General features: G+C 68.0%; 57 protein-coding genes and 1 riboswitch. Of the genes, 34 read left to right on the top strand and 23 right to left on the bottom strand.

What is annotated here, in order from left to right; all coding sequences use genetic code 11:
• Positions 1-262: 262 nt before the first annotated feature.
• Entirely contained in the window at positions 263-1606 is a 1344-nt protein-coding gene (locus NI2_RS14070) for an ATP-binding protein (RefSeq protein WP_084476423.1), read from the top strand.
• Between the two features lie 252 nt (positions 1607-1858).
• On the top strand, positions 1859-2494 hold the full coding sequence (locus NI2_RS14065) for a response regulator (protein WP_067491188.1): 636 nt from the start codon (positions 1859-1861) through the stop codon (positions 2492-2494).
• 21 nt (positions 2495-2515) lie between these two features.
• Here the strand turns inward: NI2_RS14065 and NI2_RS14060 are convergent, their stop codons facing one another.
• Positions 2516-3649 carry a serine/threonine-protein kinase gene (locus tag NI2_RS14060; RefSeq protein ID WP_067490863.1) on the bottom strand — a complete coding sequence of 378 codons (1134 nt, stop codon included), beginning with the start codon at positions 3647-3649 and terminating at the stop codon, positions 2516-2518.
• A 188-nt stretch (positions 3650-3837) separates the two neighbouring features.
• Here NI2_RS14060 and imuA' point away from each other — a divergent pair, with 188 nt between their 5' ends.
• The 3 genes from imuA' (at position 3838) to NI2_RS14045 (ending at position 7350) form a co-directional block, all read left to right on the top strand.
• On the top strand, positions 3838-4593 hold the full coding sequence (imuA', locus tag NI2_RS14055) for a DnaE2-dependent mutagenesis accessory factor ImuA' (RefSeq protein WP_067490860.1): 756 nt from the start codon (positions 3838-3840) through the stop codon (positions 4591-4593).
• 206 nt (positions 4594-4799) lie between these two features.
• Complete coding sequence (locus tag NI2_RS14050; protein ID WP_084476416.1) at positions 4800-6302, top strand: DNA polymerase Y family protein; 1503 nt, start codon at positions 4800-4802, stop codon at positions 6300-6302.
• A gap of 136 nt (positions 6303-6438) precedes the next feature.
• Positions 6439-7350 carry a ferredoxin family protein gene (locus tag NI2_RS14045; protein WP_067490859.1) on the top strand — a complete coding sequence of 304 codons (912 nt, stop codon included), beginning with the start codon at positions 6439-6441 and terminating at the stop codon, positions 7348-7350.
• A 64-nt stretch (positions 7351-7414) separates the two neighbouring features.
• Here the strand turns inward: NI2_RS14045 and NI2_RS14040 are convergent, their stop codons facing one another.
• Positions 7415-8365: an SDR family NAD(P)-dependent oxidoreductase gene (locus NI2_RS14040; RefSeq protein ID WP_067491184.1), complete on the bottom strand. Its 951-nt coding sequence runs from the start codon at positions 8363-8365 to the stop codon at positions 7415-7417.
• 130 nt (positions 8366-8495) lie between these two features.
• Here NI2_RS14040 and NI2_RS14035 point away from each other — a divergent pair, with 130 nt between their 5' ends.
• From NI2_RS14035 to NI2_RS14020, 4 genes are read left to right on the top strand one after another with little or no spacing between them, the layout of a single operon-like run.
• On the top strand, positions 8496-8951 hold the full coding sequence (locus NI2_RS14035) for a hypothetical protein (RefSeq protein WP_084457285.1): 456 nt from the start codon (positions 8496-8498) through the stop codon (positions 8949-8951).
• 50 nt (positions 8952-9001) lie between these two features.
• Positions 9002-12595 carry an error-prone DNA polymerase gene (locus tag NI2_RS14030; RefSeq protein WP_067490858.1) on the top strand — a complete coding sequence of 1198 codons (3594 nt, stop codon included), beginning with the start codon at positions 9002-9004 and terminating at the stop codon, positions 12593-12595.
• Between the two features lie 44 nt (positions 12596-12639).
• On the top strand, positions 12640-13554 hold the full coding sequence (locus tag NI2_RS14025) for a DUF4349 domain-containing protein (RefSeq protein ID WP_084476415.1): 915 nt from the start codon (positions 12640-12642) through the stop codon (positions 13552-13554).
• Positions 13514-13738 carry a DUF167 domain-containing protein gene (locus tag NI2_RS14020; protein ID WP_067490857.1) on the top strand — a complete coding sequence of 75 codons (225 nt, stop codon included), beginning with the start codon at positions 13514-13516 and terminating at the stop codon, positions 13736-13738. Before NI2_RS14025 ends, NI2_RS14020 begins: the two co-directional genes overlap by 41 nt.
• On the opposite strand, the gene NI2_RS14015 is transcribed toward NI2_RS14020, so the two are convergent.
• Entirely contained in the window at positions 13739-14203 is a 465-nt protein-coding gene (locus NI2_RS14015) for a tRNA (cytidine(34)-2'-O)-methyltransferase (protein ID WP_067491179.1), read from the bottom strand.
• A 61-nt stretch (positions 14204-14264) separates the two neighbouring features.
• On the opposite strand from NI2_RS14015, the gene NI2_RS14010 reads away from it, so the two are divergent.
• Positions 14265-14591, top strand: a complete 327-nt coding sequence (locus tag NI2_RS14010) for a DUF3017 domain-containing protein (protein WP_243749857.1) — start codon at positions 14265-14267, stop codon at positions 14589-14591.
• On the opposite strand, the gene NI2_RS14005 is transcribed toward NI2_RS14010, so the two are convergent.
• A complete protein-coding gene (locus NI2_RS14005) occupies positions 14584-15231 on the bottom strand; it encodes a nitroreductase family protein (protein ID WP_067490856.1) in 648 nt (215 codons plus the stop codon). The two genes, NI2_RS14010 and NI2_RS14005, sit on opposite strands and share 8 nt — an antisense overlap.
• 69 nt (positions 15232-15300) lie before the next feature.
• Here NI2_RS14005 and NI2_RS14000 point away from each other — a divergent pair, with 69 nt between their 5' ends.
• A complete protein-coding gene (locus NI2_RS14000) occupies positions 15301-15675 on the top strand; it encodes a winged helix-turn-helix transcriptional regulator (protein WP_067490855.1) in 375 nt (124 codons plus the stop codon).
• A 20-nt stretch (positions 15676-15695) separates the two neighbouring features.
• Here the strand turns inward: NI2_RS14000 and NI2_RS13995 are convergent, their stop codons facing one another.
• Positions 15696-16655 (bottom strand): oxygenase MpaB family protein, encoded by a 960-nt coding sequence (locus NI2_RS13995; protein WP_067490854.1) that lies wholly within the window; start codon positions 16653-16655, stop codon positions 15696-15698.
• Between the two features lie 151 nt (positions 16656-16806).
• Here NI2_RS13995 and NI2_RS13990 point away from each other — a divergent pair, with 151 nt between their 5' ends.
• Positions 16807-17442, top strand: coding sequence for a TetR/AcrR family transcriptional regulator (locus NI2_RS13990; protein WP_067490852.1), 636 nt, complete (start codon positions 16807-16809; stop codon positions 17440-17442).
• 6 nt (positions 17443-17448) lie between these two features.
• Here NI2_RS13990 and metX read toward each other — a convergent pair whose 3' ends face one another.
• The 3 genes from metX to NI2_RS13975 all read right to left on the bottom strand — a co-directional run bounded on the left by metX (position 17449) and on the right by NI2_RS13975 (position 20862).
• A complete protein-coding gene (gene metX, locus NI2_RS13985; RefSeq protein ID WP_067490850.1) occupies positions 17449-18594 on the bottom strand; it encodes a homoserine O-acetyltransferase MetX in 1146 nt (381 codons plus the stop codon).
• Positions 18591-19907 (bottom strand): bifunctional o-acetylhomoserine/o-acetylserine sulfhydrylase, encoded by a 1317-nt coding sequence (locus tag NI2_RS13980; protein ID WP_067490848.1) that lies wholly within the window; start codon positions 19905-19907, stop codon positions 18591-18593. Before NI2_RS13980 ends, metX begins: the two co-directional genes overlap by 4 nt.
• 77 nt (positions 19908-19984) lie before the next feature.
• Positions 19985-20095: riboswitch (SAM riboswitch) on the bottom strand.
• Positions 20096-20160: 65 nt separating this feature from the next.
• Positions 20161-20862, bottom strand: coding sequence for a TetR family transcriptional regulator (locus tag NI2_RS13975; protein ID WP_067490846.1), 702 nt, complete (start codon positions 20860-20862; stop codon positions 20161-20163).
• Between the two features lie 134 nt (positions 20863-20996).
• Between NI2_RS13975 and NI2_RS13970 the strand changes: the two genes are divergently transcribed.
• From NI2_RS13970 to NI2_RS13960, 3 genes are all read left to right on the top strand, one after another.
• Positions 20997-22490 carry an MFS transporter gene (locus NI2_RS13970; RefSeq protein ID WP_067490844.1) on the top strand — a complete coding sequence of 498 codons (1494 nt, stop codon included), beginning with the start codon at positions 20997-20999 and terminating at the stop codon, positions 22488-22490.
• A 286-nt stretch (positions 22491-22776) separates the two neighbouring features.
• Positions 22777-23994: an NADP-dependent isocitrate dehydrogenase gene (locus NI2_RS13965; RefSeq protein WP_067490842.1), complete on the top strand. Its 1218-nt coding sequence runs from the start codon at positions 22777-22779 to the stop codon at positions 23992-23994.
• Between the two features lie 204 nt (positions 23995-24198).
• Positions 24199-25413, top strand: a complete 1215-nt coding sequence (locus NI2_RS13960; protein ID WP_371851980.1) for an MFS transporter — start codon at positions 24199-24201, stop codon at positions 25411-25413.
• 207 nt (positions 25414-25620) lie between these two features.
• On the opposite strand, the gene NI2_RS13955 is transcribed toward NI2_RS13960, so the two are convergent.
• Positions 25621-25836: a hypothetical protein gene (locus tag NI2_RS13955; protein ID WP_067490838.1), complete on the bottom strand. Its 216-nt coding sequence runs from the start codon at positions 25834-25836 to the stop codon at positions 25621-25623.
• A gap of 317 nt (positions 25837-26153) precedes the next feature.
• On the opposite strand from NI2_RS13955, the gene NI2_RS13950 reads away from it, so the two are divergent.
• A complete protein-coding gene (locus tag NI2_RS13950) occupies positions 26154-26675 on the top strand; it encodes a hypothetical protein (protein ID WP_133733978.1) in 522 nt (173 codons plus the stop codon).
• Between the two features lie 110 nt (positions 26676-26785).
• The gene (locus NI2_RS13945; protein WP_067490835.1) at positions 26786-27529 is read left to right on the top strand and encodes an SDR family oxidoreductase; all 744 of its coding nucleotides are present in this window, start codon (positions 26786-26788) and stop codon (positions 27527-27529) included.
• 56 nt (positions 27530-27585) lie between these two features.
• Here NI2_RS13945 and NI2_RS13940 read toward each other — a convergent pair whose 3' ends face one another.
• On the bottom strand, positions 27586-29211 hold the full coding sequence (locus NI2_RS13940) for a purine-cytosine permease family protein (RefSeq protein ID WP_067490834.1): 1626 nt from the start codon (positions 29209-29211) through the stop codon (positions 27586-27588).
• Positions 29212-29404: 193 nt separating this feature from the next.
• On the opposite strand from NI2_RS13940, the gene NI2_RS13935 reads away from it, so the two are divergent.
• Positions 29405-30628, top strand: coding sequence for an acyl-CoA dehydrogenase family protein (locus NI2_RS13935; RefSeq protein WP_067491176.1), 1224 nt, complete (start codon positions 29405-29407; stop codon positions 30626-30628).
• Here NI2_RS13935 and ephH read toward each other — a convergent pair whose 3' ends face one another.
• Positions 30629-31489 carry an epoxide hydrolase EphH gene (ephH, locus tag NI2_RS13930; protein WP_243749858.1) on the bottom strand — a complete coding sequence of 287 codons (861 nt, stop codon included), beginning with the start codon at positions 31487-31489 and terminating at the stop codon, positions 30629-30631.
• Between the two features lie 152 nt (positions 31490-31641).
• On the opposite strand from ephH, the gene NI2_RS13925 reads away from it, so the two are divergent.
• The gene (locus tag NI2_RS13925; RefSeq protein WP_067490833.1) at positions 31642-32421 is read left to right on the top strand and encodes an exodeoxyribonuclease III; all 780 of its coding nucleotides are present in this window, start codon (positions 31642-31644) and stop codon (positions 32419-32421) included.
• Here NI2_RS13925 and NI2_RS35145 read toward each other — a convergent pair.
• Positions 32402-33070, bottom strand: a complete 669-nt coding sequence (locus tag NI2_RS35145; protein ID WP_243749859.1) for an RNA-guided endonuclease InsQ/TnpB family protein — start codon at positions 33068-33070, stop codon at positions 32402-32404. The genes NI2_RS13925 and NI2_RS35145 overlap by 20 nt on opposite strands.
• A 952-nt stretch (positions 33071-34022) precedes the next feature.
• Between NI2_RS35145 and NI2_RS13920 the strand changes: the two genes are divergently transcribed.
• Positions 34023-34517, top strand: coding sequence for a guanyl-specific ribonuclease (locus tag NI2_RS13920; protein WP_067490831.1), 495 nt, complete (start codon positions 34023-34025; stop codon positions 34515-34517).
• Positions 34517-34990, top strand: coding sequence for a barstar family protein (locus tag NI2_RS13915; protein WP_067490829.1), 474 nt, complete (start codon positions 34517-34519; stop codon positions 34988-34990). Before NI2_RS13920 ends, NI2_RS13915 begins: the two co-directional genes overlap by 1 nt.
• A gap of 57 nt (positions 34991-35047) precedes the next feature.
• Here NI2_RS13915 and NI2_RS13910 read toward each other — a convergent pair whose 3' ends face one another.
• A complete protein-coding gene (locus NI2_RS13910; RefSeq protein WP_067490827.1) occupies positions 35048-35686 on the bottom strand; it encodes a TetR/AcrR family transcriptional regulator in 639 nt (212 codons plus the stop codon).
• Between the two features lie 103 nt (positions 35687-35789).
• Here NI2_RS13910 and NI2_RS13905 point away from each other — a divergent pair, with 103 nt between their 5' ends.
• Genes NI2_RS13905 through yhjD form a run of 3 tightly spaced genes read left to right on the top strand, consistent with a single transcriptional unit; the run spans position 35790 to position 38847 of the window.
• Positions 35790-36734, top strand: a complete 945-nt coding sequence (locus NI2_RS13905) for an oxygenase MpaB family protein (protein ID WP_067490825.1) — start codon at positions 35790-35792, stop codon at positions 36732-36734.
• A gap of 21 nt (positions 36735-36755) precedes the next feature.
• A complete protein-coding gene (gene trpS / locus NI2_RS13900) occupies positions 36756-37787 on the top strand; it encodes a tryptophan--tRNA ligase (protein ID WP_067490823.1) in 1032 nt (343 codons plus the stop codon).
• Positions 37788-37830: 43 nt separating this feature from the next.
• Entirely contained in the window at positions 37831-38847 is a 1017-nt protein-coding gene (gene yhjD, locus NI2_RS13895) for an inner membrane protein YhjD (RefSeq protein ID WP_067490821.1), read from the top strand.
• Position 38848: 1 nt separating this feature from the next.
• On the opposite strand, the gene NI2_RS13890 is transcribed toward yhjD, so the two are convergent.
• A complete protein-coding gene (locus tag NI2_RS13890) occupies positions 38849-40132 on the bottom strand; it encodes a D-alanyl-D-alanine carboxypeptidase family protein (RefSeq protein ID WP_067490819.1) in 1284 nt (427 codons plus the stop codon).
• A 122-nt stretch (positions 40133-40254) separates the two neighbouring features.
• Between NI2_RS13890 and NI2_RS13885 the strand changes: the two genes are divergently transcribed.
• Both NI2_RS13885 and NI2_RS13880 read left to right on the top strand, forming a co-directional pair.
• Positions 40255-41757, top strand: a complete 1503-nt coding sequence (locus tag NI2_RS13885) for an MFS transporter (protein ID WP_067490817.1) — start codon at positions 40255-40257, stop codon at positions 41755-41757.
• Positions 41747-42343, top strand: a complete 597-nt coding sequence (locus tag NI2_RS13880; protein ID WP_067490815.1) for a TetR family transcriptional regulator — start codon at positions 41747-41749, stop codon at positions 42341-42343. Before NI2_RS13885 ends, NI2_RS13880 begins: the two co-directional genes overlap by 11 nt.
• On the opposite strand, the gene NI2_RS13875 is transcribed toward NI2_RS13880, so the two are convergent.
• Together NI2_RS13875 and NI2_RS13870 are read right to left on the bottom strand one after the other, a co-directional pair.
• Positions 42340-43023 carry an ester cyclase gene (locus NI2_RS13875; protein WP_243749860.1) on the bottom strand — a complete coding sequence of 228 codons (684 nt, stop codon included), beginning with the start codon at positions 43021-43023 and terminating at the stop codon, positions 42340-42342. The two genes, NI2_RS13880 and NI2_RS13875, sit on opposite strands and share 4 nt — an antisense overlap.
• A gap of 154 nt (positions 43024-43177) precedes the next feature.
• Positions 43178-44074, bottom strand: coding sequence for a phenylalanine 4-monooxygenase (locus NI2_RS13870; protein WP_067490811.1), 897 nt, complete (start codon positions 44072-44074; stop codon positions 43178-43180).
• 159 nt (positions 44075-44233) lie between these two features.
• Between NI2_RS13870 and NI2_RS13865 the strand changes: the two genes are divergently transcribed.
• Positions 44234-44452 carry a type II toxin-antitoxin system VapB family antitoxin gene (locus NI2_RS13865; protein WP_067490809.1) on the top strand — a complete coding sequence of 73 codons (219 nt, stop codon included), beginning with the start codon at positions 44234-44236 and terminating at the stop codon, positions 44450-44452.
• A gap of 60 nt (positions 44453-44512) precedes the next feature.
• Positions 44513-45181: a JAB domain-containing protein gene (locus tag NI2_RS13860; protein WP_067490807.1), complete on the top strand. Its 669-nt coding sequence runs from the start codon at positions 44513-44515 to the stop codon at positions 45179-45181.
• A 15-nt stretch (positions 45182-45196) separates the two neighbouring features.
• Here NI2_RS13860 and sph read toward each other — a convergent pair whose 3' ends face one another.
• Positions 45197-46156 (bottom strand): sphingomyelin phosphodiesterase, encoded by a 960-nt coding sequence (sph, locus tag NI2_RS13855; protein WP_067490805.1) that lies wholly within the window; start codon positions 46154-46156, stop codon positions 45197-45199.
• A gap of 120 nt (positions 46157-46276) precedes the next feature.
• Positions 46277-47170, bottom strand: coding sequence for a fructosamine kinase family protein (locus NI2_RS13850; RefSeq protein WP_067490803.1), 894 nt, complete (start codon positions 47168-47170; stop codon positions 46277-46279).
• A gap of 168 nt (positions 47171-47338) precedes the next feature.
• Here NI2_RS13850 and NI2_RS13845 point away from each other — a divergent pair, with 168 nt between their 5' ends.
• Entirely contained in the window at positions 47339-48568 is a 1230-nt protein-coding gene (locus NI2_RS13845; protein WP_067490801.1) for a cytochrome P450, read from the top strand.
• Positions 48569-48596: 28 nt separating this feature from the next.
• The gene (locus NI2_RS13840) at positions 48597-49310 is read left to right on the top strand and encodes a TetR/AcrR family transcriptional regulator (RefSeq protein WP_067490799.1); all 714 of its coding nucleotides are present in this window, start codon (positions 48597-48599) and stop codon (positions 49308-49310) included.
• Here NI2_RS13840 and NI2_RS13835 read toward each other — a convergent pair whose 3' ends face one another.
• Positions 49311-49808: a DoxX family protein gene (locus NI2_RS13835; RefSeq protein WP_174552209.1), complete on the bottom strand. Its 498-nt coding sequence runs from the start codon at positions 49806-49808 to the stop codon at positions 49311-49313.
• Positions 49809-49975: 167 nt separating this feature from the next.
• Between NI2_RS13835 and NI2_RS13830 the strand changes: the two genes are divergently transcribed.
• Entirely contained in the window at positions 49976-50584 is a 609-nt protein-coding gene (locus NI2_RS13830; protein WP_067490795.1) for a dihydrofolate reductase family protein, read from the top strand.
• A 56-nt stretch (positions 50585-50640) separates the two neighbouring features.
• Here NI2_RS13830 and NI2_RS13825 read toward each other — a convergent pair whose 3' ends face one another.
• From NI2_RS13825 to sdhC, 4 genes are read right to left on the bottom strand one after another with little or no spacing between them, the layout of a single operon-like run.
• Positions 50641-51411, bottom strand: coding sequence for a succinate dehydrogenase iron-sulfur subunit (locus NI2_RS13825; RefSeq protein ID WP_067490793.1), 771 nt, complete (start codon positions 51409-51411; stop codon positions 50641-50643).
• Entirely contained in the window at positions 51411-53180 is a 1770-nt protein-coding gene (gene sdhA, locus NI2_RS13820; RefSeq protein WP_133733979.1) for a succinate dehydrogenase flavoprotein subunit, read from the bottom strand. The genes NI2_RS13825 and sdhA overlap by 1 nt, the downstream gene beginning before the upstream one ends.
• 16 nt (positions 53181-53196) lie before the next feature.
• Positions 53197-53631, bottom strand: coding sequence for a succinate dehydrogenase hydrophobic membrane anchor subunit (locus NI2_RS13815; RefSeq protein ID WP_067490791.1), 435 nt, complete (start codon positions 53629-53631; stop codon positions 53197-53199).
• Positions 53632-53633: 2 nt separating this feature from the next.
• Positions 53634-54038, bottom strand: coding sequence for a succinate dehydrogenase, cytochrome b556 subunit (sdhC, locus tag NI2_RS13810; RefSeq protein ID WP_067490789.1), 405 nt, complete (start codon positions 54036-54038; stop codon positions 53634-53636).
• Between the two features lie 289 nt (positions 54039-54327).
• On the opposite strand from sdhC, the gene NI2_RS13805 reads away from it, so the two are divergent.
• From NI2_RS13805 to NI2_RS13795, 3 genes are all read left to right on the top strand, one after another.
• A complete protein-coding gene (locus NI2_RS13805; protein ID WP_067491170.1) occupies positions 54328-54729 on the top strand; it encodes a cytidine deaminase in 402 nt (133 codons plus the stop codon).
• Between the two features lie 127 nt (positions 54730-54856).
• Positions 54857-56143, top strand: a complete 1287-nt coding sequence (locus NI2_RS13800) for a thymidine phosphorylase (protein WP_174552208.1) — start codon at positions 54857-54859, stop codon at positions 56141-56143.
• An 18-nt stretch (positions 56144-56161) separates the two neighbouring features.
• Entirely contained in the window at positions 56162-56452 is a 291-nt protein-coding gene (locus tag NI2_RS13795; RefSeq protein ID WP_067490787.1) for a hypothetical protein, read from the top strand.
• The last annotated feature ends 252 nt before the right edge of the window (positions 56453-56704 follow it).

Here is a 56704-nt window from a genome sequence, read left to right as displayed (position 1 = left end):
CAACGGCTCCGCGCGCATGCCGGGGCCCGTGGCGCCTCGGCCGAGTGGCAGGCGGTATCGCGAGGCTGTCCGGCAGTACCGCCGAGCGGCTCAGCAGGTCGGTGCCGGCCCGGAGTACGGCGGGGCTCAGCAGTACGGTGTCGCCCAGCAGTACCGTCCTGGCGTGCAGTACCTGCCCACGCCGCCGCCGTACCGTCCGGCCGTCGGCTACTCGCCGGTCCCGCCGCAGGGTTACGGCGTGCCGCGCGGGTATCTCCCCGGTGTGCTTCCGGTTCCCGCGTCCGAACCCGGCGACCCGGCGTCGCCGACGACTCCCCGGCTGGTCCGGCGGACCGGTGGCCGGGTGATCGGTGGCGTCGCGGGGGGCCTGGCCGATCACCTGGGCGTCGACGTGTTCAAGGTGCGGCTGGCGTTCGTGCTGCTGTCCGCGCTGGTCGGTGCGGGCCTGGTGGCCTACGGCCTGCTGTGGATCTTCACCCCGGCCGGTGGCGACGCGACCGCACCGACCGGTGACGAGCGCAGGCAGGCGATCGGGCTCGCGCTGCTCGGGATGGTGCTCGCGGTCACCGTCGGCTGGTTGTTCCAGGGCACGGCGGCGAAGGTGATCGTGCCGGTCGTCGTCGTCGCGGTCGGCGCCGCCCTGGTGTGGCGTGAATACGATGTGGCCGCGCCGGGACCGCGGGCGCTGTTCGGGTTGCCCGCGCGACCGTCGGTGGTCACCTGGTCGCGCATCGTGGCCGGGGCGACGCTGATCGTGTTCGGCCTCGGCGTCGTCGTGCTGGCCCGCATCGACCTGAGCTCGCTCGGTTCGGCCTTGATCGCGGTGGCGGTCACCCTGGTCGGCGCGGGCCTGCTCACGGTGCCGCTGTGGCTGCGCATGGTCCGTGCCCTCAACGCCGAACGCGGCGCCCGCATCCGCAACGAGGAGCGCGAGGAGATCGCCTCCCACCTGCACGACTCGGTGCTGCAAACCCTCGCGCTGATCCAGCGGCAAGCCGAAGATCCCCAGGAAGTGTTGCGCCTGGCCCGCAGCCAGGAACGCGAACTGCGCAAATGGCTCTTCGACGATGCCGCGCCCGCGCATTCGAGCCTGTCCGCCGCCCTGCGCACCATCGCCGGTGAGGTGGAGGACCAGCACGGCGTGAAGGTCACCCCCGTCACCGTCGGCGATGTCGCGATGGACCCCGGCGACACCGGCGCCGGGCTGCCCAAGGAGCACTTCACGGCTCTGCTCGGCGCCACCCGCGAGGCACTGGTCAACGCGGCCAAGCACGCCGATGTGCCCGAGATCGACCTGTTCGCCGAAACCGAACCGCACCAGGTGAGCATCTTCGTGCGCGACCGCGGCGCCGGTTTCGACGTGTCGTCGGTGCCCGCCGACCGGCGCGGGATCGCCAAGTCGATCTGCGCGCGCGTCGAGCGGCGCGGCGGTACCGCCGAGATCGACTCGACGGTCGGGCGCGGTACCGAGGTGCGGATCGTCATGCCGCGCACGGACTCCGGTACCTCCGAGCCGAGCGAGGCGGAACAGCCGACCGACGCCGATTCGCCGACCGTCGCTCTGCGTCTGGACCAGGCGCACCGTGATCATCCGGTCGACCGCTGACGGCCGGGTTGCGCGGCTCGGACATGGTGGTGGCGGTGGGAGGGCACCGTCGCGCCGCTCGGATGTCGTGATGTGGCCGTGGAGGGTTCGGTTGTGCCCGCGCGGATGTCGTGGTGTGACCGCTGATGGTCCGGTTGCGTCGCGCGGACATCATGATGGGGGCGCTGATGGCCCGATCGCGTCGCCCGGACATCGTGGTGTGGTACCGATGAGCATCAGGTTCGCGGTTCGAATGAGGAGTCTCGAGTGAGTGTGCGGGTGTTTCTGGTCGACGATCACGCGGTCTTCCGGTCGGGGGTGCGCGCGGAGCTGAGCCGGGAAGCCGACATGGAGGTGGTCGGTGAGGCCGGGGCCGTGGCGGAGGCCGTCGCCGGGATCGATGCCGCGAAACCAGATGTGGTGCTGCTCGATGTGCACATGCCCGACGGCGGCGGTGTCGCGGTGCTGAGCGGAATCGCCTCGGGCCCGGTCTGTTTGGCGCTGAGCGTGTCGGACGCGGCCGAGGACGTGATCGCGGTGATCCGGGCGGGCGCGCGCGGGTATGTCACCAAGACCATCTCCGGCGCCGAGCTGGCCGACGGCATCCGCCGCGTCGCGGGCGGTGACGCGGTGTTCAGTCCACGGCTGGCCGGTTTCGTCCTCGACTCGTTCACCGGTCGCTCCCCGGTCCCCGAGCCCCCGCTCGACCCCGAATTGGACTCACTGACCCCACGGGAACTGGAAGTCCTGCGTCTGCTCGCCCGCGGATACACCTACCGCGAGATCGCCGAAAGCCTGTTCATCTCGGTGAAAACCGTCGAAACCCACGCCTCGAACGTGCTGCGCAAAACCCAGCAGTCCAACCGCAATGCACTGACCAGATGGGCCCATCGCCGCCGCATCGAATGAGCGGCCCCGGCGAGGCAGCGCTTACATCACCGCGATGATGAGGGCGATGAGGATGACCAGGCCGATCAGCACGCCCGCGCCGATCGCCAAGGGCGCACCGTTTGGCAGGTCGTCGAAGAAGCTGCCGGTGCGTTGTGGGCGCGCGGTCTGCGTGGCGGCAAGGGGTGCCCGGTGCGGGCGGGGCAGCGGCTGGGCATTGGGGCTGCGCACGCCGCTGGCGCCGCTGCGCGACGCCCAGGCCGGGATGGTGCCGTCCTCGGTGCGCAGCGGGGCACCGAGAATGTAGGCGCCGGTGCCGGGACCGAAAGCGGCCGTGAGGATCTCGTCGCGGGCCTCGGCCATGGTCGGGCGGCGCTGCGGCGCGGGCTCGAGCATGTGCAGCAGCGGCTGGGTGAGGATGCCGCTGCGGGTGGGCGGGATGATGCGGCCCATCGCGGCGCGGGTGACCACGTCGTTCTCGTCGTCGTCGAAACCGAACGGCGGCTGACCCTCGAGCGCGGTGTAGAGGGTGGCGCCGAGGGAGAACACGTCGCTGGCCTCGGTGGGCTGGGCGCCACGCGCCACCTCGGGCGGCAGGTAGGCGGGGGTGCCGGTGATCACGCCGTCGGGTTCGTCACCGTGCGCGTCGCCCGCGCCACGGGAGATGCCGAAGTCGCTGAGTTTCGCCTTACCCAGGTCGGGGCCGCGGTCGGCGACGAGGATGTTGCCCGGTTTGATATCGCGGTGCACGATGCCCGCGGCGTGGGCGGCGGCGAGCGCGTCGGCCACCTGCGCGCCGATCTGGGCGACCTCCACCGCGGGCAGTGCGTCCACCAGCGCGAGCGCCTTGGCCACACTGCGCGAGGGTAAGTACTCCATGACGAGCCACGGCTCGCCCGCTTCGATCACCACGTCGTAGACGGCGATGGCGTGCTCGTGCGACAGCTTGGCCGCCACCCGGCCCTCGTGCACGATGCTGTTGCGCACCCGCTCGGCCTCGGCCTCGCTCAGGCCGGCGGTGGTGAGCACCTGCTTGATCGCGACTTCCCGGTTGAGCAGCCGATCGGTGGCCAGCCAGACCGCGCCCATGCCACCTCCGCCCAGCTTCGACTGCAGGCGGTAGCGGCCCGCGACCAGGTAGTCGGGGCCGATATGGGGGCGAGCACGTTCGGTCACGGGTGCGAGGGTAGCCGAATCTGCCGCTGACTGGCCGGGATCTTCCCTGTGGACAGGGACAGGGGCGCCTGTCACGCTGGTCGCGATCGAACGTATATTCGAATACGATCGATAGCTGGAACGGTGCTGTCGTTTCAGTGACGAGCGGTTCGCCGCTCGCGGGTCCATCGTGGAAGTAGGTGGTGTTGATGGGTTCGAACGGTTTGCCGCCCGAGCCGGGCACGCGCGAGCACACGCTCGACGAGTTGCGCAGGCGGATGGCCTCGGTGCCGGGACGCGGTGCGTCGGTAGCCGCGCATATACCCCGTGAACAGCCACTTCGCCGCGATCTGCTGCCCGTTCCCGCGCCGTTGGCCGACCTGCTTCCCGACGGCGGACTGCCGAAGGGTTCGGTGGTCGCCTACTCCGGTGCGCACTCGCTGCTCACCGGTCTGCTCGCCTCGGTCACCGCGGGCGGTGGCCACGCGGCCGTGGTCGGGCTGCCGCGGCTCGGTTTGCTGGCCGCCGCCGAGATGGGTGCGCAGCTGTCACGGCTCGCCGTCGTCCCCGACCCGGGTCCCGACCCCGCCGAGGTGGCCGCGGTCCTGCTCGACGGCCTGGACCTGGTGGTCCTCGGCCTGCACGGTCTCGCCGTCCCCCCGGCTCGCTGCCGCGTGCTCGCCGCCCGCGCCCGCAACCGTGGCACCACTCTCGTCGTCGCGGGCGGTGAGTGGACCAACCCGGCGCTGCGCCTGGACACCCGCGTCGCCGGTTACGACGGACTGGGCCCCGGCCGCGGTCGCCTGCGCTCGGTCTGCCTCGACGTGCGCGTCAGCGCCAAGGCGGGTCCACCCCGCCAGGGCCGCATGGACCTGTGCGCCCGCGCGGGTCGCACCGAATGGCTGGCCCGCGAGAACGTCGCCCGCCCAACCGAAGTGACCGCCTTACGCGAGGCCGTGTCGTGACCCCGCGTCCGTTGCCCTCCTTCGCGCGATGGGCATGAGCACCTCCATCGCGCACCCCGCGCCCCTCGACCGGGCGCGATCGACCGCCGTCCGCGGGGATCGTGGTGTGGGGCGGGGCCGTGTGGTCGGGGGGTGTTGTGAGGCGCGCTGACCGGGTGGTCGCGGTGTGGTGCCCGGATTGGCCTGCCGTGGCTGCGGCGGCCGGGATGGGGGTGGCGGCGCAGCGGCCGATCGCGGTGTTGCGCGGGAACCGGGTTGTCGCGTGTTCGGCGATCGCGCGGGCCGAGGGGGTGCGGCGTGGGATGCGCAGGCGGGACGCACAAGGGTGCTGTCCGGAACTCGTTGTAGCCCAGGATGATCCGGATCGGGATGCGCGGCTGTTCGAACCGGTGGTCGCGGCTGTCGATGCCACCGTGCCGGGGGTCGAGGTGTTGCGGCCGGGGTTGATCGTGCTCGGGGCGCGGGGTGTCACACGATATTTCGGGTCCGAGGAGGCGGCGGCGGAACGGTTGATCGACGCGGTCGCGGTGGCAGGCGCCGAAGCGCAGATCGGGATCGCCGATGCCATGTCGACGGCGGTCATCGCGGCCAGACGCGGCGCGATCGTCGAGCCGGGGGAGGGCGCGCGCTACCTCGCGTCGCTGCCCGTGTCCGAGCTCGCGGCCGAACCGAGCCTGGCCGCACCGGAACGCGCCGACCTCACGGACCTGTTGCACCGTTTGGGTTTACGCCGCATCGGCGACTTCGCCCTGCTCGCGCCCGCCGAGGTGACGTCGAGGTTCGGTGCCGACGCCGCGCACGCCCATCGCATGGCGCGCGCCCTCCCGGAACGCCCGCCTTCGGCGCGCAGACCTGCCCCGGAACTGACCGTCGAGCTGGCCTGCGACCCGCCCATCGACCGGGTCGACGCGGCCGCCTTTGCGGGCAGGCAGCTGGCCACCCGCCTGCACGCGGCCCTGTCGGCGGCGGGGGTGTCGTGCACCCGGCTCGCCGTCACCGCCCGCACCGAGACCGGCGAGGAACTCACCAGGATCTGGCGTTGCGCGCGCCCGCTCACCCCGCCCGACACCGCCGACCGGGTCCGCTGGCAACTCGACGGCTGGCTCACCCATCGCGCCCGCCCCACCGGTCCCATCGTCGCGCTCACCCTGGAACCGGTCGAGGTGGTCGCCTCGGGCGCGTTGCAGCTGGGTCTGTGGGGCGGTGAGGGGGAACAGACCGAACGCGCCAGGCGCGCGCTGGTGCGGGTGCAGGGTCTGCTCGGCGGTGAAGCGGTGCGCATCGGTGTGCTCAGCGGCGGCCGTGGCCCCGCCGAACGCATCACCATGATCGCCCTCGGTGACGAACTCACCCCGAGTGCCGACCCCGCCCACCCGTGGCCCGGCCGCCTCCCCGAACCGGCCCCCACCCTGCTCCTGCTGCACCGCCCGACCGTCCACCTGACCGCCGCCGACGGCACCGAGGTCGGCGTCACCGACCGTGGCCTGTTCACCGCCGACCCCGCGATCCTGCGCTGGGGCCGCAAACAGTGGTCCCTGCTCGGCTGGGCAGGACCCTGGCCGGTCGTGGAACGCTGGTGGTCCGCCGCCGAACACGCGACCACGGCCGTCCGCGTCCAGGTCCAGCTCGACGCCCGCCCCACCGAGATCCGCGCGGTCCTGCTGGTCCACGACGAGCAGAACTGGCATGCCGAGGGGGTCTACGAGTAGCACCGCGCGATCCCTCGGTCGTGGACGCTTCGCTGTCACCGCTGCTCAGCGAGGGTGTGAACCGTGCACTGCCGGGCGCCTCTACAGTGAACTCCGGTCAGGGACCGACCCGGCGAGCGAGGAAGGAGGCGCGGTGATGAATCCGTTCGAGGGCATGGTGTGTTCGGCGGCCGCCGCCGACCTTCCGCTGCTCGGTACGGCGGTGCACGCCACGGGGTGGCTGTGTATCGAGCATCCCGGGGCGTGGGGGCGCGATGTGCTGGGTGACGAGGTGCTCGGACCGGAGATCACCGCCGAGTTGGCCGCGCGCACGTCGGCGGCGAAGGTGCGCCCCACCTTGATCCGCCGACCTGGACGCTACGAGTTCACCGGCACACGCACGGTGCTGCTGGCCAGTGCGCGGCCCGAGGGCTCGTGGTGTGTGCGGTTCGAGATCACCGACCTGCGTGAGCTTTTCGATATCGATCTGCACCTGGTGGACGGGCCCGCACCGGAAATCGATGTGCCGGTGGACGATCCGATCGTCCTGGTCTGCGCCCACGGCAAACGCGACCAGTGCTGCGCCCGCCTCGGCCGCCCGATCGCCGCAGCCTTGGCCGCCGAACAGCCCGGCCGCGTCTGGGAGGCGTCCCACACCGGCGGCCACCGGTTCGCCCCCGCTGTCGTCCTGCTCCCGTCGGGCCTCACCTACGGCCGCGTCGACATCCCCGCCGCCCGCGACCTGCTCGCCGCCGCCGACACCGGCGAGGTCTCCCTCACCGGCCTGCGTGGCCGCAGCTGCTATCCGCCGATCGCCCAGCTCGCCGAAGTCGCTGTCCGCGAACAGGTCCAGGCCCCCGCCGACGCCCTCACCGTCGCCCTCGACCCCACCCCCACGCACGACCCGACCCTCGCGGGCGCCGCCGTCGTCACCCACCGCGACGGCCGCCGCTGGCGCGTGACCACCCGCACCGCCTCCGCCCCACCCCGCCAGGCCAGCTGCAACGCCAAACCCAAACCCGCCGGCTACCTCGAACCGGTATCCATCGAACAACTCCCCACCCTCTGACCCAAGCGCACCAAGGTCCTTTCTCGGGAAACGCCGCCACCAGAGCGTGGTGATCTCGAAACGGCTACCAGTGGGTGCCGGGGACCCAGCGGGCGGCACGGCGGACGGCGGCGCCTGCGGCGGTGCGGACGGGGGATTTCCTCGGCTCCGGCTCCGGCTCCGGCTGCGGTGCCGGGGGTGCGGGGTCGGGGGTGCTCGCCTCGCCCTTGGCCGCGGGGGAATCCGGGATGGCGCGGTAGTAGCGGTGCAGGATGCGGTCGCGGAGTTTGGGGGTGAACAGGGCGCCGTACTCGGCGAGGGTGCCGAGGGGGACGTCGATGCGTTTGGGGCGTTCGGTGAGGGCGCGGACGATGGTGGCCGCGGCCCATTCCGGTGATTCGGCGGGACCCTGTTCGCCGGTCGGGGCGATCATGGGTGTGCGCACGAGCGGCATGTGGATGGTGGTGAAAGTGACACCGTCGGCGAGGGTTTCGACGGCCGCCACCTCGGTGAACTTGTCCAGCGCCGCCTTGCTGGCGAGGTAGGCGGAGAAGCGCGGCGTCGCCACCTGCACGCCCGCGCTGGAGATGTTGACGATGTGGCCGAAGCCGCGTTCGCGCATCTGCGGCAGCAACGCCATGGTCATCCGCAGCGCGCCGAAGTAGTTGACCGCCATGGTGCGCTCGTAGTCGTGCAGGCGGTCGGTGGAACGATGGATGGCGCGGCGGATGGACCGGCCCGCGTTGTTGACCAGCATGTCGACGTGATCGTGCTGGTCGAGGATGGTCTTGACGGTCGATTCGACGGATTCGGCGTCGGTCACATCGCACTGGTAGCCGTGCGCCTGCCCGCCCGCCGCGCGGATCTCGTCGACCACCTGGGCCAGCTCGTCGCCGCGGCGCGCCAGCAGCAGGACGACGGCGCCTTTGTCGGCCACGGCGAGGGCGGCGGCACGTCCGATGCCGGAGGACGCGCCGGTGATCACCACGTGCCTTCCGGTGAGATCGCGCCGGTTCTTCGGGGAAACCTGGGACATCACTGCTCCTTTGCAGCTCGCTCCCTCTAACTTACTTCAAAGTAAGTTATGCGACCAGACTTGTGAGAAACTCGAAAATATGTTCGAACGCCTCTGGTGGATATTCGAACGTATGTGCGATACTGGGGGCATGGCGGACGATCGGATGGCGGACATCTATGCCGCGGTGCGGCTCGGCGGATTCGACCCGGCGGCGGCGCGCGCGGCGCTGACCCGGCTCTGGGACGAACTAGGGGAGGGCGGCGACCCGTTGCATCGCTGCGTGGTGGCACATCACCTTGCCGATGTGCAGGAACTACCCGAGGGTGCGTTGCTGTGGGATCAGCGGGCCCTGGCCGCGGTGTTCGGGCCGGGCATCCCGCTGGACGAGGGGCTGCGCGGATTCCTGCCCTCGCTGTACCTGAATCTGGCCGACAGTCACCGCCGGGTAGGTGATTTCGACATGGCGCGCATGCAGCTGACCATCGCCCGTGGCCACCTGGACGTGCTCGCCAACGATGCCTACGGCGCGGTGATCCGGGCGGGTCTGGCCCATGTGGAGGCGGCGCTGGAGTCGCAGTCGATGGAGCGGTTGCCTGCGAATTGAGGTGTCGGGCAGGGCAATCGAGGTGAGGGGGTAGGGAGAGGAGCGGGTGCGTGGGTTGGAGCAACGGGCCGCCGACCTGGTCGGAGCTGGAACGGGTGCTCTCGGGCAAACCGAGTGCCCGCCCGGCCGAGGAGATGCACCCGGGCGATGGGGGCGACAGCCCGGCCTGGTCGCGCAAACGCGGCGAATACCGTGCTCCCGAACTGGAACTCCCGGCGGGCCCGGCGGTGCCCTACGCCGAGCTGCACGCCCACTCGGCCTACAGCTTCCTCGACGGCGCGAGTCCGCCCGAGGAGCTGGTGGAGGAGGCGGTGCGGCTCGGCCTCGAGGCGCTCGCGCTCACCGACCACAACGGTTTCTACGGGACCGTCCGGTTCGCCGAGGCGGCCAGGGAATGGGGAATGCCAACGGTTTTCGGTGCCGAACTGTCACTGGGAACCGATGCGGAGGCGGCGCCGGGCCGAGGGGATGCGGTCCGGCGCCGTACTGTTCCGCGCGGCGGGCTGCGCGAGATCGGCGATCCGCGCGATCTCGGCAGGGGCCGCGCGTCGACGGGTCGCCGCCCGGCGACCGATCCGGCCGACGCGGGGCTGCTGCGCCACGCAGACCTATCGCAGGCTAGGAGCGGTCACGGTGCTGCCCCGGATTCGACGCCCCGCACGGGTTTTCCCGACCCGAAGGGCCCACACTTGCTGATCCTGGCCAGGGGGCAAGAGGGTTACCGCCGCCTCTCGCGGGAAATGGCGGCGGCACACATGGCGGCGGGGGAGAAGGGCGTCCTGCGCTACGACCTCGACACACTCACCGCTGCGGCGAGCGGGCACTGGCACATCCTCACCGGCTGCCGCAAGGGGCACCTGCGCACCGCCCTCGAACAAGACCTGCTCGCGGGCGACACCGACCTGCCCGAAGCTGAAGCGGCCCTGCGGGATCTGGTCGAACGCTTCGGCACCGACCGGGTGAGCGTGGAACTCACCCACCACGGCATCGCCACCGACGACGAACGCAACGGCTACCTGGTAGCCCTCGCCGACCGGCTCGGGCTGCCCGTGCTGGCCACCACCGGTGCGCATTTCGCCGCGCCCGCTCAGCGCCGCCGGGCCATGGCCCTTGCTGCGATCCGCGCCCGCAGCAGCCTCGACGAGATGGCCGGCTGGCTGGCGCCCACCGGCGGCGCCCACCTGCGCTCGGGCGCGGAGATGGCGCGGCTGTTCACGGCATACCCGCACGCGGTGACCAACGCGGCGGCGCTGGCCCGCGAATGCGCCTTCGATCTCGGCTTGATCGCGCCGAGACTGCCACCGTTCGAGGTGCCCCCGGGCCACGACGAGAACTCCTGGCTCCGTGAGATCACCTACCGCGGCGCCGCCGACCGATACGGATCTCCCGAACGCAACCCCGAGGCGTACAAGCAGATCGAGCACGAACTCGCGGTGATCCGGCAACTGGAGTTCCCCGGCTACTTCCTTGTCGTGCACGACATCGTCGAGTTCTGCAAGCACAACGACATCCTGTGCCAGGGCCGTGGGTCCGCGGCCAATTCCGCGGTCTGCTTCGCCATCGGCATCACCAATGTCGATCCGGTCGCCAACAACCTGCTGTTCGAGCGGTTCCTCTCACCCGAACGCGACGGCCCACCCGACATCGACGTCGACATCGAATCCGACCGGCGCGAAGAGGCCATCCAGCACGTCTACGCCAAGTACGGCCGTGACTACGCGGCTCAGGTGGCGAATGTGATCACTTATCGCGGCAAGTCGGCCGTGCGCGATGCCGCCCGGGCGCTCGGCTTTTCGCCCGGTCAGCAGGATGCGTGGAGCAAGCAGGTGAGCCGCTGGTCCGGGGTGAGCCAGGAGACCGGCACCGATATCCCCGACGCCGTGCTCGAGCTCGCAGGCGAACTCGACGGTCTGCCACGGCATCTGGGCATCCACTCCGGCGGCATGGTGATCTGTGATCGCCCCATCGCCGATGTGTGCCCGGTGGAATGGGCGCGCATGGCAGGCCGCAGCGTGCTGCAGTGGGACAAGGACGACTGTGCGGCGGTCGGCCTGGTGAAGTTCGACCTGCTCGGCCTCGGCATGCTCTCGGCCCTGCACTACATGATCGACCTGGTGCGTGAGCACAAGGGCGAGCAGGTGGAACTGCACGCCCTCGACCTCACCGAACCGGCCGTCTACGAGATGCTGCAGCGCGCCGATTCGATCGGGGTGTTCCAGGTGGAATCGCGCGCGCAGATGGCGACCCTGCCGCGGTTGAAGCCGCGCGAGTTCTACGACCTGGTGGTCGAGGTGGCCCTCATCCGGCCGGGGCCCATCCAGGGCGGGTCGGTGCACCCCTACATCCGCAGGCGTAACGGCAAGGAGCCCCCGGTCTGCGACCACCCGGCGCTGGAGAACTCGCTGTCGCGCACCCTCGGCATCCCGCTGTTCCAGGAGCAGCTGATGCAGATGGCCATCGATGTCGCCGGTTTCAGCGCCGCCGAAGCCGACCAGCTGCGCCGCGCCATGGGCTCCAAACGCTCACCGGAGAAGATGGAACGGCTCAAGAGCCGTCTCTACCAGGGCATGCGCGAGCTGCACGGCATCACCGGCGACCTCGCCGACCGCATCTACGAAAAGCTCTACGCCTTCGCCAATTTCGGTTTCCCCGAAAGCCATTCGCAGAGCTTCGCCGCGCTGGTGTTCTATTCGTCGTGGTTCAAGCTGCACCACCCGGCCGCGTTCTGCGCCGGGCTGCTGCGCGCCCAGCCGATGGGGTTCTACTCACCGCAGTCGCTGGTCGCCGATGCCCGCCGCCACGGCGTGCTCGTGCACGGTCCCGACATCAACGCCAGCCGCGCCGAACCCACCCTGGAGAACGCGGGCACCGAGGTGCGCCTCGGCCTGGCCGCCGTCCGCCACATCGGCGACGACCTCGCCGAACGCCTCGTCACCGAACGCACCGAACACGGCCCCTACACCTCGATGCTCGACCTCACCGCGCGAGTGGGATTGACTGTCGCCCAAGCGGAATCCCTCGCCACCGCAGGAGCCCTCGACGTGCTGGCCGACACCGATCCGTCGTCGGCTGCGAGTGGGGCCGTGGTGGACGGCGGCAGGTCGGTGCGGGGTGGGCGGGGCAGCAGTGTGCGGCGGGCCGCGTTGTGGGCGGCGGGTGCGGCGGCGGGGGAGCGGCCCGATCTGCTGCCGGGGACCGGGGCGGTGACGCAGGCGCCGTCACTGCCTGGCATGAGCGCGCTCGAGCTGGCCGCCGCCGACGTGTGGGCGACCGGTATCTCACCCGGTACCTACCCCACCGAATTCCTTCGCGCCCACCTGAATTCACTCGGCGTGGTGCCCGCCGCCGACCTGCTGATCGTCGAGGACGGTTCGCGCATCCTCGTCGCGGGCGCGGTCACTCACCGGCAGCGCCCGGCCACCGCCGCCGGTGTCACCTTCCTGAATCTCGAGGACGAGACCGGCATGATCAATGTCGTCTGCTCGGTCGGGCTGTGGACCCGTTACCGGCGCCTGGCCCAGAGCGCGACCGCCCTGCTCATCCGTGGCCGCATCCAGAACGCCGAGGGGGTGGCAAGCCTCGTCGCCGAGCATCTGGAACACCTCGACCTGCGCATCGTCGCCCGGTCCCGCGACTTCCGCTGAGCACTCGCCCCCGTTCGGCGCCCACAACGCATTACGCTGCGACCATGCGCAAGCTTGCCGTGGTGATGATCGCGTTGCTCGGACTGGTGTTCCTGGTTGGGTGCGGAGACGATGAAGCAGGCGTTCGAAGTCCCGAACCCGGGGCTCTCGACGCGTCCGCTCCCGCGGTTGCACCCGGCTTCCGGGAGGGCGCGCCGTCGAAAGAGAGTCCCGCGCCGTCGGATTCGTCGACCCGTAAAGAGGTGATCACCGGCTCGGTCGACATCACCGCCGACGACCCGATCGCCGCTGCGGGCACCGTCGTCGACCGGGTGACGGCGCTGAACGGGCGCGTCGACAGCCGCACCGAACAGCCCGGCACCGACAAGCGGGTCGCGCGCGCCGTACTGAGCGTACGCGTGCCCGCCGACAAGACCGACGCCTTCATCACCGACCTCGGCGACGCGGGCACGGTCACCGAGATCAGCACCAACCGCGACGACGTCACCATGCAGTGGCAGGACCTCGACGCTCGCATCAATGCCCTGCGCGCCTCCGTCGACCGGCTGAAAGCGCTGATCGCGGGAGCGAACAACACCGCCGACCTGATCGCCGCCGAGGAGGCCCTGTCGAGCAGGCAGGGCGAACTCGACAGCCTCGCCGCCCAGAAACGCAGCCTCGACGACCAGGTGGCCCTGTCGACCCTCACGATCACCCTCACCGCCGAGAAGAAGCAGGCGCCGGGCGAGCCCGACTCGTTCTGGGACGGCATCGTCTCCGGCTGGAACTCGCTGGTCGACTGGCTCGGCGACGCGGTCGTCTTCGCGGGCAAGGCGGTGCCGTGGCTGGGCCTGTTCGCCCTGCTCGGCGGCGTGCTCTACGCAGTCCTGCGCGTTGTCCGCCGGAAACCTCGATCCCACACCGCGAAGGAGACCCCCGGTGCCCACCGTGCGGGCGACGATCAAACCGAACAGCCGTAAAGGCCCGCTGGTCGAAACCGCCGCCGACGGCACCCTCACCCTCTACGTCCGCGCTCCCGCGACCGAGGGCAAGGCCAACAAGGCCGCCATCGAACTGCTCGCCGACCATTTCGGCGTCCCCAAGTCCACCGTCCGTCTCACCGCGGGCGCGACGTCCCGCTTCAAACGCTTCGAGATCGACTGATCAGACCGCGTCCGGGAATCCGTGCTGCCGCCACGCCTCGTACACCGCGACGGCGGCGGTGTTCGACAGGTTCATCGAGCGGCGGCCGGGCAGCATCGGGACGCGCACCTGGTCGGTGATGTGCGGATCGGTGAGAACCTCCGGCGGCAGGCCCGTCGGTTCCGTGCCGAACAGCAGGATGTCGCCGGGCTGGTAGGCGATGTCGGTGTAGCGGGTGGTGGCCTGGGTGGTGAACGCGAAGACCCGCTGCGGTCCGATCGCGGCCCAGGCCGTCTCCAGGTCGGGGTGCACGGTGACCGAGGCCAGATCGTGGTAATCCAGCCCCGCGCGGCGCAGTTTCGATTCCGACAGATCGAACCCGAGGGGCTCGATCAGGTGCAGCGTGCATCCGGTGCCCGCGACCAACCGGATCGCGTTACCGGTGTTCGGCGGGATCACCGGCTGATGGAACATCACATTGAACACCCGCAGCAGGGTAGCGGGCCCCTGTGTGCGGACAGCGCGCCGCACTGCGACAATCGGCATCGTGAACGAGGCGCAGACCACCGGCAAGCATCGCGTCGTGCGGCTGAGCGCGTGGCAGCAGTACCTGCGCAGCCACCTGCCGATGACCGTGGTGAGCGTGCTGATCGTGATCGCGATCGCCTTCGTCGCCTGGGACCGCTGGCGACGCGGCGCCCTCATCTTCGGCAGCGCGGCTCTGGTGGCCGCCGCGTTCCGGCTGTGCCTGCCGACCGTGCAGGTCGGCCTGCTCGCGGTGCGCAGCAAGCCCTTCGACGTCGCCTGGCTCACCGCCCTCGGCAGCGCCATCGTCTTCCTCGCGGCCACCATCAACACCCTCGGCGTCAGCTGAGCGTCGGGTAGCGCTCCGCGAACACCGTCTGCGGTCGCGGCCTGCGCCCGGGATGCGGCGGGGTCCCGGCGCCGTATCCGATCGTCACCAGCACGGCGATCGCCAGGTCCGACTCCGGGTCGATGTCGATCGCGCGTTTCACCGCCGCCTCGTCCCACCCGTTCATCGGCGCCGACGCCAAGCCGAGCCCGGTCGCGGCGAGCATGACGTAGGTGGCCGCGATCATCGCGTTCTTCACCGCGTTCTCGCGCAGCAAACCCCGCTCGCTCAGCGAGTGGTACTCCGCGCGCCCGTCGAACATCGCCCGGAACTCCTCGTTCCATGCCCCATTGGCGACGGCGCGCTCCGCGATATCGGACTGGGCCCCACGCCAAGCGTGCGGGTCGGCGACGAAAACCAGTACCGCGGGCGCCTCCAACGGCTGTGGCTGCCCGAATGCCGCCTCCGACAGGGCTCGTCGGCCCTGTTCGCTGCGTACCAGGACGATGGACCGGTCCTGCATGTTCCATGCGCTCGGCGCCTCCACGACCATGTCGAGCAGCTCGTCGAGGACGGTGGGCGGGATCGGGTCGGGCCGGTAGTGGCGAACCGTGCGGCGGGTGCGGATGGCGTCGGTGACCGAAAGTGTCTGCGTGATCATGTTTCTAACTATCGGAGAGTTACATCCGATAGGGAAGTAGGCACCTGAAAGTGCGTTAAGCTCGATCAGGTGGCCACCATTCACGAACTCAGCGGACTACCGGCCGACGTGTACTCGGCGAAATGCCCGACGCGCGAGGTACTCGACACCATCGCGGGGAAATGGACCGTGCTGATCGTCGACGCGCTCGCCGAGGGCACCTTGCGCTACACCGATCTGCGCCGCCGCATCGACGGCATCTCCCAGAAGATGCTCACCCAGACTCTGCGCCAGTTGGAGACGGACGGATTCGTCGAACGCACCGTGTATCCGACGGTTCCGCCGCGCGTCGAGTACGCCCTCACCGATCTCGGCGCCAGCCTGCGCGAGCCGATCACGGCCCTGCGCGAATGGATCGAGACGAACATCAATCGCATCGAGGACGCCAGGCGCCGCACGGCCTAGTCATCGAATCACCCTGTTGGTCAAGCAGTTTCGCTTACGCGCGACTCCGCCCACAGGCTCGCGTCACCCTTGCTGGCGTAGAGCTTCCTGGCTTGCTGCGGCGTGATCGTCGTCAGTGTTCGCGGCGGCGCGGACGCGGCATGCGCGGCCAGGATCTTGCCCGACATCGGCGCGATATACGGCGCGGCCTTGATCATCGCCCAGTTGTCGCGCCGCGCGCCGGTCCAGGCGATCGCCTTCGCCGGGATCCGTACCAGCGGGTCGACCACCGGCGGAACGGCGAACCGGCCGAGGGTCCGCATCCACCGCGGCAGGCTCGGGATGCTCGCCAGCGAGAGCAGTCTGCTGCCGATCGCGAAGTGCCAGCCCTTGCTCGGCGGCGTCCACAGCAGGTAGTGCATACCCTCGACGGCCCGCTCGGTGACACACAGTCGCGGCCGCATCCGGTCGAAATAGGCGCGGACCTCGGCGCGATCGCGCGGCACATCGGCCGGCTTGCAGGTCTGTAGTTCGGCGGCGACCGCGCACTCGGCCCAGTAGCGGTCCTCCTCGGCGGGACCCAGCGGTCCCGGCCCGTACATCTCGTAGGCCTTGAGTACCGAATGCCAGCCGGTGATGTGGATCCACAGCTGGGAGTCGGGGCTGTTGGCGCTGTAGCGCTTGCCGCTCACCGGTTCGATGCCCGTCATCGGCGCGTGCACCCGCATCAGGTGCTCGGCCGCCTGGACGGCGGTGCGCCCGTCACCCACCGCGACCAGCAGGAAGTACGCCAGGGTGTGATCGAGGCGGGTGGCTGGATTGTCGTAGATGCCGTGCGAGTCGGCCACGGCGGCGGTCAGGAACGGGTCGAAGTGTTCGAGAGTGACCGCGCGCTGGAAACCGATCAGCGCGGTCGGTGCCGCCCAGACCTTCCAGCTGGGGGAGCCCGGCCCGAAGAATCCGTAGTCGTCGCGGCGCAGGGTGGTCGGATCGAAGGCCATGGCACGTGCTCCTTTGCACAGCTGAGGCGAACCTCGCAATGAATACAACGCCACCGTAGCAATTGCTGGTATCGAATACAACGGTTGCGTAGGATTTCTGTGTCCGGCATGCGGGGTATCGTCGTCCGGACGGAGAGGCAGGTGAGATCCGATGACCGCCACGCGCGATCAACGACCGCGCCGCCGCTATGCCCCGCGCCTGCCGCCGGAACAACGCCGCGCGCAACTGCTCGACGCCGCGTTCACCGTGCTCGGCCGGGTGGAACTGCACGAACTGAGCATGGAAGCCGTCGCCCAAGCGGCCGGTGTCGGAAAACCGGTGCTGTACACGGTGTTCAAGACCCGTGCCGAACTCGTCGAGGCCCTGCTCGAGCGGGAACGTGAACGTGGGCTCGAGCAGATCGCCGACACCCTGCCGCAAGACCTGCTCGGAGTCGATCCGGTGGCGGCCGCCTCGGCGACGGTCGAGGCGTTCGTCGATGTGGCACTGGCGAATCCGACCCGCTGGCGACTGATTCTCGCCACCCCGGCCAGCGCGCCCGCCGAATACCGTGCCGCGCTGCGCGATTCCCGGGCCGACATCCTCGACCGGGCGCAATCGCTTGTCCGCGTGGGCATCTCGCTGTCGCCGCGCTGGTCGGGCATGGATGCCGAACTGCTGGCGAACTCCACGCTCACCGTCGCCGAGATGCTCGGCAGGCTGGCGGTGAGCTCGCCGCAGGAATACCCGCGCGAACGTCTACAGGCCTACGTGCGATCGATCGTCGCGTTGCTCACCGCGTCCTGAACGCGCTCAGCGGTTTTCGCGGGCCAATCGCATCGTCTCGGTGAGCAGTTTGGATACCGCCGCCGCCTCGGTGAGGAAGCCGTCGTGCCCGTCACGGGAGTGTACGATCTCCAACCCGGCACAGCCGGGCAGACCTTCGGCCAACTCGGCCTGAGTGTGTAAGGGGTACAGACGATCCGAGTCGACACCGCCGACCACGCACGGAACCGGGGTCGAGGCAAGCGCGGCGGCGACGCCACCGCGGCCGCGACCCACGTCGTGCCGGTTCATGGCCTCGCTGAGCAGCACATAGGTGGCCGGATCGAAGCGCTGGCCGAGCTTGTCGGCCTGGTGCTCGAGATAGCTCTGCACCGCGTACCGGCCGCCGGCCCACGGGTCCTCGTCACCCTGCGCCTGATTGGCGAAGCGGTGCTCGAGCTCGCCCTCGGTGCGGTAGGTGAGGTGGGCGATGCGCCGGGCCAGGCCCATGCCCGTCATCGGCGCGCGCCCGGTGCCGTGGTAGTTGCCGTCCTGCCAGTCCGGGTCGGCGGTGATGATGGCCATCTGGGTGGTCTGGGTGCCGATCTGGTCGGCGGTGGCGCGTGCGCCGACGGCGAGCACCAGTGCCGCCGACACCCGCTGTGGATGCCCGATGATCCACTCGAGCACGCGCATGCCACCCATCGATCCGCCGACGACGGCACCGAGCCGCTCGATGCCGAGCAGGTCGAGCAACTGTGCCTCGGCGGTCACCTGATCGCGAATGGTCACCCAGGGAAACCGTGCGCCCCAAGGCTTTCCGTCGGGTGCGAGGGACGACGGGCCCGTGCTGCCCTTACAGCCGCCGAGCACATTGGTGGCGATCACACACCATTCGTCGGTGTCGATCGGCGCGCCGGGCCCGACCATGCCCTCCCACCAGCCGGGCGCCCCGTCGGGCCCACCGACGACATGGGAGTCGCCGGTGAGCGCGTGTTCGACGAGCACCACGTTGTCGAGCGTGGGGGAGAGCTCACCCCACCGTTGCACCGCCAGCCGCACATCCGGGACGACGGCGCCGTTCTCCAGCGTCACGTCCCCGATGGCGACCACGCCGAGTCGCCCGTCCGGTGGTGGCAGCAGGGCCACCCCGGTGCCGGGACGGGTGATCGGCGATTCGGTGCTCACAGTCACGTCGTCGCCGCCGCGAAACCGGCCCGCAGATCGGCCAGGATGTCGTCGATCCCCTCGATACCCACCGCGAGCCGGACCAGGCCGGGAGTGACGCCGGCGGCCAGCTGCTCCTCCGGTGTCAACTGCGAGTGCGTGGTCGACGCCGGGTGGATCACGAGAGAACGCACATCACCGATGTTAGCCACATGGCTGTGCAGGCTGAGCGCGTCCACGAACTTCTTGCCCGCGTCGACACCGCCTGCCAGCTCGAACGACACGATCGCGCCCGCACCCTTGGGCGCCAGCTGCTCGGCCCGCTCGTGCCAGGGCGAGGACTCGAGTCCCGCGTAGTGCACCGCGTCGACACCGGGCTGCGCGGCGACGAACTTCGCCACCTCGACCGCGTTGCTCACGTGCCGTTCCACCCGCAGGCTCAGCGTCTCGATGCCCTGGGCGATGAGGAAGGCGTTGAACGGTGACACCGCCGCGCCGAAGTCGCGCAGCAGCTGCACGCGCGCCTTGAGCGCGAACGCCGGTGCGCCGAGATCGGCGAAGACCGCGCCGTGGTAGCTCGGATCGGGCTCGGTGAAGCCGGGGAACCGGGCGTTGCCCTCGGCGTCACGCACGGTCCAGTCGAAGGTGCCGCCGTCGACGATCACGCCCGCCACCGCGGCGCCGTGGCCGCCGAGGTACTTCGTGGCCGAGTGCACGACGATGTCGGCGCCGTGGGCGAGCGGCTGGATCAGGTACGGCGTGGCGACGGTGTTGTCGACGATCAGCGGCAGCCCGTTCTCGTGAGCGACACCGGCGATACCGGGGATGTCGAACACCGCGCTGCTCGGGTTGGCGATGGTCTCGCCGTAGAACGCCTTCGTGTTGGGGCGGATCGCGGCCTGCCACTGCGCGAGGTCGTCGGGATCCTCGACGAACGACACCTCGATGCCGAGCTTGGGCAGCGAGTAGTGGAAGAGGTTGTAGGTGCCGCCGTAGAGGTGCGGGCTGGACACGATGTGGTCACCGGCGCCGGCCAGATTCAGGATGGCGTAGGTCTCGGCCGCCTGGCCCGAGGCGACCAGCAGCGCCGCGACGCCGCCTTCGAGGGCGGCGACTCGCTGCTCCACCGCGTCCTGGGTGGGGTTCATGATCCGGGTGTAGATGTTGCCCGGTTCGGCGAGCCCGAACAGCGCGGCGGCGTGCTCGGTGTCGCGGAAGGTGTAGGAGGTGGTCTGGTAGATCGGCAGTGCCCGCGCGTTGGTGGTCGCGTCGGGGGACTGGCCCGCGTGGATCTGCTTGGTCTCGAACGACCAGTTCTCGGGCAGGGCGGCGTCGGTCATGGTCAATGCTCCAGGGGTTGTGCGTCAGGGTTCAGCTGGGGCGGATCGACGGACAACAACACATGGGGGCCTCCTGAAATGCGCGCTTGCTCCCGACCTTCGGGAGCCCGGTCATCACCCGGAGCACCCCACCGCAGCTGGAGGGTTGCCGACCAGCGAGCCGGGGCTTCGCGCTGGTACTCATGACCTTGGACGACATGTTAACCGGACATCGCGCCGGTGGGGAAACTTCCCCCGCGTTTCCTGCCTCACATCACCGTGCCGCCGGTGCGGCGAAGCCCGGTGTGTCGTCGGCCGGTGCGCCGCAGACCTGCCGCAACCCGTGGTAAGCGCGCAGGATCGCTTCGCGGGTGACCCGCACCGCCGCCTCCGGTGAGGTGGGCAGTACGTGCTCGGTGTCGGCGACCGCGAGGTGACACAGCGTCTGCCACGTGCCCGCGACCAGCTTCACCAGAAAGTCGTCGGGTGTGGTCCCCATCCGGCGGGCCAGTTCCTCGCACACCGCGACGTTCTTCTTCTCCGCGTATTCCAGGGCCCGCGCGTTGACCGCCTGGCTGGCCCGCATGATCCGCTGCGTCTGCAGGAACTGGTGCAGGAACCGCAGGCCGTCGGCATCGGCCTCGGACTCGACCACCTGGAGGTAGGCGCCGCACAGGGCTCGCAGTTCGTTGCCGGTATCGGGCTGGCCGCGCAGCGCGACGGCGACGGCGTGACCGAAGTCGTCGATCGGGGCGAGCACGATGTCCTCTTTGAGCGCGAAGTACCGGTTGACGGTGCGGGGGGATACATCGGCTCCGGCGGCGATCTGCTCGACGGTTGTCGCGTCGAAGCCCTGTGTGTCGCACAGGTCGAGCCCGATCGCGACGATCGCGGCCCTGGTCTGCGCCTTCTTGCGCTCGCGCAGGCTCGGCGGAGCCGGCCGGTCGGAGGCGGTCGGAGTGGTCGAGTCGAGCATTTCGCCAGCTTAGCGTCTCATCGCGACCGTCTGTCGTGCCCTGCCAAGTGGCGCGTTCAGACAAATTTCTCTTGACGCCAATTGTCGCACGGTGCCAGGATTGGCCGACGCATGCCGAGCGATGAGGAGCCCAGGTGACCGGCACCGAACTGAAACCCGAAGATGCTGCAGCCCCGGCGAATTCGATGCGATGGTGGGCGCTCGTCGTGCTCTCCGCCGCGCAGCTGATGGTGGTGCTCGACGCCACCGTCATCACCATCGCGCTGCCGTACGCCCAGCGCGACCTCGCCATCACCGACGGCGACAAACAGTGGGCCATCACCGCCTACACGCTCATCTTCGGCGGATTGCTGCTGCTCGGCGGGCGGATGGCCGACTACCTCGGCCGCCGCCGCATCTTCCTGGTCGGCCTCGTCGGCTTCGCCGTCGCCTCGGCGCTGGCGGGCCTGGCGCAGAACACCGTGCAGTTGTTCCTCGGCCGTGGACTCCAGGGCGCGTTCGCCGCCCTGCTCGCGCCCGCGGCGCTGTCGCTGCTGTCGGTGATCTTCACCGACGTGCGCGAACGGGCGCGCGCGTTCGCGGTGTTCGCCGGCATCACCGCCGGTGGGGTGGCGTTCGGGCTGATCGTCGGCGGCGCGCTCACCGAGTTCGCGTCCTGGCGGTGGACGTTGCTGATCAACACCCCGATCGCCCTGGTCGCGGTGGCCGGTGCGCTCGCCGTGATCGCCCGCGACATCCCCGCACCGCGCACCGGCGGCTACGACCTGCCCGGTGCCGTCACCGTGACTCTCGGTCTGGTCGCGATCGTCTACGGATTCAGCCGGGCCGCCGAGCACGGCTGGCTGGCGCCGAGCACGCTCGGACTGCTCGGGGCCGGTTCCGCGTTGCTCCTCGTCTTCGTCGTCATCGAGGCCCGATCGACGAATCCGCTGCTGCCCCTTCGCATTCCCGGGGAGATCAACCGCGGCGGTGCTTTGCTCACCGCGCTGCTGATCCCCATCGCGATGTTCGCCATGTTCCTGTTCCTCAGCTTCTACTACCAGAACACCCTCGGCTATTCGCCGCTCGAGGCGGGCATCGCGTTCCTGCCGTTCCCCATCGGCATCGGCATCGCGGCGGGCATCACCAGTTCGCTGCTGCCCAAGTTCGGCCCGCGCCCGGTGATGGTGGTCGGCGCACTGCTCGGCGTGATCGGGCTGGTCTGGCTGGCGCAGCTGAGCTACGGCGACGGTTACGCGCTGAGCGTGCTGCCTGCCCAGGTCGTCATGGCCTTCGGCATGGGCCCGCTGTTCGTCGGTATGCAGGCCGTCGCGCTCCACCAGGTGCGCGCCGAGGATTCCGGTGTGGCCAGCGCCCTGCTCAACGCCGCCCAGCAGGTCGGCGGCGCGGTGGGGACAGCACTGCTCACCACGCTGTCGGTGCAGGCCGCCGAGCACTACGTCGCCGAGCACCCCACCGTCGACCATCTCGTCGAACGCGCCTCGATCTACAGCTACGACGTCGCCTTCTACGTCGGGGCGGGATTCTTCCTCGCCGCCGCCGTCGTGATCGCCCTGATGATCAAGGACAAGCCGGAAAACCTGATCGAAGGCGACGAGCGCGCGACGGCCGCGCCGATTGTCGTCTGACCAGGGACGGGCAGGTCCGCGAGGCCCTCGCCGGGGTTACCGCCCGGTAACCGATCGAAGGCGGATGGGGTGCGGGTGCGCGGAGTAGTTTCGAGGTGTGCCGCACAGCGGGACCTCCCGTCGCGGTGAGGTCCCGGGCAGCAGTACGCTCGTCATGTTTGCACCTACACGTCCCGCAGACAACGCGGGGCATATACGTTGTCTGTTGGAACTGCTGGGGTCCGCTCACAAGCGTGTTCGCCCGGCCGTGCAATGAGGGCACCCACCGAGGAGGACACGAAGATCCATGTCCAAGATCAAGGTTGAAGGCACCGTCGTAGAACTCGACGGCGACGAGATGACCCGGATCATCTGGCAGTTCATCAAGGACAAGCTGATCCATCCCTATCTCGACGTGAATCTCGAGTACTACGACCTCGGTATCGAGTACCGCGACAAGACAGACGACCAGGTCACCATCGACGCGGCGAACGCCATCAAGCAGCACGGCGTCGGCGTGAAGTGCGCCACCATCACCCCCGACGAAGCGCGGGTGAAGGAATTCGGTCTCAAGAAGATGTGGCGCTCGCCCAACGGCACCATCCGAAACATTCTGGGTGGCACCATCTTCCGCGCGCCGATCATCATCTCCAACGTGCCGCGCCTGGTGCCCGGCTGGACCAAGCCGATCATCATCGGCCGCCACGCGTTCGGCGACCAGTACCGCGCCACCGACTTCAAGGTCTACGAGGCGGGCACCGTCACGCTGACCTTCACCCCGGAGGACGGCAGCGAGCCGATCGTGCACGAGGTCGTGAAGATGCCCGAGGACGGCGGCGTCGTCATGGGTATGTACAACTTCAAGAAGTCCATCGAGGACTTCGCGCGGGCCTCGTTCAACTACGGCCTGCAGCAGAACTACCCGGTGTACCTCTCCACGAAGAACACCATCCTCAAGGCCTACGACGGCATGTTCAAGGACACCTTCCAGGAAGTCTTCGACGCCGAGTTCAAGGCCGAGTTCGATGCCGCGGGCCTCACCTACGAGCACCGCCTCATCGACGACATGGTCGCCTCCTCCATGAAGTGGGAGGGCGGTTATGTGTGGGCCTGTAAGAACTACGACGGCGACGTGCAGTCCGACACCGTCGCCCAGGGCTTCGGTTCGCTGGGCCTGATGACCTCGGTGCTGCTCACCCCGGACGGCAAGACCTGTGAGGCCGAGGCCGCGCACGGCACCGTCACCCGGCACTACCGCCAGCACCAGCAGGGCAAGCCGACCTCGACCAACCCGATCGCGTCGATCTTCGCCTGGACCCGTGGTCTCGAGCATCGCGGCAAGCTCGACAACACCCCCGAGGTGATCGGCTTCGCGCAGGCGCTCGAGGACGTCGTCATCAAGACCGTCGAAGGGGGGCAGATGACCAAGGACCTGGCGCTGCTCGTCGGCGGCGACCAGGGCTACCTGAGCACCGAGGAATTCCTCGGTGCGCTGGACGCCAACCTGGCTCGCGCACTGAAGTGAACTCGCGCGGGTTCGCGTCGCGAACCCGCACAGCTGTGAAACGCTCGCATCGAACGCCTGATGCGAGCGTTTCTGTTTCAGCAGGCTTGATGAACGCTTTCGCGGGCTCGATCCGGTGCTGTCGTCGACCGAAGCCGTCGCAGGTGGGATAACTCACGGCGGTCTCGGGATGCGGTGGGATGCTCGGGCCCGTTGCATAGAAGCGTGACTTCTTCCCTCGCGACCTCCGAACGCCTCGACGCGCCACGCACCAGCTGGCATGTCCCGGCGATGCTCGCGTTGGCGCTGGGAGGGTTCGGTATCGGCACCACCGAGTTCGTGACCATGGGCCTGCTGCCCGATATCGCCGCCGCCTTCGGCATCTCCGAGCCGTCGGCCGGGCACGCGGTGTCGGCGTATGCGCTCGGCGTCGTGGTGGGCGCGCCGTTGATCGCGGCGCTGTGCGCGCGGGTGCCGCGCAAGAAACTGCTCATCGTGCTGATGGCCGCGTTCACCCTCGGCAACGCGGCGACGGTGCTCGCGCCGACCTTCGGGACGCTGGTGGCGGCGCGGTTCGTTTCCGGTCTGCCGCACGGCGCGTACTTCGGTGTGGCCTCCCTCGCCGCCGCGACGCTCGCGCCTGTCGGGCAGCGGGCCAAGGCGGTGGCTGCGGTGATGCTCGGGCTCAGCGTGGCGAATGTGGTCGGTGTCCCCGGCGCGACCTGGCTCGGACAGCACTTCGGCTGGCGCGACGCCTACGTCGTCGTCGCCTTCATCGGCGTCGCGACCGTGGCCGCGCTGTGGCGCTACCTGCCCGCCCTGCGCGACATGAAGATCACCAACCCGATGACCGAACTCGGCGCCCTGCGCCGCCCCCAGGTGCTGCTCACCCTCGCGGTCGGCGCCATCGGCTTCGGTGGCATGTTCGCCGTGTACACCTACATCGCCACCACCATGACCGACGTCGCGGGCATGCCGATCGGTGCCGTGCCGATCGTGCTCGCGCTGTTCGGCCTCGGCATGATCGCCGGCAATATCATCGGCGGCATCCTCGCCGACCGCGGCGTCGACCGGTCGATCTTCGCCGCGATGATCGCGATGGTGGTGATTCTGGCCGGCTTCGTCCTCGCCGCCCACAACCCGATCACCGCCGCCGTCGGCGCCTTCCTCGTCGGCGCCTCCGGCGCGGCCCTGGCCCCCGGCCTGCAAACCCGCCTCATGGACGTCGCCGCCGATGCCCAAACCCTCGCCGCCGCCCTCAACCACGCCGCCCTCAACATCGCCAACGCCGCGGGCGCCTGGCTCGGCGGCCTCGTCATCGCCGCAGGCCTCGGCTACACCGCCCCCGCCCTCGTCGGCGCCGTCCTCGCCGTCGCAGGCGTCGCCCTCTTCACCGCCACCGTCGTCCTGGCACGCCGCTCCACCCCCGACACGCCGTAACCGATTCCGCGCGGAATACCTTGCGGCATACGGTGCTCCGCATGCCGAGCTGACCACATTGCGGTCCAGATTGTGCTGTCCCGTGGTGCTGCTGACGCGTTGACCCTCGCGGCAAGCCGACGACTGGAGGCGACCGTTCGGACGAATTCTTCGGCTGAATCCCGGATCTGCCCGGGCGGAGTCGAGCCCGCCCGGGCAGGTGCGAATTCAGGCGGGGCAGACGGCGGCGGAGCCGCACTGGAGCTGGCGGAAGAGGTCGGCGAAGTCATCGAGGATGGCGCTGCCGGAGGTAGCTCCGCCCGGGGCGGGCTCGCCGGGGGCGACCACGGGGGCGAGGGGAGCCGCGGTGGCGGGGCCCGCGGTGAGGACTGCTCCGAACGCCAGTGCGGTGATGCCCGCGGCGACCAGCTTGGTGAACGACATGGTGGATCCTGTTCGGTTCTCGATGGTGGATAGCGGTTCGCAGTCTCGCATATTTGACCGATCAGTCTCAATAGGTGCGAGACGTAAACCATTGGGTAGCAACTAGCTTTCGACAAAACCGGAACGAACGGTATGCTTTGGCGACTCATGATCGCAGGTCGGCGACGGCGACTTCGGTGCGGAAATCGCAGGTGGGACAGGGTCGTTGGGTGCCGGGCAGGCGAGCGGACGGTTCGCGCTGTATATGATCCACTCGCTGTGCTCGGGGGGAAGATCTCATGGAGACCCCGCGCGTCTTTCAACAGGAGGGGTTGTCCGTGCGAAACCGAATTGCGCTGTGCGCCACCGTCGTGGCCACGGGAATGCTGCTGGCCGGATGCCAGGAGGAACTGCCGAGCGGCAAGCCCGCCACGCCGTCGTCCACCACGACGAGCGCCCAGGCGCCTGCCACGCCGAACGCCGACGGCGTGCTGAACCCCGGCGACACGGGCAAGCTCGAATCCGGTGTCGAGCTGTCGATCCTGAAGGTCGAGGCCGACGAGGTGGAGCGCGAGGGCACCGTGTCGGTGTTCACCTTCCAGCTCAACAACACGGGGAAGACCACGCTCGACAACTGGTCGCGCCCCACCCTGGTGTACGGCGCCGACGGCACCGCCGCCGAATACGTGCTGTCCCTGGACAAGAAGTACCAGTACGGCATGGAGGGCAAGCTGCCGCCCGGGTCCAAGCAGACCATCAAGATCGCCTACGCGGTCCCGGTCGACAAGCTGAACCCCGCGGTCATCACCTCCGAAGAGCTGATCTGGCGCGGCGACTTCAGCAAGTACAACAAGGGCTGACCACCTCCGCCGGCCGGATCGACAGATCCGGTCGGCATTGCCGCCCCCACTGGCTAGCGTGGGTGGATGGAATCGCACTACGAAACGTGCCCGTCGACAGGGCAGCCATCATGAGCACCGTCCTCATCACCGGTGCCAGCTCCGGGCTCGGCGCGGAGATGGCCCGCCAGTTCGCGGCCCTCGGCTACGACCTCGGCCTGTGCGCCCGCCGCACCGAGCGCCTCGACGAGCTGCGCACCGAGATCCTCGCCGAACACCCCGACCGGGTCGTCTCGGTGAAACAGCTCGATGTCACCGACGACACTGCTGTGTTCACCGTCTTCGACGAGTTCGCCGACGAGTTCGGCACCCTCGACCGGGTGATCGTCAACGCGGGACTCGGCAAGGGCGCACCGCTCGGTACCGGTAAGCATGCGGCCAACCGTGAAACCGCCGTGGTGAATTTCCTTGCGGCACTGGCGCAAACCGAGGCGGCCATGAAGATCTTCCGCGCTCAGGGCCGCGGCCACCTGGTGATGATCTCCTCGATCTCCGGACTGCGTGGAATGCCCAAAACCCTCACCACCTATGCCGCGACCAAGGCCGGAGTCGCCGCACTCGCCGAGGGACTACGCGCCGAAGCTGTTGCCGGCGTGGATGTCTCGGTGATCTACCCGGGCTATATCCGCTCGGAGATGAACGACCGCATCAAACACGAACCGAAGTTCATGGTCGACACCGAAACCGGCGTACGCGCCATGGTCGCGGCGATCGAGAAGCGCCGCGCCAAGGCGTATGTCCCCAGTTGGCCGTGGGTGCCCCTGGGCTACGCCCTACGCGTCCTGCCATCGCGTGTCGTGCGCAAAATGCTGTGAACACCACGAAGGCCGTGCGGGCAGAAGGTGTTCGCCCGCACGGCCTCGATGACGGATCAGTGCTGGCGAGGCAGCAGGTGCACGCCGTGCTTGTCCGTCGACAAGGCCAGCGAGGAGATGTACTGGATCTCTCCCTCGGGGCCGGGGACGGCCGAGGCGATCATGTCGGGGCGCTCGAACTCCAGGCCGGTGACGAGGCAGGGGAGTAGTTCGCCCGAGGGGTTGCCGTGTTCGTCGAACATCGGAGTCTTGATGCCGTCGTCGGAGCGGCGCAGGTAGTACTTGCCCTTGGTCGCCAGCGCGGTGAGCGGGGTGGCGATGAACGACACGAGAACCGCGACCAGCGGGGAGTACGGCTTCAGCAGCTCACCGAACAGGCCGAAGAAGGTCATGATCGACAGCACCGCCGACAACCCGAAACCGACCAGGCCCACGGGGTTGAAGTCGTAGAGCATGCCGCGCCGGAACTCCGGCACCTTCGGCGAGATCTTCAGCAGGTACTTGTTGACCGCGATGTCGGTGGCGACGGTGACGATCCAGGCGATGCCGCAGTTGGCGTAGAAGCCGAGGATGCTGTTGAGGAAGTCGAACATGTCGGCTTCCATCAGGATCAGCGCGATGACCAGGTTCACCACGAGGAACACCAGACGACCGGGGTAGGTCTTGGTGACACGGGTGTAGGAGTTGGTCCAGGCCAGCGAGCCGGAGTAGGCGTTGGTGACATTGATCTTCACCTGGCTGATGACCACGAGCACCACCGCGAGCGTCATGGCGAGCCACCCGGGAACCATGTCGCGGTAGATCTCCAGGAACTGGTGCACCGGCTGGTTCGCGATCGACTGGGCCGCAGGCAGATTCGCGATCAGGTACACCGCGAGGAACAGGCCCACCACCTGCTTGGCCGCACCGAACAGCACCCAGCCGGGCCCGGCCAGCAGCATCCAGCCCCACCACTTGGCCCGGTTCTCCGGGGTGCGCGGCGGCATGAAGCGCAGGTAGTCGATCTGCTCGGCGATCTGGGCGATCAGCGACAGGCACACACCGGCGGCCAGCAGCGCACCGGACACGCTCACACCCTGGCCGTCCTTACCGCCGTAGGCGAAGAACGAACCGACCGATTCGGGGTGGCGAACCAGCAGGAACCCGAACGGCGCGACCATCAGCAACAGCCACAGCGGCGTGGTCCACACCTGCAATTTGGCCAGGGTGTTCATGCCGTAGATGACCAGCGGGAAGATGATGACCGTCGAGGCGAGATACCCCAGCCACAACGGAATTCCGAGCCCTAATTCCAGGCCCTGCGCCATGATCGAACCTTCGAGCGCGAAGAAGATGAAGGTGAACGAGGCGAACACGATATTGGTGATCACCGAACCGTAGTAACCGAATCCGCTACCGCGCGTGATCAGGTCGAGATCGATGTTGTAGCGCGCCGCGTAATAGGCGAGCGGAAAACCGGTGAGCATCACGACTACGGCGAAGATACCGATGCCGATCAGGGCGTTTCCGGTGCCGTGCGCGATGCCGATATTGGCACCGATCGCGAAATCGGCCAGGTACGCGATGCCGCCGAGCGCGGAGATGCCGACGACCGCCGGACTCCATTTTCGGTAGCTCCGGGGGGCGAAGCGCAGCGTGTAGTCCTCGAGTGTTTCTTTGGCGGCGGTATCTACTCCGGCCATTTACCTCTCTCCTTCATCCGCTGCCGCTCGAATTCGGCGACTCACCGACGGTCGTGCACGGATGTAGACGGGTATTTTCCGATTCGTTACGCCGCTGTTACGTACCGCGAGGGTGACCGGGGTCACCGAAACCGTCCACGCCGAAACAAGCACGGATGTATGTTTCGCAGAGGACGAACGTCAGGAGCGAACAGTGTTCGAGTGGTCCGAAACCGATCTGATGATCCGCGATGCCGTGCGGACCTTCATCGACAAGGAGGTCCGCCCGCACCTCGACGCGCTCGACAGCGGCGAGATGCTGCCGTACCCGATTCTGCGAAAGCTGTTCAGCCAGTTCGGCATCGACACCATGGCCGAGGACATGGTCACCAAGATGCTCGCCAAGGAGGAGAGCGGAGAGGGTGGCGGGAGCAAGCGCGGCCCGTTCGGCGATCAGCAGTCGATGATGGCGGTGCTCATCAGCGAATTGTCCGGCGTGTGTATGGGTTTGGTGTCCGCGCTCGGGGTGAGCATCGGCCTGGGCGCCACCACCATCATGTCGCGCGGCACGCTCGCGCAGAAGCAGCGCTGGCTCGCCGACATCGTGACTCTGCGCAAGGTGGCCTCCTGGGCGATCACCGAACCCGACTCCGGCTCGGACGCGTTCGGCGGCATGAAGACTCGCGTCGAACGCGACGGTGAGGACTACATCCTCAACGGCCAGAAGACCTTCATCACCAACGGCCCGTGTGCCGACGTGATCATCGTCTACGCCAAGCTCGACGAAGGCGACGGTGTCGACAAGCGTGATCGCAAGGTGCTCACCTTCGTACTCGACAAGGGCATGGAGGGCCTCACCCAGGGCAAGCCGTTCAAGAAGATGGGCCTGCACTCCTCACCCACCGGCGAACTGTTCTTCGACAACGTCCGGCTCGGTAAGGACCGGCTGCTCGGCGAGACCGAGGACCACCGCGGTGGCGACGGAAGGGAAAGCGCGCGAGCGAGTTTCACCGCCGAGCGGATCGGCGTGGGCTTCATGGCGCTCGGCGTGATCGAGGAATGCCACCGGCTGTGTGTGGATTACGCGCGCAACCGCACCCTGTGGGGTCAGGAGATCGGGCGCTTCCAGTTGATCCAGCTCAAGCTGGCCAAGATGGAAGTCGCACGGATCAATGTGCGCAACATGGTGTTCAACGTGCTCGAGCGCAGCAAGGCCGGTAAGCCGCCGAGCCTGGCCGAGGCCTCGGCGATGAAGCTGTACTGCTCCGAGGCCGCCACCGAGGTGGCGATGGAGGCCGTGCAGCTGTTCGGCGGCAACGGGTACATGAGCGAATACCGCGTCGAACAGCTCGCCCGCGACGCCAAGTCGCTGATGATCTACGCGGGCAGCAACGAGATCCAGGTGACCCACATCGCCAAGGGCCTGCTCGCGCGCTGATCACACCGCGCGCAGGTGCCCCCGGCTGGCGTAGATGTGCTCGGCGATGAGCGTCGCGATCCGGTCGGGGGCCTCCAGCATCGGTACGTGCCCCACCCCGTGCACCAGGATACGATCCGCCGACGCGGGCAGTTCGCGCAGGTAATGGGTGGCGTAGACGCTGTTGGGGATGATCCGGTCGTACTCGGCGAGCAGCATGCGGATGGGTGTTTCCAGCTCGGCGAGGTCGTCCATGCCGGGCGCGCGCAGGCTGCCGAGGATCAGCGGCACGATCACGTCGCAGTGCAGTGCGGCGATGAGCGTGGTGACCAGTTCGTGGCGTGGCACCGCTCCGGTGCGTTTGGTCAGCAGCAGCGCCGTGGCGTGCTGCACCAGCCGGTTGTTGAGCGCGACGTCACCGAGACGCCTGCCGACCGCGATGAACGGCAGCAGCGACGCGAACTTGACGCCGATCCTGATCTGAGTGATCGAGGGGGAGGCCCAACCGCCCGCCGCCGCGATGGTGGTGAGGGTGCGGGCCCGGCCGCGTCGCGCGAGCTCGAGACCCACCCAGCCGCCGAGCGAATTCCCCGCGATATGGCAGGTGCGCCAGCCCAATTCGTCGAGCTGGTCCTCGATCTGGTCGGCCAGGGCGTACACGTCGAGCGTCCAGCCCTCGACTTTTGGCCCACCCCAGTGCCCGGCGAACGCGGGCGCGTACACCTCGCAGTGGGCGGCCATGCGGTGGGCGACCTGCTCCCAACAGTGTGGCGACAACATGAATCCGTGCAACAGCAGCACCGGGTCGCCGGACCCGAGATGCAGGGCCGCGATCGGCTCCGGGCGGGCGGGGGACTTGGCGGTGCGTGACGTCATCGTCATCACCCCTTCCTGGACGACAGTGTCCTGTTACCCGAGGTTACGCGGGGGAACCGCCGTGCGCGGGCTGTTGCCGTGCCGGCGATCACAACGTTCGCGCCGCCGGGTTGTTCCCCTACACGTTCGGGAATACCCGCCGATGTACCGTCCTACGCGTGGCAATCATTCTCTCGACCGTGAACGTCAACGGTGTCCGCGCGGCGGCGACCAAAGGCATGCTCGCCTGGCTCGACGCCACCGAAGCCGACATCGTCTGCCTGCAGGAGACCAGGGCCACCGACGCGCAAACCGCCGCCGCGCTGGCTCCCGCACTCGCGGCCGGGTGGGTGCTCACCCATGCCGAACCGGAGTCGAAGGGTCGTGCCGGTGTCGGCATCCTGTCGCGGCGCGCGCCCGACGCGGTGCGGATCGGTTTCGGCAGCACCGAGTTCGCCGCTTCGGGCCGCTACCTCGAGGCCGACTTCGGCGAACTCACCGTGGCGAGTGTGTACGTCCATTCGGGCGAGGAGAACACGCCCAAGCAGGACGAGAAGTACCGCTTCATGGCCGAACTCGGCGCCTACCTGAAGGCCAGGACCGGCGAGTTCGTGGTGAGCGGCGACTGGAACATCGCCCCCGCCGAGGTGGACCTGAAGAACTGGAAGGGCAACCAGAAGTCGGCGGGCTTCCTGCCCGAGGAACGCGCCTGGATCGCGGAACTGCTCGCCGCGGGCTACGTCGACGTGGTCCGCGCCCTGCACCCCGAGGTCGCGGGCCCGTACAGCTGGTGGTCCTACCGCGGCCGCGCCTTCGACAACGACTCCGGGTGGAGAATCGACTACCAGCTCGCCCGAGGTGAACTCACCGGCCGCGCCAAGCAGGCCGTCGTCGAACGCGCCGCCGCCTACGACCAGCGCTGGTCCGACCACGCGCCGGTTACTGTGCAATACCGTTAACTCTTCCCCGCGGTTGAAGCCGAGGATTTCTGACTCGGACTGCGTCACCCGCACCCTCGGGAGGAGCCGGGAAACGTCTTACGTCGTCAGCATCAGCACGGTCGAGCTCTACCGTGGCCAGGATTACCCTGGCAGCGTTGCGGTCACGGTCTGCGGTATAGCCACAGCTTGCGCACCGGAAGGTTCGTTCTGCGAGCTCGAGCCGCTGCTTGGCTATCGCGAGGCACTCGGAGCACGTCATAGAGCTGAAGGCGGGCGCGACCAACACCACCTTCCGGCCGGCCCGCATGCCACACTCGATCAGTTCCCTTTTTGCCGCACCGATTGCGGCATCAGCTGCCTTACGCGCCATTGTGGTCCGGGCGAGGAACCTTGGTTTGAAGTCCTCGACCGCAATAGTTTGATGATCGGCGACGATACGACGTGCCCACACCCGTGCTGCGTGCGTGTTCTGTCGTGCTGCCTTCTTGTGCAGTCGTGCAGCTTGCCGCCTCGCCTGCTGGTACCCCTTCGATGGAGTGGCTCCACGCGGAGGCTTGCGCCGCGCCATCTTCCGTTGAGCTTTCGCGAGCTCTGCGGCGCATCGCCGCCGGTATCCGACATAAGGAAGGTCATAGGCGGCGTCAGTAGTGGTAGCGGTCGTCGTCACACTCCAATCGATGCCGATCGCGCGTTCAGCTGGGAAGGGGGCTCGATCTCCCGGCGAACCACGAAGGACGCGTACCAGTGGCCGAGCGAGTCCTGATAGACACGCACAGAAGTCGGCGGAGACGGGAGTTCGCGCGACCACACAACGGGAACAATCATCCCGCCGGCCAATCGCAACCGGCGGTGACGGATCGTGAACCCCCGGGTGGTGTATTCCAGAGACGGCAATGACTTCTTTTTCGCCTTGATTCTTGGGCGACCGCGCCCGGCGACTCGGTAGGAGTGGTCGAGTGCCGTGGCGTAGGTGCGTAACGTCATTTGTTGGGGAACTTGCGAGCCTTCGCGTAACCAAGACGTCGATGCGCGCGCCGCCGTCAGTAACTTCGAGAGCTTACAGAACGTGGGTTTGCGGCCGCTGTGCTGCTGGTGGACGGCTTCGTTCCAGAGGAACCGGCAGCGGTGCCATTCTGCGAGCAGTGCACGTTCGACCTTGACGCCTGGGCGCAAGCGGTAGTTGCACGCACTGTCTCGACCATATGTTCGACTATAGGCGCTGGTGGACCGACTCAGGCTCCGCTGCTCCCGCGCACCGCTTGTCGAAAGCCGCATCCGCACAGCATGAATCGAGGCGCCGCCCACCCTGCGCACGAGGCCGAGCGTTCTGGTGAGGGCGCCGAATCAACCGGATGGCGTGCCGATAGGGTCTGCGCCATCGCTAACTGAAGACAACCCACCCCGACGACAACGGATCGTCCCGGTGCACCGCGCCGAGATTTGCTCACGACGTGCCAGTGCGGGTGTCTGCCGTGCCAGCAGATACAGTGGTCGGCCACAGCATTCGGCGAACGCGCTCTGGAGAAGGCTGACGGTATGCGGAGAGCAACGAGCATCTGTGGGTAGCAATTGAACATCTGTCCTCGGTTGAACCCGCGAACTTTCTCGAAAGTCCTTTGATGAACATCTCACGGAAAACTCTCGGTCTGCTCGGCGGACTCGTTCTTGTCCTCGCCGCGCTCGGTCTGACGCTGTTCGGTGGTCGTGGTTCGGATTCGACTACGGCGGCGACCACCACGCGCGCGGTCGCGTCGTCCACCGCGCCGAAACCCGCGGCACCGGCGGCCAAGCCTTCGGCGAATCCGTCGTCGGCGCCGGTCACGAAGGTGGCGGGGGTGCCGGATCGGGCCTACGCCACGCTCGTCGAGATCGACGCGGGGCGCTGGCCGGATTCGGCGAACGCGCCCGGCACCAAGGGTGGTGAGCAGTTCATGAACCGGGGAACCAAACTGCCGCCCAAGGATTCGGCGGGCAATCCGGTGAAGTATCAGGAGTGGGATGTGAATCCCAAGCAGCGCAACCGTGGTCGCGACGCGGAACGCATCGTCACCGGTAGCGACGGCAGCGCCTGGTACACCGGTGACCACTACGAAACGTTCACGAGGATGCGCTGATGCCACTGACGCTGTCGCAGTTCCTTGCCCGCCCACCCGCCGACGCGCCCGCCGCGGCCGACGCACCGGTGCTCGGCGCCATGGCGGTGGATGCCAACCAGCTCAGCGCCATCCGATACGACGCCCCCGCCGACTACCGCGTGCGCGAACTGCGCGGCACCAAGATGCGGGATGTCACCACCCTGTTCGACGAGTTCGCGGCCGCCTTCCAGTTCCCGTACTACTTCGGCGCGAACAAGGACGCCTTCGACGAATGCCTGCGTGACCTCGACGATTTCGTCGGCGACGCACCCGGTTACGTCGCGGTGGTCCGCACCGCCGACGACCTGCTCGCCGACGAACCGACCGAACGCGCCTGGTTCGAGGCGGCCATGCGCGATTGCGCCGCCTACTGGTCGCGCCGCGACGTGGTGTTCCGGGTCGTCCTGCAAGGCGACCCGGTTACCTTCGGTGCGGTAGCGCTCGTCGAGTGATGCCGAGGGAACCTCCTGTCGGCTGAAACGCTGTGTGTGCGAACACGGTCGGCGGTCCTAGCGATAGCGCCCGGCCAAGTCGTCGCCGAGTAGGACGAAGACGTCGGTGATCTGGTCGATCAGTTCCGCGCGGGTCAGGTCGAGATCGCCCGCGAGCCACGTCGTCAGGGTTTGGGTCAGGCCGCCGACGAGGTAGATCGCGCGGAAATCGACCAGGTTCTGCGGTACGTCGCCGCCGTAGAAGCCGGTGCCCTCGGCGGCGACGAGCCGGGCGAACGCGCGAACCGTTCGCGCGGTGCGCGCGCGGAGTTCGGGCGTGGCCATGCCGGCGATGAGTGCGGCGCGGGCCTTGCGTGGGTCGTCGAGCAGAACCGCCACGCCCGCCTCGATCGCCGCGTGGGCCTGGGCGCGGCTGTCGGGCAACGCACGGGCCAGGGCCGCCATGATGGCGGCGGCCAGTTCCTCGGCGATGCGATCGAGCAGTGCTTCCAGCACGCTCTCGCGTCGTTCGAAATTCTCGTAGTAGTAGCGCTCGTTGAGGCCGGCGCGGGCACACAGCCCCGCGACGGTGAGTTTGGCCTGCCCGTCCTCGGCGAGGATGTCGAGCGCCGCGTCCAGCAGCGCTGTGCGGCGCTGGGCTTGGCGTTGTTCGGCGGAGACGCCCCCGTATGTCCGTTGTGCAGCCACGGGCTCCATTGTGCTGCCACCGTCCGTTCGCGGGTGTTTTGGTAGAGACTCTTGCCAGATTACCAATTCTGGAGGATTCTATTGCCAGATGCACTCGACGAGGAGGCGCGACATGGCCGCACGGCAGGGCGAACCCGGATATTTCGCCGACGATTCGATGATTCGCAGGGTGATGAGCAAGCGCGCGGTCGGCGTCACCTACGGCCTGCGCGCCCTGGTCATCGGCGCGGTCCACCCGCTGCTGTTCGTCGGGACCAGCGAGCACACGGCCCACCGGGCGACCCCCTACACGCGGCTGGCTGTCACCGGCGCCCTGTTCGAATCGGTCTTCCTCGGCAGCAAGGCCGAGGCCGACCGGGCGCTCGCCTTCACCCGGCGCAAGCACGAGCGGGTGGTCGGCGCGCTGCCCGAGGACGCGGGTCCGCACCACCGGGCGGGCACTGCTTACGCGGCCCTCGACCCGCACCTGATGTTCATGACCATGGCTTTCACCTTCGATTCCGCCGAGGTGATGTACGACCGGCTGGTCCGCGAACTCACCCCGACCGAACGTGCGGACCTCTACCAGGACTATGTGCGTTGGGGCGAGCTGTTCGGCATGCCACGCGAGGCCGCCCCGGCCGACTACCCGGCCTTCCGCCGCTACTTCGACGACTACCTCGACTCGGCCGAACCGTTCCTCACCGACGAAGCCGAGCTGGTGGGCTCCTACCTGGCCGGTCATCGCAAGGCCTACCGATTGCGCCCACCCGTCGAACAGGTCGGCAGCGCGCTGTATCTGCTGGTCCAGGGCAGTCTGCCCCCGCGTATCCGGCGGATGTACGGCATCGAGTGGGACATCGCCGACGAACTCGCCCACCGAGCCCTGTGCCGCAGCATCCGCACCGCCCACCTCGCGCCGCCGCTGGCGCCACGAGTGCTCGCCGGGGCGCTCGCCGGGCGAAGCACCCCGTCCTACCAGCTGCTCGCCCGCCGCGAACAGCACATGATCCGGCGGGGGAAGCCGAGCATGCCGGGTGTCGATCCGCGCAACTGGGTGCAGCGAAATTCCGCTTGAGCGGCGTGGAAAGATTGGGGCATGTCCAGTCCTGCCCCGGCCGCGACGGCCGAACGTAAGCAGCGGGTGCTGTCGGGCATCCAGCCCACCAGCGACTCCTTCCACCTCGGCAACTACCTGGGTGCGCTGCAGTACTGGGTGACGATGCAGGACGACTACGACGCGCTGTACTTCATCCCCGACCTGCACGCCATCACCGTCAGCCAGGATCCGAAGGCGCTGCGCGCGCGGACCAAAGCCGCCGTCGCCCAGCTGCTCGCCCTCGGTATCGACCCCGAGAAGTCGACCCTGTTCGTGCAGAGCCAGGTGTCCGAGCACGCCGAGCTGGCATGGGTGCTCAGCTGCATCACCGGTTTCGGTGAGGCTGGCCGGATGACGCAGTTCAAGGACAAGTCCGCCAAGCAGGGCGCCGAGAACGCGACCGTCGGCCTGTTCACCTACCCGGTGTTGATGGCCGCCGACATCCTGCTCTACCGTCCGCATCAGGTGCCCGTCGGCGAGGATCAGCGCCAGCACCTCGAGCTGACCCGAAACCTGGCCCAGCGCTTCAACACTCGCTTCAAGAAGACCTTCGTCGTGCCCGAGCCGCACATCGTGAAGGGCACCGCCAAGATCTACGACCTGCAGGACCCGACCGCGAAGATGAGCAAGTCCGCGGCCAGCGACGCCGGGCTCATCAACTTGCTCGACGATCCGAAGGTCACCGCGAAAAAGGTGCGCTCGGCCGTCACCGACACCGGGCGCGAGATCGTCTACGACCCCGACACCAAGCCGGGCGTGAGCAACCTGCTGGTGATCCTCAGCTCGCTCACCGAAACCCCGATCGTCAGCTTGGAGCAGAATTTCGCGGGTAAAGGCTACGGTGAGCTCAAGGCCGAAGTGGCCGACGCGCTGGTCGAATTCGTGACGCCCGTGCAGAAGAAGGTGAAGGACTATCTGTCGGATCAGGCAGAGCTGGACCGGATCCTGGCTTCCGGGGCCGAGCGGGCGCGTGAGATCGCAGGCAACACACTTGCCCAGGTGTACGACCGGGTGGGCTTCCTCGCTCGCTGACTCGGTGCGCACCTGAGGTTTGGGCTGAAGAGGGGCGCGTGTCATGCAGTTGATCGACAACATCTCGGCCACTGTCGAGAAGCAGGTCAAGAGCAGGCCTTGGCTGGATCATCTGGTCCGGGCCGGTGGGCGGTTCCAGCGTCAGCGCGGTGACTACTACGCCGCGGGCATCACGTATTTCACTGTGCTTTCGCTGTTTCCGCTGCTGATGGTCGCGTTCTCGATCGCGGGTTTCATTCTCGCCGGGCAACCGGACCTGCTGAACGAGTTGCAGGGCAAGGTGATCGAGAAGACGGGCACCTTCGGTGATCAGATCAACGAGCTGATCGACCAGGCGATCGGCTCGCGCGGCACCGTCGGTCTGCTGGGTCTGCTGACCGGTCTCTACACCGGTCTCGGCTGGATCGCGAACCTGCGTGCGGCGCTCACCGAGCAGTGGGAGACCCAGACTCCCGACAAGCCGTGGTGGCGGGAGAAGCTGTCGGATCTCGGCGCGCTGTTCGGCCTGTTCCTCGCCCTTGTCGTGTCGCTCGGCCTGTCGACGGTCGCCAACAGCGGCCTCGCCGCGAAGCTGCTGAAAACCTTCGGCCTCGACGGTGTCCCCGGCGCGTCGGTGGTGTTGTCGATCGTGTCCATCGCGCTGGGGATGCTCGCCTCCTGGGCGGTGTTCGCCTGGGTGATCGCCCGGCTACCGCGCGAACCGGTGTCGCTGCGCAGCGCGGCGAAGGCGGCGGCCATCGCCGCGGTGGCATTCGAGATCTTCAAGTTCGTCGGCGCCATCTACCTGCGGATGGTGCTGTCGAGCCCGGCGGGTGCCACCTTCGGTTCGATCATCGGTCTGATGGTCTTCAGCTACATCACCTTCCGCATCCTGCTGTTCGCCACCGCGTGGGCGGCGACCTCGTCGGACAACGACCACACCGAGATCGCCCCGCCCGCCCCGGTCGTCATCCAGCCGCGCGTGGTCGACAAGAACCTGTCCACCGGTGCCGGTGCGGCCGCCTTCGGCGCGGGCGCGCTCGCCGCCCTGGCCCTCGTAGTGTTCGGCCGCCGCCGGTAGCTCAGCGACTGCGCCAGGCGCGGCGGGCCAGGAGCAGCAGGGTGAGGATCAGGACCGGGCCCGCGACTAGCGCGGCGATGCGCGCCCCTTCATGGGCGGACCGCGAGACCTCCGGCCGGCCGCCGTCGGCGCGCGGCGGGGGTGAGGCGAGCGGGACGCTCGGCTGGATCATGTCGTCGCCCACTTCCGGGAGCTTGCCGATGCGCGCGTCGGAGTCGAGGGCGAAGCCGTAGTCGAGCAGGCGCGCGGCCTGCTCCCAGGGGCGGATGGGTCGCACGTCGGCCTGCAACAGGGTGACCACGAGGCGGTGTCCGTCGCGTTCGGCGGCGGCCACGAAGGTCTGGCGGGCGTCGTCGGTGAAGCCGGTCTTGCCGCCGATGGCGCCGGGGTAGTTGTAGAGCAGCTGGTTGTCGTTGCCGATGGGGAAGCCGGGGTGGTCCTCGTCGCCGGGGATCTTCGGGTCGGCGGGGTAGCCGGGGAAGTCGACCTGTTCGGTGTGGATGAACTCGGCGAACAGCGGGATCGACATCGCCTCCCGGAACAACACCGAAAGGTCGTAGGCGGAGGTGCTCATCCCGGGGCCGTCGAGGCCCGACGGGGTGGCGGCGCGAGTGTCGACGGCGCGCAAGGACTTCGCGAGGTCGTTCATCTTCGCCACGGCCGCCTTGTCGCCACCGAGCTGGGTGGCGATGGCGTGTGCGGCGTCGTTGCCCGAGCACATGATGAGGGCCTGCATGAGCTGACGGTTGGTGTAGCGGCCGCCCGGCCCGATGCCGACGCGGGTGCCGTCCACATCGGCGTCGGCCTGGGTGCCGACCACCACCTTGTCCAGATCGAGGGTGCGCAGGGCGACGATGGCCAGGGCCACCTTGATCGTGCTGGCCGGTCGATAGCGGCCGTGCGGGTCCTTGGCGGCCAGCACGCGTCCGGTGTCGAGGTCCGACACCATCCACGCGGTCGCCGAGATGTCGGCGGGCAGCGGTGGGGCACCGACCGGCAGCACCACGCCGCATTCGCCGAGCCGGTCGCCGCCGATCGGTTTGTCGGGAACCGGCAGTTCGGCGGGTGCCGATTCGCCCGGCGCCGGGACCTCCGAGGAGTCGATCGGGGCCGGTGGCCTGGTCTTCTGCGGGCAGCCGTCGGTGTTCGGCGTGGTGAACGGGGTGGTGGTGGTCGAGCCGGTGGGGCTGGGCTGGGCCTGTGCGGGACCGAGCGTGAGAGCGGCCGCGGTGGCGGCGGCGCCGAGGAAGCAGGCGGCGCGCACGCCGTGTTCGCGGATCTTCATCAGCGCAGAGCCTAGCGAGCCGACACGCCGATTTCCCGTCGAGCCCGTCCGCCTATTGACACTCACCTCTAAATGAGAGTTACTAACAAATGACAGTAGCTCTCATTATTATTGGAGGAGATATGCGAACCGACGACACCCGCCGCTGGCTGGCGCTCGGAGCGCTCGCCGTGGCGATGCTCACCATCGGACTCGACGTCACCGTGCTGACGGTGGCCATTCCCACCCTCGCCGTCGACCTCGACGCGAATACCGCTGCGCTGCAATGGTTCAGCAGCGCCTACACGCTGGCCCTCGCCGCGTTGATGCTGCCCGCGGGCGCGCTTGGCGACCGCTACGGGCGCAAGAAGGTCCTGCTGTGCGCGCTCGTGCTGTTCGGCCTCGCCTCGCTGGGCTGTGCCTTCGCGACCACCGCCGGGCAGCTCATCGCCTCGCGGGTGGTGCTCGGTGTCGCCGCGGCGGCGATGATGCCACTGTCGATGGCGGTGATCCCGGTGCTGTTCAGCGACCAGGGGCAACGCCAGCGCGCGCTCACGGTGTGGGTCACCTCGACCGCCCTCGGGTTGCCGCTCGGCCCCGTCGTCGGTGGCTGGCTGCTGCGCAACTACTGGTGGGGTTCGGTCTTCCTCATCAATGTGCCGCTGGTGATCCTCGGCACGCTCGCCGTCCTCTTTCTCGTGCCGGAATCGCGCGGCGACAAGGCCTTTCGCATCGACCTGCCCGGTGCCGTGCTGGCGGCGCTCGGAATGCTCGGGCTCACCTACGGTTTCATCCGGATCGGTGAATACGGATGGGGTGAAGCGGCGGCCTGGGCGATGATCGTCGCGGCCCTCGGTGCGCTCGCCGCGTTCGGGTGGTGGCAGCGGAGGGCCGCGCATCCGCTGATCGATACGGCGCTGTTCGCGTCGTCCGGATTCCGCTGGGGCACGGCTATTTCGCTCATGGTCAGCTTCGCGATGTTCGGCATGTTCTTCACCGTGCCGCAGTACTTCCAGGCCGTCCTCGGCGTCGACGCGCTCGGCAGCGGACTGCGGTTGCTGCCGATGATCGGCGGGCTGGTGATCGGCAGCAGGCTGGTGGATCTGCTGTTGCCGCGCTGGGGTATCCGGTCGGTGCTCGTCGCCGGGTTCCTCGTGCTCGCGGCCGGCATCGGTCTCGGCGCGCTCACCCGGGTCGACAGCGGTTACGGACTCACCGCCACGTGGACGACGATCTTCGGCGCGGGCATGGGAATGGTGATGCCCGCGGCCATGGGGTTGGCGATGAGCGAGCTCGACACCGCGCGATCCGGCTCGGGATCGGCTCTGCTGCAGGCACTTCGGCAGGCGGGCGGCACGATCGGTGTCGCCGTGCTCGGCACCGTACTCGCCACCGTCTACCGCGCCGATCTCGGCGAGCTGAACCGGCCGCCGATCTCCGACGGAGTCAATGCGGGAGTCACCGCGACCGCACACGACCCCGTCGCGCTGCGGGAGGTGCGGCACGCCTTCGTGCTCGGCATGGACACCATGCTCGGTGTGTGCGCGGTGGGATGTCTGCTCGCGGCTGTCCTGGTGGCGCTGGCCTTCGGGCGGCGCCACTCCGTGGCAGCCGACGATGCGGCAGAATCGCTGCATGTCGGTTGAGACGTCGTTGCGCGCGCGGAAGAAAGAGCGGACCCGTCGAACCATCCGGCTCGAGGCGTTCCGCCTTTTCCGGCAGCAGGGCTACACCGAGACGACCGTCGAACAGATCGCCGCGGCCGCCGAGGTCTCCCCGAGCACCTTCTTCCGCTACTTCCCGACCAAGGAACAGCTCGTCATGGCCGACGACCAGGATGCGCTGATGATCGAGGCGCTGGCGGCGCAACCGCGGGGCCAGAACCCGCTCACCGCGGTCCGCCGGGCCACCGAGGCGGTGTACGCGTCGATGTCGGCCGAGGACGCCGCCTTCGAACAGGAACGGCAGAAACTGCTCTACCACCTGCCGGAACTGCGCTCGGCGATCGGCCTGGAATTCCAGCGAAGCATCGACCTGGCCGCCCAGCTGCTCGCCGACTACACCGGCCGCCCCGTCGACGACTTCGAGGTGCGGGTGGCGGCCGGGGCGATGGTCGGTGCGATGCTCGGCATCGTCACCACCGGACCGGTCGACGCGACCAAGGTCGGCCACGCCCTCGACCTGCTCGAGGCGGGCCTGCCGTTCGACGACGACAGGCCCACGAGCTCCTAGTCGGCCTTGCCGTGCTGCACGGGGCAGCCGTGCGCCAGCGGGCCGAGCAGCTGGTTGTTGTCGTAGAAGTGTTCGAGCTCGACGATGCGCAGGTCCTCGGTGACGCGGGCGATGGTCACGCCGTACATCTCGATCTGCTCACCGGTGGGCTGGTGGCCCTTGTACTCGCCGTCGTACTTGCCCCAGTGCCGCCAGCGGAAGCTCACCGTCGGCGGGCCCGACAGCACCTCGAGCACCTCCCAGAAGAAGCCACCGGGGAAGGCTGTGTGGAAGATCTTGTGCGAGGACTCGAAGGTCTCGTTCGCCGACTCGTAGTACGGGTTGTCGCCGATCAGGATATTGTAGCTGCCGATCCGCGCGAATTCCTCCGCGTCCTGCCACACACCGCCGTTGACCCGGCCGCGGTACTGCTCGGCGACCACCGACAGCCAGGTGGCGGGGTCGGCCTTGTGCGAGACCTCCATCTCGAAGACCTTCACCAGGTCCTCGACGATGGCCTCGAGCGAACCGGGCGCGTGCTGGGCGACGCGCTCGCGGGGGATCACCTCGTGGCTCAGTTCGTAGTCGGGAACGTTGCCGCGCCACTGGTCGGGGGTCGCCGCGGCGATCACCGCCTCGCGGCCCCGCAGCCACAGCGGGGCCTCCGGCTCGGGATTCTGATCGTCGCGCGTATCAGTCACGTCCACAGTCATATTCGGTCTACCCGACCCTTTCGCAAAGCTTGAAGAACGGGTCGAACCTACCGCCGCGACTTTGCCCGCGCGCACCGTGGTCCCATTATGTGAGACGCATCGGAATTGCCAAGTATATTCTGCGCCAACGGTTTACGGACTACTACGCGGCTGGGTGGGCACGTCCGCCGAGTCGGGCCGGGGTGTCGTCGTCCATGGTCGCGAAGAATTCGCCGAGCACGTCCACGAGCTGATCCACCGAATCGGCACAGAACAGCACCGGCTGGTAATGGGTGATGTCGTAGCTGATGGTGCCCATCTGCGCCACATCGAGCGGGCGCAGCGTCGCCTGGCGGAATTCGTCGATCTCGCCGTAGGACGACAGCAAACCCGCACCGTAACAACGGATCTGTCCGTCTTCGCGAACCACGCCGAATTCCAGCGAGAACCAGAACACGTCGGCGAGGAACTTCAGCGCGGCATCGGTCTCCAGCCGCCCGACCGCCGCGCCGACGGTCTCGTACAGACTCGCGAAGCGCGGACTCGCCAGCTGATTGGCGTGCCCGATGATCTCGTGGATCGCATCGGGTTCCGGCGTGTACAGCGGGGCCGAATGGTGGCGGATGTACTGGGTGGAGTGGAAGGTGCGGTCCGCGAACGAACCGAAGAACTCGCGCAGCGGAACAAGCCCGGCGGCAGGCACGTACCGGAAACCGGTGAGGGGATGCAGCAGCCTCGAGACGTCGTCGAGCTGGGGGATGTGGTCGCGCGGGAGGGCGAGCCGGGCGGCCGCCTCGCGCACCTCGCGGCAGGCGTACACCTCGTGCTTGCGGGCCAGCTCGGCCGAGGCGATCCGCCAGACCTGCTGCTCGTCGTCGGTGTAGTCGATGTGCGGGACGGGGTTGCCCGGCTGGTAGTCGAGGGCGAGCGCGGCGATGGCATTGCGCCTGGTGCGGTAGTGCTCGTCGTCGACGCCTGGGTGGTCGTCACTCAGGTGCACAGTGACGTCGCCGTCGCGCTCGCGCGTCACCGGCGAATACAGCTGGGCCTCGGTGAACATGCCTCAAGGCAAGCACCGCTGGCGCGTCGCGACAACACACCGGTGCGCAACTACGCAAACTGCACAGTTCGCCCGCCCGAATTCGGTAACGACGCGGTGAAACGGCGGACGCGCCGACCGCGCATCGCGCAAGATTGCGTTTGTACCCGAGGAGGATGCTTGCGAAGCCTGCGGATAGATCTCGATCAAGAACTGCTGGATGCCGCCGCCGAGATCATGGGCACGGCCGACAGCAACACCACCGTCAACGAGGCATTGCGGCGGATCGTCGTGCACGAGCGCCAGCTGCGCAACCTCGAACGGCTGATGGCCGACTCGGTGTTCAGTCCGGAACCGCACGATATCGACACGGATACCCCCGCGGTGGCTGAACGGTAGCCGAACCTGTCGGTGCCCTCTGCGAACATCGGTCTCGTCACCGATGACGTAGGGGGGAATGTGTCGGTACCGATCGCGAATCTGCCCGTCGCCCAGCGCCCGCGTGAGCGTTTGCTCGCGCTCGGCCCACACGTGCTCACCGATACCGAATTGCTCGCGCTGCTGCTCGGTCAGGGCACGCGCGGGCAATCCGCACTCGAACTCGCCGCCCACCTGCTCGCCGAATACGGCGGCCTGGCCGAACTCGCCGCCGCCCGCCCCGAGGAGCTGGCATCGCAGGCCGGGATCGGCCCGGCCAAGGCCGCCGCCGTGATCGCCGCGTTCCACCTCGGTACCCGTTCACGAACCAGCGAACCGGTACCGAGGCTCACCGCACCCGACGACATCGCACACGCCGCCGCCCCGCTGTTCGCGGGCGCCCGCGTGGAGCGCCTGCTCGTCCTGATCTGCGACACCCAGAACCGCCTGCGCCACCGGGTTTTCGTCGCCGAGGGCGCCATCGACCACGTCGCGGTCCCGGTCCGCGAAATCCTCAACACCGTCCTGCGCCACGACGGCCGGGCCTTCGCCGTAGTCCACAACCACCCCTCCGGCGACCCCACTCCCAGCCCCGACGACCGCCGAGCCAGCACCCTCCTGTATCAGGCCGCCGCCACAGTCGGCCTCCGCTACCTCGACCACGTCGTCATAGCGGGCGAGACCTGGGCAACAGCCGCACCGTATCCGTGACAGTCTTTTGCCGCGTCAGCCGGTGTAGCCGAAGACCGGGTAGTGGTCGCTGTAGTCGGTGTAGGTGTAGGTGGTGCCGTCGGCGGTGACGCTCCAGCTCGGGCTCTTGGCTCGGCGGGTTTCGTTGACGTAGCGGTCGGGCACCGGGTGGCCCTTGATGGGGAGTACGTAATCGAGGTGCTCCGAGGCGTATTCGGGGCCGTACTGGTCGCGGCAGACAGAGTTGTCCGCGCAGTCCCAGGAGAACGCGTGACCGGTGTGCTGGGGGCCTACGGCAGCGAGATCGGCCAGCATGGCGCCGTATTCGGGACTGGATTCGATCACGTTCATATCGCCCGCCACATACACCGGCTCATCGGCCGGAATCCGCTCCGCCGCGAGGAAGGCCTTGATCTGTGCGCGCTGTTTCGCCCGCACCTGACCGGGCTGGCCCGAGCTGCACCCGTCGTCCTCGGACTGCATGTGCGTGCCGATCACGTGCACCGGACCGCCGGGCGCGGCGAGCTTCACATAGGCGAAACCCTTGTTGGAGAACCAGTCCGCGCCACACGCGTCCTTGTACACGAACTGCACCTTGCGGCTGATCGGCCACCGGCTCGCGATCGCGACACCGCCGTCCTCGGGTGTGGTTGCGGAGTACGAGCCCTGGGTGGCGTCCCAGCCGGAGCGGGTTCGGCCGACCACCGGAGTCTGATTCGGGAAGTCCCGCTTCAGGTTGTTCAGCAACTGGTCGCCCGCCTCGTTGTGGAACAGCTCTTGAAGAACCACGACGTCCTGTCCCCCGAGGACGTTCTGCTGCGAGATGAGGTCGGCGCGCTGCTCCTGCCCCCAATTCGGGTAGAGAGCCTCGGCGAGCATGAAGACGTTGTAGGAGGCGATCTTCGGATCGGACTTCGGCGCCGCATCCGCGGGGACGGCGACGGGCAGGAGGGCGGCCGCGCCACAGACCGCGGCCAGCGTCAATCGTTTGAACATGAGGCAGTTTGGTCACATGACCAGTTCTGCGACGACCGCTCGAGCGTCCCGACATCGAATCGTTACATGGAACGTAAATTTGTAAGCCCTGGTTCAGGCCCCGTTGATGCCGAATGCGGCCTATCGATACCGGGCGGCCGCGTCGAGGACGGCGGCGCGATAGGAGCGGCCGAACAGGACGGCGTGAACCAGGAGCAGGGGGAGTTGGTGGAGTGGGATGCGCTCCTGCCAGTCGGCCTCGAGCTGATGGATGTCGTTGTACGCGGCGATGATTCGGGAGAGATGGTGCGCGCCGCCGAAGAGGAAGAGCGTGGCCAGGTCGGTTTCGCGGTGGCCACCGTGCGCGGCGGGATCGATCAGCCATGGGGTGTCCGACGGGCCCCAGAGAATGTTGCCGGGCCACAGGTCACCGTGGATCCGCGACGGCGGTTCGGCGGGGGCTTCGAGGTGGATCGACTCGACGGCAGTGGCGTCGGCCGGATCGAGTGCCCCGGCATCGACGGCGAGCCGCAGGAACGGAAGAATTCGGCGCTCCCGGAACCAGGTCGGCCAGTCGTGGCCGGGGGTGTTGTCCTGCGGCAGGCTGCCGAGGAAACCGTCGACGGGAGCGCCGAATTCGGCCGCGCCGGCGTTGTGCAGCCGAGCGAGCCCCGCGCCGAATCGTGCGGCGGCGGCCGGGGAGGGTTCGGCGTGGTCGACCCATTCCATGAGCAGCAGGTCGTCGGAGACGGCGTAGACCTCGGGGATCGCGACACCGCCCGCTTCCCGCAGCCAGCGCAGACCGCGTGCTTCGGCTGCGAAGAATCCCGCCGGTGCGGCAGCCGGGGCGCCGTCGGTAGGCGCGGCCGAGATCCCGCCCGGCCAGGTTTTGAGGAACAGTTGGGTGCCGTCGTCGAGGCCGATGCGCTCGGCCACCGCGATCGACCCACCGCCGACCGGGGTGGTGCGCAGGCGCTGATGCGCGAGGAAGGTCGGCAGCAGGTGCGGGTTGGCTCGCAGGTACGGCAAGTCCACGCCGCCATCTTGCCCAGCGGAGTCGGCGCGCGCACGGATTCACGCCATCTCGCCGACCAGGTTTCATAAACAGGTATTACTAAAACCTGTTCACAAATGGGCGCGGCGTGGTTTCATCGATCAGAACGTGTTCTACATCACGTTCTGGAGTCAGCCGAAGGAGACACCGTGACCAGCACCGATATCCCCGCGGGATTCGATTTCACCGATCCCGACCTGCTCGCGCAACGCCTGCCGATCGAGGAGTTCGCGCAACTGCGGCGCACGGCGCCGGTCTGGTGGTGCGCGCAGTCCGACCGGGCGAGCGGCTTCGACGACGGCGGCTACTGGGTGGTGTCGACGCTGGCCGACATCAAGGAGATCTCGAAGAACCCCGAGGACTTCTCCTCGCACGAGAACACCGCCATCATCCGGTTCAACGAGGAAACCACCCGCGAGCAGATCGACATGCTCGGCAACATGCTCATGCTGAACCTGGATCCGCCGCAGCACACCAAGATCCGGCGCATCGTGTCCAAGGGATTCACCCCTCGGGCGGTGGAGAATCTGCGTGCCGCGCTCACCGAACGGGCCGAACGCATCGTCTGGGAGGCCAAGAAATCCGGTCGGGGCGATTTCGTGCAGCAGGTCGCGTGCGAGCTGCCCCTGCAGGCCATCGCCGAACTGCTCGGCGTGCCGCAGGAGGACCGGATGAAGCTGTTCGACTGGACCAATCAGATGATCTCCTACGACGATCCGGAGTTCGAGGGCAATCACCACACCGCCACCGCCGAGGTGATGGGCTACGCCTGGAACATGGCCGAGCAGCGGCGCGGTTGTCCGGCCTCCGACATCGTGACCCAGCTGGTGAACGCCGATGTCGACGGCGAGCACCTCGGCTCCGACGAGTTCGCCTTCTTCGTCATCCTGTTGGCGGTGGCAGGCAACGAGACCACCCGCAACTCGATCACCCACGGCATGAAGGCCTTCGTCGACAACCCCGAGCAGTGGGAGATCTACAAGGATCAGCGGCCACGCACCGCCCCCGACGAGATCGTGCGCTGGGCCACCCCGGTGCACGCCTTCCAGCGCACCGCGACCCGCGACCTCGAGCTGGGTGGACAGCAGATCAAGAAGGGCCAGCGTCTCGGATTGTTCTACAGCTCCGCCAATTTCGACGAGACCGCCTTCACCGACCCGTTCCGGTTCGACGTGCTGCGCAATCCCAATCCGCACGTCGGGTTCGGTGGCACCGGAACTCACTACTGTGTCGGCGCGAATCTCGCCCGCCTGGAGATCGACCTGATGTTCAATGCGATTGCCGACGCGATGCCGAACCTGCGTCAGGTCGCCGAACCGGTGCGCTTGCGCAGCGGCTGGCTCAACGGCATCAAACGGTGGGAAGTCGAATACTCTTGAGCCCGAACAGCAGCGAGGGGGTGGGCGGTTGACGGCCAAGGCACGCGGCCGGGCGCCCGTCGTGGCCGACGCCGATATCCGGCGGGTCGCGCGGGCGCTGCTGGCCGAGCACGGCCCCGACGCGGTCACCTTGCGGGCCATCGCGCGCGAACTCGGCGTCACCGCCCCCGCGCTGTACCGGCACTACGATTCCCGCGACGAGCTGATCGAACGGTTGCGGGCGGAATTCTGTGCCGACCTCGCCGACAATCTGTCGGCGGGCATCGCGGACCTGCCCGACGACGGCGCCGTGCAGTTCCTCGCGATCTGCCGCGGCTTCCGGCGGTGGGCGCTGGCCAACCCCAGGGAATTCACCCTGGTGTTCGCCTCGCCCACTTCCAGTCGTGCCATGCTGCGCCGCTTCGACGAGCCCTTCGGCCGGATCTTCCTCGCCGCGGCGGGCAGGCTGCTCGCCAGTTTCGAGATCGCGACCCCGCCCGGCGAATCCATCCCCGTCGAACTCCGCGACGACCTCATCGACTTCCAGACCGAACTGCTCGCCATGCTCTCGGATTCGGGCCAGAAGTTCCCCGCCGAGAAATTGGATCTCGGCGTCACCTACGTGATGGTGCAGACCTGGGTTCGCCTGTTCGGCCACGTCACCCTCGAGGTGTTCGGCAACTACCCCATTCCCCTCACCGACCCCGAAGTCATGTTCGACACCATGCTCGCCGACCTCGCCCGCACCACCGGTTTCGCGTAATCACCGCTGAGCGGACACGCGATCCCGTGTGGCCGGAGTGAGGGAACCCGTCGCCCAGATCGCGAAGCCGATGTACAGCAGCTGTTCCGGGATGCGCTGCCACAGGGGAGACGCGGGTTCGCCTGCGAAGGTGACGTTTTCGACGGCCGCGTAGATATTGGCGGGCAGCAGCAGCACGAACAGCGGCACCAGCGCCCAGCCCGCGACCCGGCGCGTCCGGGTGAGGATCAGGCCGACGGCCGCGAGCAGTTCCAGCACGCCGGTGAACAGCACCATGAATCCGGGGAACGGCACGAACGACGGCACCATCGCCACCAGGTCGTCGTAATTGGGCATCACGGTGACGCTCGACGGCATGAAATGGGCGGAACCGGTCATCATCAGCATGACCGCCAGAGCGTGCGCGGCAGCCGCCGACCAGGTGGCGAACCGGCTGATGCCGAGTGCCCCCAGTGCGCGGAAGCTCAGGAGCGAGACGAGAAGAACGATGACGATCACGGTGACTCCATAATAGATAGTGGAACTGTCTATTATGGATAGTAGCGCTATCTATTCAGTCGTCAAGTCTGTCCGCGCAGCCGAGTGGTTCCGGGCCGCGATTAGTTCGGTGGCCGCGCACCGTCGTAGTAACCGACACACTCACCGCTCACCGAGGAGAAGTACCGATGAGGAAGATCACCGCCGGTCTGTTCATGTCTCTCGACGGCGTGATCGCCGACCCGCAGGACTGGCATTTCCCCTACTTCGACGACGCCATGGGCGCCGCGGTCGACGCCCAGCTCGGCAGCGCCGACACACTGCTGCTCGGCCGCGTGACCTACGACAGCTTCGCCGGCGCATGGCCCGGCCGCGAAGCCGAAGGTGGACCGGACGCGCCGTTCGCGAAGAAGCTCGGCGACGCACGCAAACTGGTGGTGACCCACGAGGACCGCGATTTCCCATGGCGCAACTCCGAGCGCCTCGACGGCGACCTGACCGCGTCCGCGGCCGAGCTGAGGAAGGGGTCGGGCGGCGATATCGCCATCAGCGGTTCGGTATCGGTGGTGCGCCAACTCCTCGCCGCGGGACTGCTGGACGAACTGCACCTGCTGGTGCACCCGATCGTGGTCGGCAAAGGGGAGCGGCTGTTCGAGGACGGGACGACGATCCCCCTCCGCCTGCTCTCCTCGGAAACCTTCGGCACCGGCGTACTGCACCTGGTCTACACCAAGGACGACACCGCCCCGAGCGGGTCCTACGAGGACGCCAAAACCCATCTCGCACAGGAAGAGTGACGGCAAAGGCCGCCTTCATCGAAAGATGAAGGCGGCCTTTGTGAGGACCGGGGAGGTCAGCGGGCGAAGAGGAGGGCTCGCTTGACTTCCTGGATGGCCTTGGTGACCTCGATGCCACGGGGGCACGCGTCGGTGCAGTTGAAGGTGGTGCGGCAGCGCCACACCCCTTCGACGTCGTTGAGGATGTCGAGACGCTCGCGGGCGCCTTCGTCACGGCTGTCGAAGATGAAGCGGTGGGCGTTCACGATCGCGGCCGGGCCGAAGTAGCTGCCGTCGCTCCAGTACACGGGGCAGGAGGTGGTGCAGCAGGCGCACAGGATGCACTTGGTGGTGTCGTCGAAGCGGGCGCGGTCGTGCTGGGACTGGATGCGCTCGCGGGTGGGCTCGTTACCCGAGGTGATCAGGTACGGCTTCACGGCACGGAACGCGTCGAAGAACGGTTCCATGTCGACGACGAGGTCCTTCTCCACCGGCAGGCCGCGGATCGGCTCCACGGTCATGGTGAGGGTCTTGTCGCCCTTGGGCAGCATGTCCTTCATCAGGACCTTGCAGGCCAGCCGGTTCACACCGTTGATCCGCATCGCGTCGGAACCGCACACACCGTGGGCGCAGGAACGCCGGAAGGTGAGGGTGCCGTCCAGGTAGGACTTGATGTAGATCAGCACGTTGAGGAAGCGGTCGGTCGGCAGGACCGGCACCTGGAACGAATCCCAGTACGCGCCCTTGTCGTTCTCGGTGCTGAACCGGGCCACCTTCACGGTGACCATGACCGAGCCCTCGGGGACGGGCGCGGGCTTCTGCGTGGTCGGTTCTGCTACAGCAGTCATCAGTACTTACGCTCCATCGGCTCGTAGCGGGTCTGCACCACCGGCTTGAAGTCGAGGCGGATCTCGGAGATGAGCTCCGGGCCCTCCTTGTACGCCATGGTGTGCCGCATGAAGTTCACGTCGTCGCGATCCGGGTAGTCCTCGCGGGCGTGCCCACCACGCGATTCCTTGCGGTTGAGCGCGCCGACGACGGTGACCTCGGCCAGCTCGAGCAGGAAGCCCAGCTCGACGGCCTCGAGCAGGTCGCTGTTGTAGCGCTTGCCCTTGTCCTGCACCGTGATCCGGGTGTAGCGCTCCTTGAGCGCGTGGATGTCGGTGAGGGCCTGCTTGAGGGTGTCCTCGGTGCGGAACACGGCGGCGTTCATGTCCATCGTGTACTGCAGTTCGGTGCGGATGTCGGCCACGCGCTCGTTGCCGTGGTCGGACAGGATCAGCGCCAGCCAGTCCTGCACCATCTGCGCCGGGTTCTCCGGCATCTCGACGAACTCGGTGCGCTGGGCGTACTCGGCGGCCGCGATGCCGGCGCGACGGCCGAACACGTTGATGTCGAGCAGCGAGTTGGTGCCGAGACGGTTCGCGCCGTGCACCGACACGCAGGCGCACTCACCGGCGGCGTAGAGGCCAGGGACCACGTCGGTGTTGTTGCGCAGCACCTCGCCACGGATGCGGGTGGGGATACCGCCCATCACGTAGTGGCAGGTCGGCATGACCGGCACGAGCTCCTTCACCGGGTCCACACCCAGGTAGGTGCGCGCGAACTCGGTGATGTCGGGCAGCTTCTCCTCGAGCACGTCCTCGCCGAGGTGGGTCACGTCGATGTAGACGTAGTCCTTGTTCGGCCCGGCGCCACGGCCTTCGAGCACCTCGAGCACCATCGAGCGGGCGACGATGTCGCGCGGCGCGAGGTCCTTGATGGTGGGGGCGTAGCGCTCCATGAAGCGCTCACCGGAGGCGTTGCGCAGGATGCCACCCTCACCACGAACAGCCTCGGAGATGAGGATGCCCAGGCCCGCGAGGCCTGTCGGGTGGAACTGGTGGAATTCCATGTCCTCGAGCGGCAGGCCCTTGCGGAACACGATCGCCATGCCGTCACCGGTCAGCGTGTGCGCGTTCGAGGTGGTCTTGTACATACGGCCCGAGCCGCCGGTGGCGAACACGATCGACTTCGCGTGGAAGACGTGGATCTCGCCGGTGGCCAGCTCGTAGGCGACGACGCCGGTGGCGACGGGGCCACGGTCGGATTCGGTCATCACCAGGTCGAGCACGTAGAACTCGTTGAAGAACTCGACGTCGTGCTTGACGCAGTTCTGGTACAGCGTCTGCAGGATCATGTGACCGGTGCGGTCGGCGGCGTAACACGCGCGACGCACGGGCGCCTTGCCGTGGTCACGGGTGTGACCACCGAAACGACGCTGGTCGATCTTGCCCTCGGGCGTGCGGTTGAACGGCAGGCCCATCTTCTCCAGGTCCATGACCGCGTCGATGGCCTCCTTGGCCATGATCTCCGCGGCGTCCTGGTCGACCAGGTAGTCACCACCCTTGACGGTGTCGAAGGTGTGCCATTCCCAGTTGTCTTCTTCGACGTTGGCCAGCGCGGCGCACATGCCGCCCTGGGCCGCGCCGGTGTGGCTGCGCGTCGGGTAGAGCTTGGTCAGGACCGCGGTACGAGCCCGGGGACCGGCCTCGATCGCCGCGCGCATGCCCGCGCCACCGGCGCCGACGATGACCACGTCGTAGCGATGTTCCTGAATCGGACGGGATTCACTCATGCGAGGTGGCCTGTTCCTAACCGGTGATGTTGGGGTCGAAGGTGAAGATGACGTAGGTGCCCACGCTCATCACCAGGATCATCGAGACCACGAGGATGGTCTTGAGCCAGAACCGGGTGGAGTCCTTGCGGGAGTAGTCATCGATGACGGTGCGCAGACCGTTGCCGCCGTGCAGCTGAGCCAGCCACAGCATGGACAGGTCCCAGAACTGCCAGAACGGGCTGGACCAGCGACCGGCCACGAAGGCGAAGTTCAGCCGGTTCACGCCGCCGTCGATCATCAGCATGATGAACATGTGGCCGATGACCAGCACGATCAGGAACAGGCCCGAGATGCGCATGAACAGCCAGGCGTACTTCTCGAAGTTGCTGTTGGCCTTGCCGCGCGGTGCGCGGGGCGCGTCCAGGCTGGCGGGGCGGTCGTAGGACTTGCCGAGGACAGGTGCGGTCATGATCAGTGCTCCGTCAGCAGGTAGAAGAACTGGCGGCCGACGCCGGCGGCGGAGACCAGGACCCAGATGGTCAGCACGACCCACAGCATCTGCTTCTGGAAGCGCGGACCCTGCGACCAGAAGTCGACGAGGATGACGCGGACGCCGTTGAGCGCGTGGAACAGGACGCAGACGACGAGGCCCATCTCCATGAGCGCGACCAGCGGGTTCTTGTAGAGCTCGATGGCTTCGTCATAGGTGTTCGGGTTCACCCGAACCAGTGCCGTGTCCAGCACGTGCACGAAGAGGAAGAAGAAGATCGTGACACCGGTGATCCGGTGCAGCGCCCAGGACCACATGCCGGGGTCGCCGCGGTACAGCGTCTTCCGCTTCGGCTGGGCCGGAGCCGGAGCTTCTATCGTGGTCATAGAGTGCGGTGCCTCCAACGTCGTTGATGGACCCGGTCACAGATCCGACGCCGGCTGCGTGGAGAGGCAAATGCCCAGGTGGCTGCGCTGTATGCTCGAGCGCTGGCCCGCCGCCGGGAACCTGAACCGATCTTCGGCTGACTCTAATCCTCTCTGTTTCGCGGAACTAATTCGGCGTGCCGTGCGTTGTGCACGAATCGGCCGAGTTAGGTTTACCTTTCTCGATGCCGAATACTGGTGTCCGAGCCCCCGCGCGGACATGTTCGGCGGTATCGGCTGGAGGTTCGCGATGTCCGAAATCGACTGGAATACCTTGCGCGACATGGCAATTCGCGTAATGGGTAGCGCGTATGCCCCGTACTCGGGTTTCTCGGTCGGTGCCGCGGCTCTCACGACGGACGGTCGAATTGTGAGCGGTTGCAATGTGGAAAATGTCTCATATGGACTAACCCTGTGTGCCGAATGCGTACTCGTCGGTAACTTATTCGGGTCGGGTGGGGGCCGCCTTCTGGCGGTATCGGTGAGCGATTCCCGTGGCGAAATCTTGATGCCGTGTGGGCGGTGTAGGCAGCTGCTGTTCGAGCACGGCGGGGGTGAGCTGCTCGTGGACCATGCCGAGGGGCCCAAGAAGCTGAGCGAGCTGTTGCCGTACGCGTTCGGGCCCGATGATCTGGCGGCCGGGCAGCGCTGATGGCACCGATCGACCAGCGGTCGACCTGAACGACGCGGCGGGTCCTGCTCCGACCCGATGGAGGTAGGGCCGAGGCTCGCTCGGCGTGCGCAGTGCCGCGGCCGATGTTGCGTGCCAGACTGGCCGCATGACGGCACTGGACGCGGTATCGATCATTCGGGCCAAACGGGACGGCGGTGAGCTGTCGGACGAGCAGATCGACTGGGTGGTCGACGGGTTCACCCGGGGGATCGTGGCCGACGAACAGATGTCGGCCCTGGCGATGGCCATCCTGCTGCGTGGCATGAACCGGCGCGAGATCGCTCGGTGGACGGCGGCGATGATCGGCTCGGGGAGCCGGATGAACTTCACCGACCTGCCGCGGCCCACCGTCGACAAGCATTCGACCGGTGGCGTCGGCGACAAGATCACGCTGCCGCTTGCGCCCCTGGTGGCGGCCTGCGGCGCGGCGGTGCCGCAGCTGTCGGGTCGCGGCCTCGGCCACACCGGCGGCACCCTGGACAAGCTCGAGTCGATCCCCGGCTGGCAGGCCGACATCACCGTCCCCCGGATGCGCGAAATCCTCGCCGACCCCGAGATCGGCGCGGTCATCTGTGCGGCGGGCGCCGACCTCGCCCCCGCCGACAAGCGGCTGTACGCGCTGCGTGATGTGACCGGGACGGTCGAGTCGATACCGCTGATCGCCAGCTCGATCATGAGCAAGAAGATCGCCGAAGGGACCGCGGCGCTGGTACTCGACGTGAAAGTCGGGACCGGGGCGTTCCTGAAGACCCTCGACGAGGCGCGCGAGCTGGCCGCCGTGATGGTCGAGCTCGGGCGGGATGCCGGAGTGAAGACCGTCGCGTTGCTGACCGCGATGGACACCCCGCTCGGCCGGACCGCGGGCAATGCGCTCGAGGTCGCGGAGTCGGTCGAGGTGCTGGCCGGTGGTGGGCCCGCCGATGTGGTCGAGCTGACGCTCGCCCTCGCACGCGAGATGGTTGCCCAGGCCGGACTGCACGTCGACCCGGCCGAGGTGCTTGCCGACGGCCGGGCGATGGATCACTGGCGGACGATGATCCAGGCACAGGGCGGCGATCCCGATGCCCCGCTGCCGACCGCGCGGCATACCGAGACGGTGCGGGCCGAGTCGGCCGGGGTGTTGACGCGGCTCGACGCGATGGGAGTTGGCCTGGCCGCCTGGCGGCTCGGTGCCGGGCGTGCGCGGCAAGGCGAGCAGGTCCAGGCGGGCGCGGGTGTCGAGATGCACGCCAAGCCCGGCGATTCGGTGGCGATCGGCCAGCCCTTGTTCACCCTGCACACGGACACCCCCGACGCCTTCGCGGGCGCGTTGGAAGCGCTCGACGGTGCGGTGGGGATCGAACTCACCCCGGAGAGCAAGCCCGGCGAGCTTGTGCTGGGGCGGATCGATTGAGGTTCTAGTCGTGGCCGCGTGGCCACGATCGGGAGGCTCGTTGTTTCGGTGGTCGGGGCGGGAGAGGGCCACCACGGGAGGCGGACGGCGGCGGTCGCGCGGTCGCTTGCCTTCATTTCGGCGTTGATCGCGTTCGCGATCGCCGGGCTGATGATTGTCGATGCCGTCGTGGTGGTGACGGAGCCGATCGACCCCGGTGAGGTGGACTTCCGGTTCGTCACGGGCGTGATGCTGGTGATCATGGCCGCGATCGTCGCTCCGGTCGGCGTGCTGAACCTGATCGGCGCCCGCCTGCTCGGCCGCCGATAGCCGCGCGGACGGACGTTGGTACTCACCGGGTCGTTGCTGGGCGCCGTGGTGGCATTCATGGTCGGCGCCGACGCGCCGGTGTGGCTTGGGTGTCGGTGATCGTGCTGTTCATAGTCACGGCGGTTGCGGTTGCGCTACCGGGGACCAAACGCTGGGTCCAATGCGCGCCATCGCCGAGTGAGCCGGGGGCGTCGGTGCTCGGGCAGGTGGCCTGAGGGAGCGGCCGAGGGGATTGCGCCCAAGGTGTACCGG

This window comes from Nocardia ignorata NBRC 108230 (genome assembly GCF_001612905.1).
In the GTDB taxonomy this organism is placed as follows: Bacteria; Actinomycetota; Actinomycetes; order Mycobacteriales; family Mycobacteriaceae; genus Nocardia; species Nocardia ignorata.
This window is presented reverse-complemented; position numbering and strand designations above follow the sequence as displayed.

What these genes read in the sequence shown, in the direction of transcription:
- NI2_RS13910 (WP_067490827.1), bottom strand. Translation starts at nt 35,686, where the DNA reads ATGGAGCCCGTGGCTGCACAACGGACATACGGGGGCGTCTCCGCCGAA.
- sdhC (WP_067490789.1), bottom strand. Translation starts at nt 54,038, where the DNA reads ATGACCACGATAGAAGCTCCGGCTCCGGCCCAGCCGAAGCGGAAGACG.
- yhjD (WP_067490821.1), top strand. Translation starts at nt 37,831, where the DNA reads ATGCAGTTGATCGACAACATCTCGGCCACTGTCGAGAAGCAGGTCAAG.
- NI2_RS14040 (WP_067491184.1), bottom strand. Translation starts at nt 8,365, where the DNA reads ATGTCCCAGGTTTCCCCGAAGAACCGGCGCGATCTCACCGGAAGGCAC.
- sdhA (WP_133733979.1), bottom strand. Translation starts at nt 53,180, where the DNA reads ATGAGTGAATCCCGTCCGATTCAGGAACATCGCTACGACGTGGTCATC.
- NI2_RS14025 (WP_084476415.1), top strand. Translation starts at nt 12,640, where the DNA reads ATGCGCAAGCTTGCCGTGGTGATGATCGCGTTGCTCGGACTGGTGTTC.
- trpS (WP_067490823.1), top strand. Translation starts at nt 36,756, where the DNA reads ATGTCCAGTCCTGCCCCGGCCGCGACGGCCGAACGTAAGCAGCGGGTG.
- NI2_RS13975 (WP_067490846.1), bottom strand. Translation starts at nt 20,862, where the DNA reads ATGCTCGACTCGACCACTCCGACCGCCTCCGACCGGCCGGCTCCGCCG.
- NI2_RS13945 (WP_067490835.1), top strand. Translation starts at nt 26,786, where the DNA reads ATGAGCACCGTCCTCATCACCGGTGCCAGCTCCGGGCTCGGCGCGGAG.
- NI2_RS13825 (WP_067490793.1), bottom strand. Translation starts at nt 51,411, where the DNA reads ATGACTGCTGTAGCAGAACCGACCACGCAGAAGCCCGCGCCCGTCCCC.
- NI2_RS13880 (WP_067490815.1), top strand. Translation starts at nt 41,747, where the DNA reads ATGTCGGTTGAGACGTCGTTGCGCGCGCGGAAGAAAGAGCGGACCCGT.
- NI2_RS13915 (WP_067490829.1), top strand. Translation starts at nt 34,517, where the DNA reads ATGCCACTGACGCTGTCGCAGTTCCTTGCCCGCCCACCCGCCGACGCG.
- NI2_RS13920 (WP_067490831.1), top strand. Translation starts at nt 34,023, where the DNA reads ATGAACATCTCACGGAAAACTCTCGGTCTGCTCGGCGGACTCGTTCTT.
- NI2_RS14005 (WP_067490856.1), bottom strand. Translation starts at nt 15,231, where the DNA reads ATGATCACGCAGACACTTTCGGTCACCGACGCCATCCGCACCCGCCGC.
- NI2_RS14050 (WP_084476416.1), top strand. Translation starts at nt 4,800, where the DNA reads ATGGGGGTGGCGGCGCAGCGGCCGATCGCGGTGTTGCGCGGGAACCGG.
- NI2_RS13940 (WP_067490834.1), bottom strand. Translation starts at nt 29,211, where the DNA reads ATGGCCGGAGTAGATACCGCCGCCAAAGAAACACTCGAGGACTACACG.
- NI2_RS13995 (WP_067490854.1), bottom strand. Translation starts at nt 16,655, where the DNA reads ATGGCCTTCGATCCGACCACCCTGCGCCGCGACGACTACGGATTCTTC.
- NI2_RS13805 (WP_067491170.1), top strand. Translation starts at nt 54,328, where the DNA reads ATGTCCGAAATCGACTGGAATACCTTGCGCGACATGGCAATTCGCGTA.
- sph (WP_067490805.1), bottom strand. Translation starts at nt 46,156, where the DNA reads ATGTTCAAACGATTGACGCTGGCCGCGGTCTGTGGCGCGGCCGCCCTC.
- NI2_RS13890 (WP_067490819.1), bottom strand. Translation starts at nt 40,132, where the DNA reads ATGAAGATCCGCGAACACGGCGTGCGCGCCGCCTGCTTCCTCGGCGCC.
- imuA' (WP_067490860.1), top strand. Translation starts at nt 3,838, where the DNA reads ATGGGTTCGAACGGTTTGCCGCCCGAGCCGGGCACGCGCGAGCACACG.
- NI2_RS13870 (WP_067490811.1), bottom strand. Translation starts at nt 44,074, where the DNA reads ATGTTCACCGAGGCCCAGCTGTATTCGCCGGTGACGCGCGAGCGCGAC.
- ephH (WP_243749858.1), bottom strand. Translation starts at nt 31,489, where the DNA reads ATGACGATGACGTCACGCACCGCCAAGTCCCCCGCCCGCCCGGAGCCG.
- NI2_RS13815 (WP_067490791.1), bottom strand. Translation starts at nt 53,631, where the DNA reads ATGACCGCACCTGTCCTCGGCAAGTCCTACGACCGCCCCGCCAGCCTG.
- NI2_RS13885 (WP_067490817.1), top strand. Translation starts at nt 40,255, where the DNA reads ATGCGAACCGACGACACCCGCCGCTGGCTGGCGCTCGGAGCGCTCGCC.
- NI2_RS14035 (WP_084457285.1), top strand. Translation starts at nt 8,496, where the DNA reads ATGGCGGACGATCGGATGGCGGACATCTATGCCGCGGTGCGGCTCGGC.
- NI2_RS13955 (WP_067490838.1), bottom strand. Translation starts at nt 25,836, where the DNA reads ATGTCGTTCACCAAGCTGGTCGCCGCGGGCATCACCGCACTGGCGTTC.
- NI2_RS13980 (WP_067490848.1), bottom strand. Translation starts at nt 19,907, where the DNA reads ATGACCGACGCCGCCCTGCCCGAGAACTGGTCGTTCGAGACCAAGCAG.
- NI2_RS13800 (WP_174552208.1), top strand. Translation starts at nt 54,857, where the DNA reads ATGACGGCACTGGACGCGGTATCGATCATTCGGGCCAAACGGGACGGC.
- NI2_RS13990 (WP_067490852.1), top strand. Translation starts at nt 16,807, where the DNA reads ATGACCGCCACGCGCGATCAACGACCGCGCCGCCGCTATGCCCCGCGC.
- NI2_RS13830 (WP_067490795.1), top strand. Translation starts at nt 49,976, where the DNA reads ATGAGGAAGATCACCGCCGGTCTGTTCATGTCTCTCGACGGCGTGATC.
- NI2_RS14045 (WP_067490859.1), top strand. Translation starts at nt 6,439, where the DNA reads ATGAATCCGTTCGAGGGCATGGTGTGTTCGGCGGCCGCCGCCGACCTT.
- NI2_RS13965 (WP_067490842.1), top strand. Translation starts at nt 22,777, where the DNA reads ATGTCCAAGATCAAGGTTGAAGGCACCGTCGTAGAACTCGACGGCGAC.
- NI2_RS13905 (WP_067490825.1), top strand. Translation starts at nt 35,790, where the DNA reads ATGGCCGCACGGCAGGGCGAACCCGGATATTTCGCCGACGATTCGATG.